Annotated in this window: 57 protein-coding genes (1 of these 57 cut by a window edge); 29 read left to right on the top strand and 28 right to left on the bottom strand. The window is 55.9% G+C overall.

The features are described from left to right. The first annotated feature begins 833 nt into the window (after window positions 1-833). Both AC1RKG_RS21160 and AC1RKG_RS21165 read left to right on the top strand, forming a co-directional pair. The gene (locus AC1RKG_RS21160) at window positions 834-1382 is read left to right on the top strand and encodes an urease accessory protein UreE (RefSeq protein ID WP_122079972.1); all 549 of its coding nucleotides are present in this window, start codon (window positions 834-836) and stop codon (window positions 1380-1382) included. A 114-nt stretch (window positions 1383-1496) separates the two neighbouring features. Beyond that, window positions 1497-1919, top strand: coding sequence for a helix-turn-helix domain-containing protein (locus AC1RKG_RS21165; protein WP_122079973.1), 423 nt, complete (start codon window positions 1497-1499; stop codon window positions 1917-1919). A 48-nt stretch (window positions 1920-1967) separates the two neighbouring features. Here AC1RKG_RS21165 and nudK read toward each other — a convergent pair whose 3' ends face one another. From nudK to napF, 6 genes are all read right to left on the bottom strand, one after another. Then, window positions 1968-2543: a GDP-mannose pyrophosphatase NudK gene (gene nudK / locus AC1RKG_RS21170; protein WP_493183677.1), complete on the bottom strand. Its 576-nt coding sequence runs from the start codon at window positions 2541-2543 to the stop codon at window positions 1968-1970. 131 nt (window positions 2544-2674) lie between these two features. After that, window positions 2675-3292, bottom strand: a complete 618-nt coding sequence (gene napC / locus AC1RKG_RS21175; protein WP_020828029.1) for a cytochrome c-type protein NapC — start codon at window positions 3290-3292, stop codon at window positions 2675-2677. An 11-nt stretch (window positions 3293-3303) separates the two neighbouring features. After that, a complete protein-coding gene (gene napB, locus AC1RKG_RS21180; protein WP_128865038.1) occupies window positions 3304-3753 on the bottom strand; it encodes a nitrate reductase cytochrome c-type subunit in 450 nt (149 codons plus the stop codon). Between the two features lie 54 nt (window positions 3754-3807). Beyond that, window positions 3808-6294 (bottom strand): nitrate reductase catalytic subunit NapA, encoded by a 2487-nt coding sequence (gene napA, locus AC1RKG_RS21185; RefSeq protein WP_020828031.1) that lies wholly within the window; start codon window positions 6292-6294, stop codon window positions 3808-3810. Then, on the bottom strand, window positions 6291-6557 hold the full coding sequence (gene napD / locus AC1RKG_RS21190) for a chaperone NapD (protein WP_020828032.1): 267 nt from the start codon (window positions 6555-6557) through the stop codon (window positions 6291-6293). The genes napA and napD overlap by 4 nt, the downstream gene beginning before the upstream one ends. Further along, window positions 6547-7047 carry a ferredoxin-type protein NapF gene (napF, locus tag AC1RKG_RS21195; RefSeq protein ID WP_020828033.1) on the bottom strand — a complete coding sequence of 167 codons (501 nt, stop codon included), beginning with the start codon at window positions 7045-7047 and terminating at the stop codon, window positions 6547-6549. Before napF ends, napD begins: the two co-directional genes overlap by 11 nt. A 401-nt stretch (window positions 7048-7448) precedes the next feature. On the opposite strand from napF, the gene narQ reads away from it, so the two are divergent. Further along, window positions 7449-9131: a nitrate/nitrite two-component system sensor histidine kinase NarQ gene (gene narQ, locus AC1RKG_RS21200; RefSeq protein WP_046372966.1), complete on the top strand. Its 1683-nt coding sequence runs from the start codon at window positions 7449-7451 to the stop codon at window positions 9129-9131. Window positions 9132-9292: 161 nt separating this feature from the next. After that, window positions 9293-9925 carry a two-component system response regulator NarL gene (narL, locus tag AC1RKG_RS21205; RefSeq protein ID WP_020828035.1) on the top strand — a complete coding sequence of 211 codons (633 nt, stop codon included), beginning with the start codon at window positions 9293-9295 and terminating at the stop codon, window positions 9923-9925. Window positions 9926-9951: 26 nt separating this feature from the next. Here the strand turns inward: narL and AC1RKG_RS21210 are convergent, their stop codons facing one another. Continuing rightward, complete coding sequence (locus tag AC1RKG_RS21210) at window positions 9952-10230, bottom strand: winged helix-turn-helix domain-containing protein (RefSeq protein ID WP_020828036.1); 279 nt, start codon at window positions 10228-10230, stop codon at window positions 9952-9954. Between the two features lie 280 nt (window positions 10231-10510). Here AC1RKG_RS21210 and acrD point away from each other — a divergent pair, with 280 nt between their 5' ends. Next, on the top strand, window positions 10511-13624 hold the full coding sequence (gene acrD, locus AC1RKG_RS21215) for a multidrug efflux RND transporter permease AcrD (protein WP_046372965.1): 3114 nt from the start codon (window positions 10511-10513) through the stop codon (window positions 13622-13624). A gap of 260 nt (window positions 13625-13884) precedes the next feature. Here acrD and ypfM read toward each other — a convergent pair whose 3' ends face one another. Both ypfM and AC1RKG_RS21225 read right to left on the bottom strand, forming a co-directional pair. Continuing rightward, window positions 13885-13944, bottom strand: coding sequence for a protein YpfM (gene ypfM, locus AC1RKG_RS21220; protein WP_100396732.1), 60 nt, complete (start codon window positions 13942-13944; stop codon window positions 13885-13887). 238 nt (window positions 13945-14182) lie between these two features. Beyond that, window positions 14183-16222, bottom strand: coding sequence for a TonB-dependent receptor domain-containing protein (locus AC1RKG_RS21225; protein ID WP_048762771.1), 2040 nt, complete (start codon window positions 16220-16222; stop codon window positions 14183-14185). Between the two features lie 393 nt (window positions 16223-16615). Here AC1RKG_RS21225 and yncE point away from each other — a divergent pair, with 393 nt between their 5' ends. The 5 genes from yncE (at window position 16616) to AC1RKG_RS21250 (ending at window position 21259) form a co-directional block, all read left to right on the top strand. Further along, complete coding sequence (gene yncE, locus AC1RKG_RS21230) at window positions 16616-17686, top strand: 7-bladed beta-propeller protein YncE (protein WP_115058311.1); 1071 nt, start codon at window positions 16616-16618, stop codon at window positions 17684-17686. 9 nt (window positions 17687-17695) lie between these two features. Further along, window positions 17696-19867 carry a TonB-dependent siderophore receptor gene (locus tag AC1RKG_RS21235; protein ID WP_493183678.1) on the top strand — a complete coding sequence of 724 codons (2172 nt, stop codon included), beginning with the start codon at window positions 17696-17698 and terminating at the stop codon, window positions 19865-19867. 133 nt (window positions 19868-20000) lie between these two features. Then, window positions 20001-20480, top strand: coding sequence for a tetratricopeptide repeat protein (locus tag AC1RKG_RS21240; RefSeq protein WP_493183679.1), 480 nt, complete (start codon window positions 20001-20003; stop codon window positions 20478-20480). Window positions 20481-20489: 9 nt separating this feature from the next. Further along, complete coding sequence (locus AC1RKG_RS21245; protein ID WP_142814707.1) at window positions 20490-20930, top strand: GNAT family N-acetyltransferase; 441 nt, start codon at window positions 20490-20492, stop codon at window positions 20928-20930. Between the two features lie 11 nt (window positions 20931-20941). Continuing rightward, complete coding sequence (locus AC1RKG_RS21250; protein ID WP_122079980.1) at window positions 20942-21259, top strand: chorismate mutase; 318 nt, start codon at window positions 20942-20944, stop codon at window positions 21257-21259. A gap of 91 nt (window positions 21260-21350) precedes the next feature. Here AC1RKG_RS21250 and AC1RKG_RS21255 read toward each other — a convergent pair whose 3' ends face one another. Beyond that, entirely contained in the window at window positions 21351-21776 is a 426-nt protein-coding gene (locus AC1RKG_RS21255; protein ID WP_493183706.1) for a GNAT family N-acetyltransferase, read from the bottom strand. Between the two features lie 231 nt (window positions 21777-22007). Between AC1RKG_RS21255 and AC1RKG_RS21260 the strand changes: the two genes are divergently transcribed. Genes AC1RKG_RS21260 through AC1RKG_RS21275 form a run of 4 tightly spaced genes read left to right on the top strand, consistent with a single transcriptional unit; the run spans window position 22008 to window position 24356 of the window. Further along, the gene (locus tag AC1RKG_RS21260; protein ID WP_493183680.1) at window positions 22008-22373 is read left to right on the top strand and encodes an ArsC family reductase; all 366 of its coding nucleotides are present in this window, start codon (window positions 22008-22010) and stop codon (window positions 22371-22373) included. Then, a complete protein-coding gene (gene dapE / locus AC1RKG_RS21265; protein WP_020828046.1) occupies window positions 22370-23497 on the top strand; it encodes a succinyl-diaminopimelate desuccinylase in 1128 nt (375 codons plus the stop codon). Before AC1RKG_RS21260 ends, dapE begins: the two co-directional genes overlap by 4 nt. Beyond that, entirely contained in the window at window positions 23494-24168 is a 675-nt protein-coding gene (locus tag AC1RKG_RS21270; RefSeq protein WP_130016630.1) for a M15 family metallopeptidase, read from the top strand. The genes dapE and AC1RKG_RS21270 overlap by 4 nt, the downstream gene beginning before the upstream one ends. A gap of 2 nt (window positions 24169-24170) precedes the next feature. Next, a complete protein-coding gene (locus AC1RKG_RS21275) occupies window positions 24171-24356 on the top strand; it encodes a YpfN family protein (RefSeq protein WP_020828048.1) in 186 nt (61 codons plus the stop codon). Window positions 24357-24384: 28 nt separating this feature from the next. Here the strand turns inward: AC1RKG_RS21275 and ypfH are convergent, their stop codons facing one another. The 6 genes from ypfH to dapA all read right to left on the bottom strand — a co-directional run bounded on the left by ypfH (window position 24385) and on the right by dapA (window position 31474). Continuing rightward, the gene (ypfH, locus tag AC1RKG_RS21280) at window positions 24385-25074 is read right to left on the bottom strand and encodes an esterase (RefSeq protein WP_174574554.1); all 690 of its coding nucleotides are present in this window, start codon (window positions 25072-25074) and stop codon (window positions 24385-24387) included. A gap of 117 nt (window positions 25075-25191) precedes the next feature. Beyond that, on the bottom strand, window positions 25192-27204 hold the full coding sequence (locus tag AC1RKG_RS21285; RefSeq protein WP_493183681.1) for a tRNA(Met) cytidine acetyltransferase TmcA: 2013 nt from the start codon (window positions 27202-27204) through the stop codon (window positions 25192-25194). 54 nt (window positions 27205-27258) lie between these two features. Beyond that, window positions 27259-28125 carry a KPN_02809 family neutral zinc metallopeptidase gene (gene ypfJ, locus AC1RKG_RS21290; protein WP_012146218.1) on the bottom strand — a complete coding sequence of 289 codons (867 nt, stop codon included), beginning with the start codon at window positions 28123-28125 and terminating at the stop codon, window positions 27259-27261. A 435-nt stretch (window positions 28126-28560) separates the two neighbouring features. Next, on the bottom strand, window positions 28561-29274 hold the full coding sequence (purC, locus tag AC1RKG_RS21295) for a phosphoribosylaminoimidazolesuccinocarboxamide synthase (RefSeq protein WP_020828051.1): 714 nt from the start codon (window positions 29272-29274) through the stop codon (window positions 28561-28563). 249 nt (window positions 29275-29523) lie between these two features. Next, complete coding sequence (bamC, locus tag AC1RKG_RS21300) at window positions 29524-30576, bottom strand: outer membrane protein assembly factor BamC (protein ID WP_020828052.1); 1053 nt, start codon at window positions 30574-30576, stop codon at window positions 29524-29526. A 16-nt stretch (window positions 30577-30592) separates the two neighbouring features. Further along, the gene (dapA, locus tag AC1RKG_RS21305; RefSeq protein WP_493183682.1) at window positions 30593-31474 is read right to left on the bottom strand and encodes a 4-hydroxy-tetrahydrodipicolinate synthase; all 882 of its coding nucleotides are present in this window, start codon (window positions 31472-31474) and stop codon (window positions 30593-30595) included. Between the two features lie 110 nt (window positions 31475-31584). On the opposite strand from dapA, the gene AC1RKG_RS21310 reads away from it, so the two are divergent. Together AC1RKG_RS21310 and bcp are read left to right on the top strand one after the other, a co-directional pair. Continuing rightward, the gene (locus AC1RKG_RS21310) at window positions 31585-32190 is read left to right on the top strand and encodes a glycine cleavage system transcriptional repressor (protein WP_197022814.1); all 606 of its coding nucleotides are present in this window, start codon (window positions 31585-31587) and stop codon (window positions 32188-32190) included. Between the two features lie 2 nt (window positions 32191-32192). Further along, window positions 32193-32657 carry a thioredoxin-dependent thiol peroxidase gene (gene bcp, locus AC1RKG_RS21315; protein ID WP_020828055.1) on the top strand — a complete coding sequence of 155 codons (465 nt, stop codon included), beginning with the start codon at window positions 32193-32195 and terminating at the stop codon, window positions 32655-32657. Window positions 32658-32700: 43 nt separating this feature from the next. On the opposite strand, the gene AC1RKG_RS21320 is transcribed toward bcp, so the two are convergent. From AC1RKG_RS21320 to AC1RKG_RS21330, 3 genes are all read right to left on the bottom strand, one after another. Next, window positions 32701-33771: an AI-2E family transporter gene (locus tag AC1RKG_RS21320; protein ID WP_020828056.1), complete on the bottom strand. Its 1071-nt coding sequence runs from the start codon at window positions 33769-33771 to the stop codon at window positions 32701-32703. 258 nt (window positions 33772-34029) lie between these two features. Next, window positions 34030-36228, bottom strand: coding sequence for a TonB-dependent receptor (locus tag AC1RKG_RS21325; protein ID WP_115058303.1), 2199 nt, complete (start codon window positions 36226-36228; stop codon window positions 34030-34032). Between the two features lie 59 nt (window positions 36229-36287). Further along, window positions 36288-37373, bottom strand: a complete 1086-nt coding sequence (locus AC1RKG_RS21330; RefSeq protein WP_493183683.1) for a YncE family protein — start codon at window positions 37371-37373, stop codon at window positions 36288-36290. A 351-nt stretch (window positions 37374-37724) separates the two neighbouring features. Here AC1RKG_RS21330 and AC1RKG_RS21335 point away from each other — a divergent pair, with 351 nt between their 5' ends. Beyond that, window positions 37725-38153, top strand: coding sequence for a TOBE domain-containing protein (locus AC1RKG_RS21335; protein WP_122079986.1), 429 nt, complete (start codon window positions 37725-37727; stop codon window positions 38151-38153). Window positions 38154-38213: 60 nt separating this feature from the next. Here the strand turns inward: AC1RKG_RS21335 and AC1RKG_RS21340 are convergent, their stop codons facing one another. After that, a complete protein-coding gene (locus tag AC1RKG_RS21340; protein ID WP_262256109.1) occupies window positions 38214-38831 on the bottom strand; it encodes a LysE family translocator in 618 nt (205 codons plus the stop codon). A gap of 200 nt (window positions 38832-39031) precedes the next feature. On the opposite strand from AC1RKG_RS21340, the gene AC1RKG_RS21345 reads away from it, so the two are divergent. Next, complete coding sequence (locus AC1RKG_RS21345; RefSeq protein ID WP_020828061.1) at window positions 39032-39487, top strand: Lrp/AsnC family transcriptional regulator; 456 nt, start codon at window positions 39032-39034, stop codon at window positions 39485-39487. 29 nt (window positions 39488-39516) lie between these two features. Continuing rightward, the gene (fumD, locus tag AC1RKG_RS21350; RefSeq protein ID WP_020828062.1) at window positions 39517-39723 is read left to right on the top strand and encodes a fumarate hydratase FumD; all 207 of its coding nucleotides are present in this window, start codon (window positions 39517-39519) and stop codon (window positions 39721-39723) included. 106 nt (window positions 39724-39829) lie between these two features. Here fumD and AC1RKG_RS21355 read toward each other — a convergent pair whose 3' ends face one another. Beyond that, window positions 39830-41038, bottom strand: a complete 1209-nt coding sequence (locus tag AC1RKG_RS21355; RefSeq protein ID WP_493183684.1) for an NAD(P)/FAD-dependent oxidoreductase — start codon at window positions 41036-41038, stop codon at window positions 39830-39832. Window positions 41039-41184: 146 nt separating this feature from the next. Further along, the gene (locus AC1RKG_RS21360) at window positions 41185-41727 is read right to left on the bottom strand and encodes an RrF2 family transcriptional regulator (protein WP_048762778.1); all 543 of its coding nucleotides are present in this window, start codon (window positions 41725-41727) and stop codon (window positions 41185-41187) included. Between the two features lie 383 nt (window positions 41728-42110). Here AC1RKG_RS21360 and bepA point away from each other — a divergent pair, with 383 nt between their 5' ends. From bepA to AC1RKG_RS21380, 4 genes are all read left to right on the top strand, one after another. Further along, window positions 42111-43580, top strand: coding sequence for a beta-barrel assembly-enhancing protease (bepA, locus tag AC1RKG_RS21365; RefSeq protein WP_020828065.1), 1470 nt, complete (start codon window positions 42111-42113; stop codon window positions 43578-43580). 22 nt (window positions 43581-43602) lie between these two features. Continuing rightward, window positions 43603-43956, top strand: a complete 354-nt coding sequence (arsC, locus tag AC1RKG_RS21370) for an arsenate reductase (glutaredoxin) (RefSeq protein ID WP_020828066.1) — start codon at window positions 43603-43605, stop codon at window positions 43954-43956. A gap of 199 nt (window positions 43957-44155) precedes the next feature. Further along, window positions 44156-44386 (top strand): hypothetical protein, encoded by a 231-nt coding sequence (locus AC1RKG_RS21375; RefSeq protein ID WP_130016636.1) that lies wholly within the window; start codon window positions 44156-44158, stop codon window positions 44384-44386. 11 nt (window positions 44387-44397) lie between these two features. After that, the gene (locus tag AC1RKG_RS21380; RefSeq protein ID WP_130016637.1) at window positions 44398-44937 is read left to right on the top strand and encodes a helix-turn-helix transcriptional regulator; all 540 of its coding nucleotides are present in this window, start codon (window positions 44398-44400) and stop codon (window positions 44935-44937) included. Between the two features lie 16 nt (window positions 44938-44953). Here AC1RKG_RS21380 and hda read toward each other — a convergent pair whose 3' ends face one another. Beyond that, window positions 44954-45655: a DnaA inactivator Hda gene (gene hda / locus AC1RKG_RS21385; RefSeq protein ID WP_044554653.1), complete on the bottom strand. Its 702-nt coding sequence runs from the start codon at window positions 45653-45655 to the stop codon at window positions 44954-44956. Between the two features lie 228 nt (window positions 45656-45883). Between hda and AC1RKG_RS21390 the strand changes: the two genes are divergently transcribed. Both AC1RKG_RS21390 and AC1RKG_RS21395 read left to right on the top strand, forming a co-directional pair. Next, on the top strand, window positions 45884-46399 hold the full coding sequence (locus tag AC1RKG_RS21390) for a hypothetical protein (RefSeq protein ID WP_020828070.1): 516 nt from the start codon (window positions 45884-45886) through the stop codon (window positions 46397-46399). 28 nt (window positions 46400-46427) lie between these two features. Then, the gene (locus AC1RKG_RS21395; protein ID WP_002487967.1) at window positions 46428-46676 is read left to right on the top strand and encodes a GlsB/YeaQ/YmgE family stress response membrane protein; all 249 of its coding nucleotides are present in this window, start codon (window positions 46428-46430) and stop codon (window positions 46674-46676) included. 215 nt (window positions 46677-46891) lie between these two features. Here AC1RKG_RS21395 and uraA read toward each other — a convergent pair whose 3' ends face one another. Together uraA and upp are read right to left on the bottom strand one after the other, a co-directional pair. Continuing rightward, on the bottom strand, window positions 46892-48181 hold the full coding sequence (gene uraA, locus AC1RKG_RS21400; protein ID WP_493183685.1) for a uracil permease: 1290 nt from the start codon (window positions 48179-48181) through the stop codon (window positions 46892-46894). A gap of 209 nt (window positions 48182-48390) precedes the next feature. Next, on the bottom strand, window positions 48391-49017 hold the full coding sequence (gene upp, locus AC1RKG_RS21405) for a uracil phosphoribosyltransferase (RefSeq protein WP_020828072.1): 627 nt from the start codon (window positions 49015-49017) through the stop codon (window positions 48391-48393). A 255-nt stretch (window positions 49018-49272) separates the two neighbouring features. Between upp and purM the strand changes: the two genes are divergently transcribed. From purM to speG, 3 genes are all read left to right on the top strand, one after another. Continuing rightward, on the top strand, window positions 49273-50313 hold the full coding sequence (gene purM / locus AC1RKG_RS21410; RefSeq protein WP_130016639.1) for a phosphoribosylformylglycinamidine cyclo-ligase: 1041 nt from the start codon (window positions 49273-49275) through the stop codon (window positions 50311-50313). Next, the gene (gene purN, locus AC1RKG_RS21415) at window positions 50310-50948 is read left to right on the top strand and encodes a phosphoribosylglycinamide formyltransferase (RefSeq protein ID WP_048762761.1); all 639 of its coding nucleotides are present in this window, start codon (window positions 50310-50312) and stop codon (window positions 50946-50948) included. Before purM ends, purN begins: the two co-directional genes overlap by 4 nt. A 133-nt stretch (window positions 50949-51081) precedes the next feature. Then, the gene (gene speG / locus AC1RKG_RS21420; protein WP_020828075.1) at window positions 51082-51636 is read left to right on the top strand and encodes a spermidine N1-acetyltransferase; all 555 of its coding nucleotides are present in this window, start codon (window positions 51082-51084) and stop codon (window positions 51634-51636) included. A gap of 80 nt (window positions 51637-51716) precedes the next feature. On the opposite strand, the gene pstB is transcribed toward speG, so the two are convergent. The 3 genes from pstB to AC1RKG_RS21435 are packed head-to-tail and all read right to left on the bottom strand — an operon-like array spanning window position 51717 to window position 56369. Next, window positions 51717-52529 (bottom strand): phosphate ABC transporter ATP-binding protein PstB, encoded by an 813-nt coding sequence (pstB, locus tag AC1RKG_RS21425; RefSeq protein ID WP_020828076.1) that lies wholly within the window; start codon window positions 52527-52529, stop codon window positions 51717-51719. A 28-nt stretch (window positions 52530-52557) separates the two neighbouring features. Then, window positions 52558-54210: a phosphate ABC transporter permease PstA gene (pstA, locus tag AC1RKG_RS21430; protein ID WP_116689996.1), complete on the bottom strand. Its 1653-nt coding sequence runs from the start codon at window positions 54208-54210 to the stop codon at window positions 52558-52560. Next, window positions 54207-56369, bottom strand: a complete 2163-nt coding sequence (locus AC1RKG_RS21435; RefSeq protein WP_493183686.1) for an ABC transporter permease subunit — start codon at window positions 56367-56369, stop codon at window positions 54207-54209. Before AC1RKG_RS21435 ends, pstA begins: the two co-directional genes overlap by 4 nt. A 396-nt stretch (window positions 56370-56765) precedes the next feature. Here AC1RKG_RS21435 and ppk1 point away from each other — a divergent pair, with 396 nt between their 5' ends. Continuing rightward, window positions 56766-57028: the 5' portion of a polyphosphate kinase 1 gene (gene ppk1, locus AC1RKG_RS21440; RefSeq protein ID WP_020828079.1), read on the top strand. Its footprint extends 1801 nt past the window's final position; only the first 263 of its 2064 coding nucleotides appear in the window; its start codon is at window positions 56766-56768; the stop codon falls past the right edge of the window.

Raw genomic sequence — 57028 nt, forward strand, 5'->3', positions numbered from 1 at the left:
GTTCGGCTTCACCGTGGATAACGTGGTGGCCAAGGCGCAGGCACTGCTGAAATAAGGCATCTCGCGTCGCATTACCCCAGGCCCGGCATCTTGCCGGGCTTAGTCTAATGACAAACAGCCGAAAAACGTGGTTTTCGGCTGTTTGGGGTAAATCTGAAGACATAATCCCTTGTTTTTATTCGTCCCAAGATCGGAATTTTTAACTGCAAAGGACTTTGTTATCAATCTGAGCCCGGCATCTTGCCGGGCTTTTTCATTTGGGCAGATACGCGCTTTAAATTCTATATCCCCCTCCCCCTCGATTGAGTTAATCATAATCGGGTAGCTTATACCCTTACTTTATTTTAAACGGCGCCCACCCCATCACAATGGCATAATTAAAACAAAATAACCCCCGCGATAGTTTTATTAAGAAATCAATTCCTGAGATATTTATTGATTTTTAGTGCCATTATTTTTATTGCAAAACGGAATATTGGTAAACATCTCATATAACCAATGAGTCTGTATTACTTAGGATAATTCGCACACACTCAAGCAATAAAGTTAAAATACAGAAAAAAAACAATAACTTAAAAATAAACACATCATAATTCAATAGATTGTAACTATTAATAGTTATTTTTCGATCGATAGCACCGATAGATTTGACCGATCAAAAAATAAAAATTAATAGATTGAACGATACGATTATAGCGTGTAATTTTCATTCCTATTTTAAAACCACAAAGGAATAAAATAAAAAATCATAAGACAAAAAATGTTTCCCTCCGCATTTAGAATCACCCAACAAATGAAATAGGGATATTTACATCCAACATGAGGGAGGCGTCATGATTATTATCAGCGAAACACTTGGAAACATAAATCAGCACAAAGAGTGGCAAGACAAGATCAGCGGAACCTCACCAGACTACCTTATTTTGGACGCTGCGCAGTTGGAAAAGGAATGTCATCAACAATCCACCCATGATGGGCTGAGGCTGGCCGTGTTTATGCCGCCCAACAGCTCACTGGCGGATGGCGACATTTTAATCTGGGATGAAGAGACGAAAAACGCCGTTATCGTGAAGGTTATCTCGCATGACATTATGGTAATTAACCTGCAGCGCCTGCTCTGCATCAATGCAGACGCCATTATTCACTATACGTTCAAACTGGGTTTGATTTTGGGGCAGCATAAGCTGCACGCCATGATAAAGAACAACCTGGTTTACGTCCCGATCACCATCGCGACCAGCACGTTGGACGCCCTGTTCAAAGAAAACAGTTTCCACTCGCTGTCCTATTGGTATGTCAACGGCGCCGATATATCGTCCTTGTTAACCCCCAATGAAATCGATCTGCTGTTCGACGGTATCTTTCCCTCTAGCCATGCATGACACCAGTAACCTACCCCGCTCGCTGTCAGCATTCTTTTTATAAATCAGAGGCCATTCACCCAAGCAACAGAGTATGAACACCCCAAAAAGCCGATGTGATAAAAGGAGTTTTCCATGGCAATTAATATGCAGATTTTTATTAATGACATGCTTAAATGGATAGAAAGCAATTTGGGCGCAGAGCTGGATATAGAGACCATTGCCAAGAAATCCGGCTACAGCAGATTCCATATTCAGCGGCTTTTCAAATTGCATGCCGGACTGACCATTGCCCAATATATCAGAATGCGACGAGTCACCGAGGCGGCGATCGCCCTGAGGTTCACCGACAGAAAAATCATGGATATCGCACTAGACTATGGCTTTGACTCTCAGCAGGTTTTTACCCGAATATTCAAAAAACAGCTAAAGACCACGCCAGGCGAGCTGAGGAGAAGCAAGCAATTAAACAATAAGCGGCTCTGCCATTCCTTATACATGCCGACGATGCCACAAAAAATTCCGACGGGCCCACCTAACGCCCACAAGCATAGTTAGCGAACGTGGGGTCATCTCGCCGTTCACCGGCGAGATGACCCATCGGCATCAGTCCATAATCCGATGAATTTGCAGGTACTGCAGCAGCATGATGGTTTTGCCGTCTTTAATACGGCCGTCGGCAATCATCGCCACCGCTTCGGTAAAGGGCAGTTCTACTACCTCAATATCTTCGTCTTCGATACCGCCGCCGGCCGCATTGCGCTCGTCGTCATGGTACTCGGCAATAAAGAAATGGACGATCTCGGTTACGCCGCCTGGCGACATATAGGCTTCGAAAATCTTCTGCACGTCACCGACCTGAAAACCGGTTTCTTCTACCGCTTCGCGACGTGCGCATTGCTCTGGAGAATCGGCATCCAACAAGCCGGCACAGGCCTCTAACAGCATGCCGCTGTCGTTGCCATTCACATAGGTCGGCATGCGGAACTGATTGGTCAGCACCACGGTCCCTTTGGCACGGTTGTACAACAAAATGGTGGCGCCATTGCCACGATCGTAGACTTCGCGCATCTGCTGAACGGAGCCGCCATCCTTACGCTTGAGATCAAAAGTATATTTGTGCAGCACATACCAGTTATCCGAAAGCAGCTCTTTCTTCACATTCTCAATTTTCGCCGACATGAACCCTTCTTCTTTTCCGTTAGCTGAAACGCAAAAATGATACCGCGATTAAGCGCCGAAGGGGCAATGGATTTGCAACAAAAAAGCCCCGCGGCTCATGGAGCGCTACGGGGCATTTGACCGCAAAAGATTTAGAACCCGTTAGGAACGTCGCGCATGTCCGGCAGCTTGTGCGCAATCCCCTTGTGGCAATCGATGCAGGTCTTGCCTTCCGTTACCGCCTTGTCGTGCATCTTCGCCGCCACGGTTTTCTGTGCGGTGAAGTCCATATACTCGAAGTTGTGGCAGTTACGGCACTCCTGAGAATCGTTGGCCTTCATTCGCGCCCATTCGTTGCTCGCCATCGCCAGCCGATGCTGGTCAAACTTCTGCGGCGTGTCGATCAGGCCGAACGCCTTGGCGTACAGCTCCTTGCTGGCCTTTATCTTGCGCAGCATTTTCGGCGCCCATTCATGAGGCACATGGCAATCCGGGCAGGTCGCACGCACGCCGCTGCGGTTGTTGTAATGAACCGTGCCCATGTACTCCTCGTAGACGTTTTCACGCATTTCATGGCAGCCGATACAGAACTGCTCGGTATTCGCCGCCTCCATGCCGGTATTGAAGCCGCCCCAGAAGATGATCCCGGCGCCAAAGCCCAGCAGCAACAGCGTGCCCAACGCCAGGCGGCTTGGCCTGCGCCACCAGCGCCATAAACGTAACAGCAGGCCGGGCTTTTTCTCAGTCGTGGTGTGTTTGCGTTCGCTCATAGCTCCCCCGCTTAGCGCCCAAAGCCCGGCATGGGCTGGAAATCATTGCCGACAATCGGCGCCGCGTCGGTTTGCGGTACGTGGCACTGCAGGCAGAAGTAGCGACGTGGCGCGACATCGCTCAGCACCTTGCCGTTCCGGTCCATAAAGTGCGTCGGGCTGATGCGCGGTGCGCCGGTGGTGCGGTAATGCTCCACCCCGTGGCACTGCAGGCAACGGTTGGTGTTCTTGCTGATCTGGTAACCGTCAACGCTGTGCGGGATCATCGGCGGCTGATTGACATAGTTCAGCGCCATCCGTTCCTGCTGTTTCGGCATCGAAATCGGCCCGCCGACCGAGGCGGACACTTCCGGAGACTTGCTGAGATCAACATCACCCGCGGCAAACGCCAGGCCGGCGAACGCCAGCGACAATAAGGTCACCCACAGGGCAAGCGTCTTTTTCATAACAGGGCTTTTCATTTTTATTTGGCTCCCGGGTAATAAAATGGGGTCTTCATTCGCAATTCGTCAGCCTCACACCTTCTGCAACTTCACGGCGCATTTCTTGAAGTCGACTTCTTTAGAAAGCGGATCGGTGGCGTCCAGCGTCAGGTTGTTCACCAACTGCGCCGCATCGAAGAACGGCATGTACACCAGCCCTCTTGGCGGGCGGTTACGGCCACGAGTTTCGACAGAACTGATCACCTCACCGCGGCGCGACAGCACCTTGACCTTGTCACCACGACGCAGGCCACGGCTTTTGGCATCCAGCGGATGGATAAACAACACCGCCTGCGGGAAGGCGCGATGCAGCTCCGGTACCCGTCGGGTCATGGTGCCGGTGTGCCAATGCTCCAGCACCCGACCGGTGGAAAGCCAAAGATCGTATTCGCCGTCCGGGCTTTCCGCCGCCGGTTCAAACGGCAGCGCAAAGATCACCGCCTTGCCGTCGGGTTTACCGTAGAAACGCACCGCTTCGCCCGCCTTCACATACGGATCCGTTCCTTCGCGGTAGCGCCACAGCGTTTCTTTGCCGTCCACCACCGGCCAACGCAGACCGCGTGCCTGGTGGTAACTGTCGAACGGCGCCAAATCGTGACCGTGGCCACGCCCGAAACCGGCATACTCCTCAAACAACCCTTTCTGCAGATAGAAGCCGACTTCCCGCGCTTCATCGTTGAGCTGGTCCGCCGGGATTTCCGACAGCGGGTACTTATTGACCTGGCCGTTGGCGAACAGCACGTCGTACAACGTTTTGCCGCGATATTCCGGCTTTTGCGCCAGCAGATCGGCCGGCCACACTTCCTCAACCTTGAAGCGTTTGGAGAACTCCACCAGTTGCCACAGATCGGATTTTGCCTCGCCCGGCGCTTTCACCTGCTGACGCCAGAACTGAGTACGACGCTCCGCATTGCCATAGGCGCCCTCTTTCTCCACCCACATGGCAGTCGGCAGGATCAGATCGGCGGCTAATGCGCTGACGGTCGGATAGGGATCGGACACCACCACAAAGTTGCGCGGATCGCGCCAGCCCGGCATCCTTTCTTCATTGATGTTCGGCCCGGCCTGCATGTTGTTGTTACACATCACCCAGTAGGCGTTCAGCTTGCCGTCTTTCAGCGCACGGTCTTGCGCCACCGCATGCAAACCGACTTTCGCCGGGATGGTGCCGGCCGGCAGTAGCCATTTCTGTTCGGCGATTTGGCGGTGTTTCTCATTGGTGACCACCATGTCAGCCGGCAGACGGTGAGAGAAAGTCCCGACCTCACGTGCGGTGCCGCACGCAGAAGGCTGGCCGGTCAGGGAGAACGGCCCGCAGCCGGGCTTGGAGATCTTGCCGGTCAGCAAATGCAGGTTGTAGCACAGGTTATTGGCCCACACGCCGCGCGTATGCTGGTTGAAGCCCATGGTCCAGTACGACACCACCTTGATGTTCGGGTCGGCATACAGCTTCGCCAGCGCTTCCAATTGGTCTTCCGGTACGCCGCTCATTTGGGCCGTTTTTTCCAGCGTGTATTCCGCCACGAAGGCTTTGTACTCTTCGAAACTCATCGGCTCGGAGGCATCTGAACCCGGGTTTTTCGCTTTTTTCTCCAGCGGATGCGTCGGGCGCAAGCCGTAGCCGATATCTGTCGCACCGCGGCGGAAGTTGACGTGCCGATTCAGGAAGTCCTGATCTACCGCGTTGTTTTGAATGATGTAGTTGGCGATGTAGTTCATGATCGCCAAATCGGTCTGCGGCGTGAACACCATGCCGTTGTCCGCCAGTTCGAAGCTGCGGTGCTCAAAGGTGGACAACACCGAGACGTTGACGTGCTGGTTGCTCAGGCGACGGTCGGTAATGCGCGACCACAGGATCGGGTGCATCTCCGCCATGTTGGAGCCCCACAGCACGAAGGCGTCGGCCTGCTCGATATCGTCATAGCAGCCCATAGGCTCGTCCATGCCGAAAGTACGCATAAAGCCCACCACCGCCGACGCCATGCAGTGACGTGCGTTAGGATCCAGGTTATTGGAACGCAGCCCGGCCTTGAGCAACTTGGCGGCAGCGTAGCCTTCCCACACCGTCCACTGGCCGGAGCCGAACATACCGACCGCCTCTGGGCCTTTCTCTTTCAAAGCCTGCTTGAACTTGTCGGCCATGACGTCGAAAGCCTGCTGCCAACTGACCGGGGTAAATTCGCCTTCCTTATGGTACTGGCCGTCTTTCATGCGCAGCAGCGGCTGAGTCAGACGGTCTTTGCCGTACATGATTTTTGGCAGGAAATAGCCTTTGATGCAGCTCAACCCACGGTTGACCGCCGCGTCCGGATCGCCCTGCGAGGCAACGATACGGCCATTCTGAGTGCCGACCAGCACCCCGCAGCCGGTGCCGCAGAAACGGCATGGCGCTTTGTCCCATTTGATAGCGTCAGCACTGCCCGCCACCGCCTGTGCCACTGTGGGAATAGTCAGTCCGGCGGCGGCCGCAGCGGCTACCGCGGCATTAGCTTTCATGAAGTCTCGACGACTGAGTTTCATGGCGTTACCTCACCTTGAGTGTCCTGCTGGTGATAAACCAGCGATACCGCCAGCACGCCGTCCAGATTGCGCACCGACTCAATTTTTTCCAGCAGCCCTTGAGAGCATGCCGCTTGCATCACTACCACCAGCTTGCCGTTCTGCTGATCCTGCGCCGGAATTTCCGTGTCAGCGATCGCCAGCAAGGCCGTGACGAGTTGGGGAAAGCTTTCCGGTCTCGCCTGCACGACCAGACCGCTGACATGCCATTCGCTATTCATCATTATTATTTTCGCTCTGGGTTAAGGTGACGGCGCCGGTCGGGCAACCGGCGACACAGGCGCCGCAGCCGTTGCAGGCTGCCGCATCCAATACCGGCTGCGCCATTTCGCCCAAGCGGGGCCGAAAGCGGATCGCCTGGGGCTCGCAGCTGTCCTGGCAGCTGCGGCACTCCACGCCCCGCTGTGCCAGGCAGGCAGTACCGAATACCGCGTGTTGTCGCCAGGGGGTTTCCGTCAGTGGACGAAACACGGGTTCCGCGCAGGCCTGCGCACAACGCCCGCAAAACGTGCATTCCGCGCGTTGGAAATCAATTTCGGGAAAACCGCCGCTGCCGCTGATGAGCACCCCGGTTTCACAGGCGCGAACGCAGGCCTGACAGCGGGTGCAATCGGTAATAAAAAGGGATCCTTGCCGCGACCACGGGGGACGGATCGCAGCGGTTGGCTGACGCCATTGTCCTCCGAGCAGTTTGCGTCGCGACAATATGGTCATGCTGGTTATCCTTGACATTGCAAACACGGCATCGCGTGTAAATAGAACCTGTTTTTGTATTGTTATTGTTGCTGCTGTGCCCAGTGGGTTTCATCATGCTGACAGGCATAAACCCCTGAGAAAGACGGGGGTAAGATAAGAGGAGCGCGGGGGGTATATAATCCCCCTAAAGGGGTAAATACGGGGGTAGTTTGCGCCAGATCAATCTATTAATGGGGGTCGCGGGGTTTTCGTCCCCGATCTGCCGTCAAACGCTATCTAGTTGATTATATAACGTAGGTGCTTACCGCTGCGACGAACGACCTGGCGCACAATGCCGCGCATTTTAGTTGCAAAAGTTATAATTTTGCTTTCGAATGAAACCCGGCAATGCCCATTGCCTGCAAGAGAAGGATGAAGGATTGCTTGTTAAACGTTCAGTGACCAGCAGCCTGGCCAAGGCGCTGTTTTGCATTGTGATTCTGTCCGTGCTCTCTACCGGGTTGGCGCTGACCACCGTCGCGGACAGCCTGCGCGATGCCGAAGCGGTCAACATCGCCGGTTCACTGCGCATGCAGAGCTACCGGCTGGCCTATGATCTCACCCGCTCCGCCCCGGAGCTGGAACAACACCTGCTGCAGTATCAGCAGTCTCTGCAGGCCCCGGCATTGCAAAAGCTCGATCGTTTTTATGTGCCTGCGGACGTGCGGGAAAAATACCTGTCGCTGCAGCACGCCTGGCAACCGCTGGCACAGCAAATCCAGGCCGGTCAGTCGGCCGATTATCAGGCCAATATCGCCGGCTATGTTAACCAGATTGACCATTTCGTGTTAGCGCTGCAGCGTTATTCCGAGTTGAAACTGACCATCGTGGCCACCATTAGCGTCGTGGGCTATATCGCCATCATCGGTCTGGTGCTGTTTTGCATCCGTTTTATGCGCCGTCAGGTAGTGGCGCCGCTCAAGCATCTGGTGGACGCCAGCCAGCGTGTGCAACAGCGCGATTTTAACCATCTCCCGTTGGATACCGCACTGCCGAACGAGCTGGGCGTGCTGTCGCAGGCCTTTACCGCCATGTCCGGCGATCTGGCCAAACTTTACCAGTCGCTGGAACAGAAAGTGCAGGTGAAAACCCAGCGCCTGCAGCAGGCGAACAAGACGCTGGAGGTGCTGTACAACTGCTCGCAGGCGCTGAGCGTGCGGCAGATAGATCAGCAGGCTTTTGAGAAAATCCTGCATATCGTGCGTCAAAGTGAAGATTTGCACTGCATCCGCTTAAAAGTGGCGGACAGCCTCAGCGAATGGCAGTTGCACAGCGGTCTCCCTTCATCGACGCTGGACTGGCAATCGCTGACCATCATCCAGGGCGACAAACCGCTGGGGGAACTGAGCTGGCAATATCAGGAACACCCGCCGCATCCGCACCTGATGCAGAGCGTGGCCAACATGCTCAGCCGCGGGGTTTATTTTAACCGGGCGCAGAAACAGCACATGCAATTCCTGTTGATGGAAGAGCGCGCCACCATCGCCCGGGAACTGCACGACTCTCTGGCGCAGGCCCTGTCGTTTTTACGTATTCAGCTCACTTTGCTCAAGCGCACGTTGGCGGACAGCACCCCCGACGCACAAGAGATTATCGCCGATTTTGATCGGGCTCTGGCCGATGCTTATCGCCAGCTGCGCGAGCTATTGACCACCTTCCGCCTGAACATTCAGGAAGCCGACTTGAACACCGCATTGAACCAATTGTTGGCGCCATTAAAGGTTCTTACCGCAGCACGGATTCAGTTACACTGTCGGCTTTCTTCCCAGGCGCTTAACGCTCAGCAGCAGGTACATGCGCTGCAAATTGTGCGTGAAGCGGTGCTCAACGCCATCAAACATGCCGATGCACGGGAGATCGTGATTCGCTGTGAGGTCACGGCCGAGGGTGACAACAGGATCAGCATCGCTGACGATGGCTGCGGTATTGCCAGCCTGAATGAACCTGAAGGTCACTACGGGCTGACCATCATGAGCGAACGCGCCGCGCGGCTGGGGGGAACGCTGCGCATCCAGCGGGGTGAGCCAGACGGCACGGAGGTCCGCCTGACATTTCCGCCATAAAACCACGGCCGTTCACCCTTCGTTACGGTTTAACGATGTCCGACGGTCATTTCAGGATGTTTGTGGCGCCAATTGCCACTATTTTATAAGAGTCAGTCCCACTGTGAAGCGTGCTGGACAGCGCGTTTGAGTGGCTTTACTCGCTACAGGGAGCATATTTCATGGTGATGAAGAATTACCGAGTGATGATCGTCGACGACCACCCGCTGATGCGCCGAGGCATCAAGCAGCTGTTGGGGCTGGATCCGCTGTTCAACGTGGTCGCCGAAGCCAGCAACGGCAACGAAGCCATTACTTTCGCGCTGCAGCAGGCTCCGGACGTGATCCTGCTCGATCTGAATATGAAAGGTTTGTCCGGCCTGGACACGCTGAAAGCGCTGCGCAATGAAGGCGTCGATGCGCGGATCATCGTGCTGACGGTATCAGACTCGCGCAACGACGTTTATGCGCTGATTGACGCGGGAGCCGACGGCTACCTGCTGAAAGACAGCGAACCTGAACAGCTGCTGGAGCATATTCGCTCAGCGGCGGAAGGACAAAACGTGATCAGCGACGCGGTGGCGGACTACCTGTTATCCCGCAGTGAACAACATAATCCCTTTGCCGAGCTGACCGAACGCGAGCTGGACGTCTTGCAGGAAGTGGCGCGTGGCCTGTCCAATAAACAGGTGGCGGCGCAACTGCATATTTCTGAAGAGACGGTGAAGGTGCATATCCGTAACATGCTGCGCAAACTGGACGTGCGTTCACGGGTGGCCGCGACGGTGATGTATCTGGAACACCGGAGTCAATAAGGCTTCCCCGGCGCGCCGGGGAGGGTTTATTCGATGGCGGCAAGCAGCGCCTGATGATGCTGGTGAACCCAGCTCTTGTTGATCGGCCCCCAGCTTTCCAACTGGTAAAAACCGTCGTTATTGCGCACGCCCTGCTGAACAAACTGCAATGCCACTCCCAAGCCCGGCAAGGCTTTCAACACGTCTTGCAGGGTGCGACGCGGCCAGCCGGTCAATTCCATCAGCCGCGGGACGTTTGGCCGTTCGCTGTGGCTGATTAACCAGCACAGATAAAGACGACGGGCAAATACCGGGTTAATTTCCATGCCTTGCTCCTGCTTTAAGGTGAGTCCTGATGACGTCGCGGGAACCCCAGCGGTCAGGTCCTTGATTGCAATAAAATTGTCTTAATGACGTTTTTAACGGCAATGATGGCAATATTGCGCGTTTATCCTACCGTTATTTACATTATCTCCTTTTTTTCTCCACGCTTTACTCCCACTTCCCGAGTAAAGTGCATAAGCGCCGGAATCCTTCCCAGCCGCTGATAAACGCAATTCTGATGCGTCTTAAAGATAGAACAAGTCACAACGAGGTTCGCGCTGCATGGCCAATTTTTTTATTGATCGCCCGATTTTCGCCTGGGTTCTGGCAATTATTCTTTGCCTGACCGGCGCCTTGGCGATTTTTTCATTACCGGTGGAACAGTACCCTAACCTCGCGCCGCCAAACGTTCGCATCAGCGCCAACTACCCTGGCGCCTCGGCGCAAACGCTGGAAAACACCGTCACCCAAATTATCGAACAGAACATGACCGGCCTGGACAACATGATGTATATGTCGTCACAGAGCACCAATACCGGCCGGGCTACGGTCACGCTGACCTTTGAGGCCGGCACCGATCCTAACGAGGCGATGCAGCAGGTGCAAAACCAGCTGCAGGCGGCCATCAAACGGCTGCCGCAGGCGGTGCAGACCCAGGGCGTGACGGTGTCGAAATCCGGCGATACCACGCTGATGATGGTAGCCTTCGTCTCCACCGACGGCAGCATGGACAAGCAGGACATTGCCGATTACATCGTTTCCAACCTGCAGGATCCGCTCAGCCGTATCAACGGCGTGGGCAGCATGGACGTCTACGGCTCGCAATACGCCATGCGCATCTGGCTCGATCCCAACAAGCTCAACAGCTACCAGCTCACCACCCAGGACGTGGTCAGCGCGATCCAATCGCAGAATGCGCAGGTGGCGGTCGGCCAGCTTGGTGGTACGCCGTCGGTCGATAAGCAAGCGCTCAACGCCACCATTAACGCACAATCGCAGTTGCAAACGCCGGAACAATTCAAGCAAATCACCCTGCGGGTCAATCAGGACGGCTCACTGGTGACGCTGGGCGATGTTTCCACCATTGAACTGGGTGGCGAAAACTACGACTACCTCAGCCGCTATAACGGTATGCAGGCCGCCGGCATGAACATCAAGCTGGCGTCCGGGGCCAACGAGCTGCAAACCGATCAGTTGGTGAAAGACAAGATTGCCGAACTGTCGCAGTATTTCCCGCACGGGCTGGAGGCGAAAGTCGCCTATGAAACCACCCCGTTCGTTAAGGCCTCAATCAAAGACGTGGTGAAAACCCTGCTGGAAGCCATTGTATTGGTGTTCCTAGTGATGTACCTGTTCCTGCAGAATTTCCGCGCCACGCTGATCCCCACCATCGCCGTGCCGGTGGTGCTGATGGGCACCTTTGCCATCCTTTCCGCCTGCGGATTCAGTATCAACACCCTGACCATGTTCGCCATGGTGCTGGCCATCGGGCTGCTGGTGGATGACGCCATCGTGGTGGTGGAAAACGTCGAACGCGTGATGAGCGAAGAAGGCTTGCCGCCACGGGAAGCTACGCGCAAATCCATGGGGCAAATCCAGAGTGCGTTGGTCGGTATCGCCATGGTGCTGTCGGCGGTATTTATCCCGATGGCGTTCTTCGGCGGCACTACCGGCGCCATTTACCGCCAGTTCTCCATCACCATCGTTTCCGCCATGGTGCTGTCGGTGCTGGTGGCGATGATCCTGACCCCTGCCCTGTGCGCCACCCTGCTCAAACCCATTGCCAAAGGCCACCATCACGGCAAGCGCGGCTTCTTCGGCTGGTTCAACCGCATGTTCAACCGCAACGCCGACCGCTACGAGCGTGGTGTGGCGCGGGTGCTCCATTCCAGCCTGCGTTATATGCTGATTTACGTGTTGCTGCTCGGCGGGATGGCGCTGCTGTTCATCAAGCTGCCGACCTCTTTCCTGCCTCAGGAGGACCGTGGCGTATTCACCGTTCAGGTGCAGCTGCCGCCAGGATCGACCCTGCAGCAAACCACCAAGGTCGTGGAAAAGGTGGAAAATTACTTCCTGACCAAAGAAAAAGAAGATGTGCTGTCGGTGTTCTCCACCATCGGTGCCGGGCCGGGCGGTAACGGACAGAACGTGGCGCGTATGTTTATTCGTTTGAAAGACTGGGAGTTGCGCACCTCAGGTGCCAACAGCTCTTTCGATATCATCGATCGCGCGACTCATGAGTTTAATAAGATTAACGAGGCTCGGGTGATAGCCAGCAGCCCGCCGGCCATCACCGGCCTGGGCAACTCATCCGGTTTCGATATGGAACTGGAAGATCACGCAGGCCAGGGGCACGACAAACTGATGGCGGCACGCGATCAGCTGCTGCAACTGGCTGCGGCCAATCCCCTGCTTTCACGGGTGCGTCACAATGGCCTGGATGACAGCCCGCAGTTGCAAATCGATATCGACCAACGCAAGGCGCAGGCGCTGGGCGTCTCCATCGATGACATCAACAACACGCTGTCGACCGCCTGGGGTTCCACCTACGTCAACGACTTTGTCGATCGCGGCCGGGTGAAGAAGGTGTATGTGCAGGCTGCCGCACCGTTCCGCATGCTGCCCGGCGACATCGACAAATGGTACGTGCGTAACAGCGCAGGCGGCATGGTGCCGTTCACCGCCTTCGCCACCTCGCATTGGGAATACGGCTCACCGCGTCTGGAACGCTATAACGGCAACTCGGCGCTGGAGATTGTCGGCGAAGCGGCTGAGGGCGTCAGTAGCGGTACCGCGATGGCGGAAATGGAGAAAATCGTCAGCCAGTTACCGACCGGCTTCGGTCTGGAATGGACCGCCATGTCCTACCAGGAACGCCTTTCCGGTTCGCAAGCGCCGGCGCTGTACGCCATTTCACTGCTGGTGGTGTTCCTGTGCCTGGCAGCGCTTTATGAAAGCTGGTCGATTCCGTTCTCGGTGATGCTGGTGGTGCCGCTCGGCCTGATTGGTGCCGTTGCCGCCACCTGGCTGCGTGGGTTGGAGAATGACGTTTACTTCCAGGTGGGGATGCTGACCATTATCGGGCTGTCGGCGAAAAACGCCATTCTGATCGTCGAATTCGCCAACGAGCTGAATCAAAAAGGGCAGGATCTGATGTCGGCCACGCTGGAAGCCTCGCGCATGCGCCTGCGGCCGATTTTGATGACCTCGCTGGCCTTTATCTTCGGCGTACTGCCGATGACCATCAGCAGCGGCGCCGGCTCCGGCAGCCAACATGCGGTGGGCACCGGGGTGATGGGCGGCATGATTTCCGCTACCCTGCTGGCGATCTTCTTCGTGCCATTATTCTTCGTGCTGGTACGCCGACGTTTCCCAGGCAAGCAACCTATACCCTAAATAATTGGAGTTGCATCGAGGCGGCAACGCAGCGAATCCCCAGGAGCTTACACTAGGGGGTGAGTGAGGAAAGCCAACAAAGATGCAGCTTTAAGTATGACGGGTATTTAGCCACCACAACGGAAGACGCAGGGGAATAACGGACATAAAAAAGCAGCGTCGGGTAACCGATGCTGCTTTATTTCGAACCCGAGGCTCGATCCCAAGGTGTTTCAATGACCAACCAATAAACCAACCTTGCTATCAACTTTACCGCAGTGTCAGTTACCTAACATCTCATCGATGAAGTCTTTCCAGTTTCCCAACTCACGATCAACCATAATAATTCACAACCTCAATTAATAGACGAAGCGAATTCTACGCCTGTTTTTTGAGCAAGTGAAGCACCTCGGGAACGATGCCACCCGCGAAAACAGGGGATAGTGCACATTTTCGTACTTATCTTATCGAGCAAGAACTGCGGCTATTCCCTTCCGATATCAATCCAGCAAATGAGATAGATAAAAGATCTAAACCGACCGCCATTGGCTGGCGGCCGGAGCTTTAACTCAGCGAGATTTAGAAATCAACGCGCAGGCCAAGGTTGTAGTGACGGCCTTCAAGCTGCGGATAAGCGCCCCAATTGGTGGTGCGTTTAGGGGCCGTATCCAAGATGTTATACACGCCGGCCATCACCTGAGTGTGCTTATCCAGGCGATAAATCACGCCGGCATCCAACAAGGCATAAGCGCTATAGCGGGTATGATTACCGGTATCCTCGTTGCGGCTGCGATAATTGACCTTGGACCAAACGTCCAATGCCGAAGCTGCGGCCCATTTGGCGGATAAGTTGGCCATGTGTTTCGGGAAGTCATTCAGCGCATAACCCTTGTTGATGCCGTTTTTCTGTTCACTCTTGTTAAACGTATAGTTTGCGCTGAGGTTCAAACTGTCGGTCGCCTGCCAATCGGCATTGAGCTCCACACCGTAGACATTGGCCTTGCCGATATTGAAATATTTATCAATGGAATCGGCGTTATAGCCGTTAACCACGCAAGGGTGATTCTCACTCGCCTCGCAGATGTTAACTTCTGCGATTTTGTCCTTGAAGTCGGTATAAAACACCGTGGCGTCGAGGGATAAATCACGGTTGTTGTTCCAGTACAGGCCCAGCTCGGTATTCACGCTGGTTTCCGGCTTCAGCTCGCTGTTGCCCACCGACAGATAGGGATAAGGCGGGTTGCTGCCACGCGGCGTAATGAATTGATCCGAGTTTTCCCGCAGCGAAGGTTTTTTATAGCCGGAAGAGATACCGCCCTTCAGCGCCCAGGCTTCGTCTAAAATCCAGTTGCCGTAGAGTTTCGGGCTGATGTGGGTGCCGAAGTAGTTGTCCCTGTCCATACGCGCCGAGGTTGTCAGCGAAAAGTCATCGATATTCCACTGCCCTTCGGCAAACAGTGCCCACCCATCACGCGAAATTTTGGTTACCGGATCGATCCCCGGCGCTTTTTTACTGTCGGCGTAGAAATCGTCATTGAGCGTTTCGCGGCTGTAATTGGCACCGACGGTCAGGTTATGTTCCCCCAAACTCAGTTTAGCCTGGCTATTCAGCACATAATTTTCAGTCTGGATATGCTGCGGGGCCAGGCTGACGGAGCGATATACCGATTCGCCTTTCTCGTACTGGAAATAACTGGTGGTGGCGACACTGTCATCCGCGTACCACCCCGAATGAGTCAGGCTCAGAGCATCGCGATCGAAGTCCCAGCCCCACGGCGTACCGCCGCCTTTGGCAGAACGGCTGCGTTTTTTCTCCCCTTTGGCCAGGTTCAGATCGAACAGGTTGGTTTCATTGGCGGCAAAGCCGAGCGTCATGTCGAGCGACTTCTTGTTGTTTTTGCTGAAGGCGTTCGGTTTTTCATCTTCACGGCGATCGAGGTAGTCCGCCGACAGGCTGAGGCCCAGTACATCGGGCACCAAGGGCCCCATCAAAAACAGATTGGCTTGTTGGGTGTTACCGAAGTCCTGATGCTGTTGCAGGAAGCTGTTGCCGGCAATCGAGCCAATCCACTCCCGTACGCCAAACGGCTTTTTGGTGATCACGTTGACCACGCCGCCAATGGAGTCGGAACCGTATAACGATGACATAGGGCCACGGATCACTTCAATGCGGTCGATGGCCGCCAGCGGCGGTAAAAAACCGGCTTCGGTACCGATATTCTGACCATACGGGCGCGACTCGCCGGTATTTTGTTTGATGCTGTTGACCATGAACGAGGTGTAACTCGAGTCCATGCCGCGGATCATCACATCGCCGGTCACTTCGCTCCCGGCCCCGTTGCTGACGAACACCCCGGAGACATCCTGCACCGCTTCGGCGACATCCCGGCTGTTCTGCTTTTCGAAGGTCTTTTTATCGATGACGGAGATACTGGCGGGGGCATATTTTTTGTTCTGCTTGAACCCGGAGGCGGTCACCACGACCTGATCCTCTTGCAAGGCATCCTTGTCTTTTTCTGTCCCGCCTTCCTGTGCGTAAACCTGGGGTGCGCACATCAAAGCCAGCGCTATGGCCGTGGCGATGCGGGAGCCCTTTCCCATGGAGGGTTGATTGATCATTTCCTTTCCTAATAAAGCCTGTTTCCGGTGGGTGTTGTCGCCCACAAAGCCTTCCCAAAACGGCTGACGCAATAAAACGCAGTACGCATCAATGCCACCACCAGCGTCGCCATAACGACCTGTCGTTATGATTTTTTATTTACACTTCTTAACAGTCGCCGGGCGAATATAGCGGATATTTTCAGACATTAAAACGAAATGAAAATCATTACGTAGTTTAAACATACCGGAAACATCGCCATTCAATAACATGATTTTATAAGGGATATTTAATAAATCATTATATTTCAATGCCAAACAACCATATCTTCATATGATTAATTAAATGATATTGATATTAATAATCAATATCATTAGCATCTGCGAATCGTAAACTGATGTAAAGGAATGTATATGAAGATGCACCTGTCCACTTCAGGCAAAGGTTTCTCCCTCAGCGCCCTGGCGTCTGCCGTGCTGCTGTTGTCTTGTTCAACGCTGGCCGCAGACCTTCCCGAGAGTCAATTTCAAACCAAACCGGTCGGGCACGGCCTGTATGAACTGGCTTTTGATGGCACCAGCAACACCCTGTTTGCCGCCTCTACGCCTTCCTTCGCCAAAGAAAAAAACGGCGGTATCGTCTTTAGAGTCAACCCCGCCACACTGGCCACCGACGCCAATATCGTCACTAAGCGACGGGCCTTCGCCACCGCATTGGATGAGCAGCGCCATCTGTTGTACATCGGCAACACCGTCGACGGCTCAGTCACGGTGATCGATACCCAGACAGGTAAAGAACTCGCGACTATTCAACTCAATGAAAGCGTGAAAGACGATCAGTTTGTCCCGACGCGCGAACTGCTGCTCGATAAGAAAAATCAGCGCCTTTATGTTTCCGGCACGGCGCAAAAAGGCGTGCTGTGGGTCATTGATACCGCCAAGCGGGAAAAAATTGCCACGCTGGGCAACATGGGTGAATACCCGACCGGCATTGCGCTGGACAGCGAACGCGGCCATATCTATTGCGTTAACGGCCGTGGCGAACTGATTACGCTGGACGCCACCAGCCATAAGATCCTCAAACGCGTGGTGGTCGAACCGACCAAGAAACACTTCTTCCTCAATATCGCTCTGGACAGCAAAACCGGTCGTGCGTTTATCACCGATCCGGATCTGCCAAACGTACTGGTCGTGGACGTCAACAGCGGGAAAATCCTGCACCAGATTGACGTAATCAATTCTCTGGCGGTGCTATTTAACCCGCTGCGCAGCGAGATCTATATCACTCACCGTGAAGCCAAACGCATCAGCATCGTCGACAGCAACAGCTATCAGGTGAAAAACAGCATCACTACCCATGCATTGCCTAACAGCCTGGCGCTTTCTTCCGACGGCCAGCAGCTGTTCGCCAGCATCAAGCAGTCCAAGGAAGAGATGGAGAAAAAACAGGATTACCTGATCAAGATTGATCTTGGCGGATTGTGAGGCATCTCCATGGCTAGCTTTATGATTCGCCTCTCCGGCGGCGCACTGTTGTGCGTCCCGGTGATGATGGCGCAGGCGGCAGGCTCCGAGCAGACCGCCCACAGCCAAAAAGAAGAAACCCTGGAGGTGGTCGCGTCCCCCTTCAGCGATGACGGCAGCACCGAGAATACCGGCTCCTACACCACCAAACAGATGACCACGGCAACCGGGTTGCCGTTGAGCATTAAGGATACGCCACAGTCGGTTTCGGTGATCTCGCGCCAATTGATTGACGATCTCAACGCCAACTCGCTGAAGGAAATTCTGCGCTGGTCTACCGGCGTCAGTGAAAGCAATTACGATAGTGAACGTTCTTCGTTCAACTACCGTGGTTTCAGCGTGGACAGCTATCAATACGATGGTATCCCTACTTTCTTTGACTCGGGCTATTCCGGCGGGGAATCCGAAATTGACTCGATCACGCTCGATCACGTGGAGATCGTCAGGGGTGCAGCAGGATTGTTGAACGGCGTCGGAAACCCGGGCGCTGCGATCAATCTGGTCAGGAAAAAAGCCTCCAGCCTTTCTCCTTTTGCCCGTACCGAGCTTTCGGCCGGTTCCTGGGATCACTATCGCACCACGATCGATGCCGGTACCCCGCTCAATGATGAAGGTACCGTCAGGGTGCGCGTCGCTGCCTCCGGTGAACGCAGCCACTCTTTCATGGATCGCCATCAAGAACGCAAAGGGACGGTCTACGGGACGTTGGAAGCTGACCTGACCAGCGCCACCCTGCTGCGTCTGGGGGCTGACTATCAGCAAAACCGGCCAAAAGCTTCCACCTGGGGCGGCGCGCTGCCGACCGGCTGGTTCAGCGACGGCAGCGAGATCAACTGGGATCGCCACTACAGCGGGGCTTCTGACTGGTCAAGCTGGGACACCACCCTCAGCACCCAGTTCGCCACGCTGGAACACCAGTTCGCTAACGACTGGAAAGGCGTAGCCAACTACACCCACAACCGTCAGGCCTTCGATGCCAAAATGGCGATGAGCCTCGGCGGCCTGATCGACCCGGACACCTGGGCGGTGAAGCCTTCAACCCCTTACGCCGGACGCTATGAAGGCTATCGGGATCAGCACGCGGTAGACCTGAAGCTGAACGGGGACTTTCCACTGCTGGGCCGCACCCACAAGTTTGTGGTGGGCAGCTCCTCCGCCTGGCAACACAGCTACAGCACCTATCGCAGTGCCAGCACCACACAGCTGTTTAGCGGCAGCCTGAAGGACTGGAACGGCGGCCTGGGTGAACCTGCGTGGTCAGACAAAATGCCGCAGCAGGATTTCCGTACGCGGCAAATCGGGATTTACAGCAGCGCCGACTTCTCGGTGACGGATCAACTGGATCTGGTGCTCGGTGCCCGCTTCAACAGCTTTAAAAACACCACCACCACCACGGCGAACAAAGTGACTCCGTTCCTGGGGGCGGTGTATAAGCTGACCGATCAGGTCTCTGCCTATGCCAGCTACACCGACATCTTCAAGGACCAGAACTATCTCGACAGCAGCGGCCACTATCTGGCGCCGATCGAAGGGGTCAACAAAGAGGTGGGCATCAAGGCCGCGCTGCTGGATGAGCGTCTCAACGTTTCGCTGTCGGCGTTCCGCATTACTCAGGATAATCTGGGCGTACTGGATGAAAATCCGGAAAACATCAACGCGCTGCAACAGACCTATCATGAGAGTCAGGGTGCAACCAGCAAAGGGGTGGAGTTCGAGCTGAGCGGTGAACTGGCGCAGGGCTGGAATGCCCAGTTGGGCATTACCCATTTCTCCTTGAAGGACAAGGATAAGGTTGATCTCAACACCGAGCAGCCCCGCACCCGCATCACTCTGTTCACCACCTATCAGTTGACGGGTGCGCTGCGCGATCTGACGCTGGGCGGTGGCGCACGCTGGCAGAGTAATGTTTATGCCAACGTCCAGGGCGCCAGCAACGGTGAATTTGTCGAGCGCAAAGCCGAGCAAGGGTCCTACGTGCTGGTCGATGCGATGGCGCGTTACAAGCTGACGCCGCAAACCTCGGTGCAGTTGAACCTGAACAACGTATTCGACGAGAAATACTACTCGCAGGTGAATTTCTACAGCACCCGCAACTATGGCGAGCCACGTAACGTTATGGTGACGCTGAAGCACGAGTTCTGATCGCCCTACAGTATTAAACGGCCCCGGATAACGGGGCCGATTTATTTCTAACCGCTATATCCCTTGTATGATGAATTCTTCCGTAGTAGCGTGCCAAAGGTATAAAAAACCCCCATTTCTCTGAGGCCATGTCATGTCCCCTACGCTGACCATCGAACAACTGAAAGAGCTGGGCCGTTATCAAGACGCCACCGAACTGGCGCAGCAGCAGTTGCTGCAACAACCGGAAGACGCGGTGCTGCACTACCAATTAGCCTGTCTGTACGACGTGCAAGGATTCGAGCAACAGGCAATTCCCTGCTACCAGGCCGCGCTGGCGCGCAATTTACCGGCTCCGCAGCGACAGGAAGCCTGGCTTGGCTTGGGCAGCACCTATCGGGCGCTTGGACTGTATCAGCAATCGCTGGCCACCTTCGACCAGGGGTTGGCCGAATTTCCCGAGGCCAAAGAGATCACCCTGTTTCGCGCCATGACGCTGTACAACCTGGGTGAAACCAAACAGGCGGTGGCCGATTTGTTGGTGCTGTTAGCGGAAACCTCCTCACACAGCGACATCAGCAGTTATCAGCACGCCATTCGCCAATACGCTGCCGATCTGGACCGTATCGGCTAGGAGGAAAACATGGAAATTGTCACCGATCCAAATCGCTATGGCGTCGACTGGTCGCAATTGGCCGCGCTGTTGGAAGCTGCAGGGCTGGGCCAGCGTGACCCACAGGTGCTGCAGCGCGTTTACCAACACAGCCAATTTTGCTACTGGGGCTATCGCGACGGCCGATTGATGGCCACCGCCCACGCCATCAGCGACATGACCTCGGTAGCCTATCTGGCCGACGTGGCAATCCATCCGGACTTTCAGGGGCTGGGACTGGGTCGACAGCTGATGGATCGGGTGATGCAGGATTTGGCGCCGCTCGGCAAAGTGTTTATCTACTCGGTTCCCGACAAGCTGGCATTCTATAAAAAATACCGCTTCCGCGAGCTGACCACCGGCATGGTCTATGCGGACAGCGCCGCTTTGGAACGCCTGGAGCAGAATGGTTACCTGCGCAACCCTCTTTAAGGAATGTCCCTTTGATCATAGAAAACAAGCGAGCCGCACAAGATTGTGCAGACATGGATGAGATCCGCGCAGAAATAGACCTGCTGGATGAAAATATTATCACGCTGATCGCGCAACGTTTCGCCTATGTAAGGGCGGCGGCAAAATTCAAAACCAGCCCAGATGCGGTGCGGGCCAAAGCACGTTTTGAAACCATGTTATTGCAAAGACGGGCCTGGGCCGAAGAGCAAGGTTTGAGCCCGGAAGTTATAGAAAAAATGTATCGCGATTTGGTCAATTACTTTATCAGCGAAGAGATGAAGCATTGGTCCAAGACCCAAAGTGAATAGAATCTCCATCATCGACCACGAATGGCCGATGGTGAAAAAGAACCTGGGTTATAAGTTGCGACAGGTCAAAAACGAGTAACGGTCCGCTAAGCTACAGCGTCTTCATCATGAAAACGCGGCTGGTGCCCGCCGGCAGGCAGGGCACCTCACCAAAGCGCGTCCAGCCGTTCAATTCATAAAACTTCGGCGCCTGAAAGCTGATGGTGTACAGCACGGCGGAAACGCAGCCTCTGCGCCGCCCTTCCAGCTCGAAACGGCGCAGCAGTTCGCTGCCCAACCCCGATCCGCGCAGCGATTTTGGCAAATGAAACAGATCCACAAACAGCATGCCCAACGATGAACGTCCGCTGATGCCGCCCAACACTTCACCGCTGGCCGGATCTCGCACCACCACCGCCAACGGGCGACGATCGTTGGTGCCGGTTACCTCGTCGTTATATTGATTCAGCCCGGCTTCAATCAGGGCTGCTATTTCTTCCGTCGCATTTTCGGCAACTTCAATCAGGTATTTTTCCATGCTCACCTTCTTCTTATGTAGGGTGACTGAATAGCGCACTAAGATTAGCAAAATCCGCCGCAATAAATGCGCGCCGTTTTTTTTCAGCTTTTCCCCGGCTTTCAGGCCATTGGACGGTGGAACTCCCCGCCATTTTTCGGCATGCTGGTCGCTGGTTTTCATTTCACCGCCCCTGGCGGTTTACCACCGGCCACACGCGCCGGTGTGGGTTGCAGAGAAGGTTCTTACTCCATGACGTTGACCATGTACGGCATCAAAAATTGTGACACCATCAAAAAAGCACGCCGCTGGCTGGAAGAACAGGGCGTGGCTTATCACTTTCACGACTACCGCGCCGACGGGCTGGACGAACAGCAACTGCGTGGTTTTGTCGAACTTTTGGGCTGGGAACCGCTGCTGAATACCCGTGGCACCACCTGGCGCAAACTGGACGAAGCGCAGCGCAACGCCTGCGATAATGCCGATGCGGCCATCGAACTGATGCTGGCCCAGCCGGCCATCATCAAGCGCCCGCTGCTGAGCGACGGCAAGGGGCATGCTCTGCTCGGTTTCAACGCCGACAGCTATAAGCAATTTATTTCCGAGGTGGCAGCATGACTTGCCCGGTAATCGAACTGGCCCAACAGCTGATCAAACGTCCTTCCCTCAGCCCGCACGACGAAGGCTGTCAGGCGTTGATGATTGAACGTCTTGAGGCCATCGGCTTCACCGTTGAGCCTATGCCTTTCGGCGATACCCTGAATTTTTGGGCCTGGCGTGGCGAGGGGCAAACCCTGGCATTTGCCGGCCACACCGACGTGGTGCCGACCGGCGACGAAAAACGCTGGGACAACCCGCCGTTTGAACCGACCATCCGCGACGGCATGCTGTATGGCCGCGGCGCGGCGGACATGAAAGGTTCGTTGGCAGCCATGGTAGTGGCGGCCGAGCGCTTTGTGGCCGCCAATCCGCACCATCAGGGGCGCCTGGCATTCCTGATCACCTCCGATGAAGAGGCCAGCGCAACCCACGGCACGGTGAAAGTGGTCGAAGCCCTGATGGCACGCAACGAGCGTCTGGATTACTGCCTGGTCGGCGAGCCGTCCAGTACCGAACGCGTTGGTGACGTGGTGAAAAACGGCCGTCGTGGCTCTATCACCGCAAACCTGCACATCCACGGCATTCAGGGCCACGTCGCCTACCCGCACCTGGCGGATAACCCGGTACATCGCGCCATGCCGGCGCTGAATGAGCTGGTGGCGATAGAATGGGATCGCGGGAATGAATTCTTCCCGCCGACCAGCATGCAGATCGCCAACGTGCAGGCCGGTACCGGCAGCAACAACGTGATCCCCGGTGAGATGTTCGTCCAGTTCAACTTCCGTTTCAGCACCGAATCGACCGATGCGACGATCAAACAACGCGTGGAAGAGCTGCTCGAGCGTCATCAGCTGAACTACAGCATCGAATGGCGTCTGTCTGGTCAGCCGTTCCTCACTGCGCGCGGCGCATTGGTGGATGCGGTGGTTAATGCCGTCGAACATTATTCTGAGCTGACGCCGCAGTTGCTGACCACCGGCGGGACTTCAGACGGTCGCTTCATCGCCCAGATGGGGGCGCAAGTGGTTGAGCTGGGCCCGGTAAACGCCACCATCCATAAGGTTAACGAATGCGTACACGCGGCCGATCTGCAACTGCTGAGCCGCATGTATCAACGCATCATGGAGCAATTGATCGCATGATCACGCCAGAAATGCTGACCGGGCGCTCGACCGACCATCTGGCGCCGCTAAGCGGTAACCACCGCATGCAGCCTGCCGCAGTGGCCGCGTTTCTCGCCATGCAGCAAGCGGCGCATGCCGCCGGGTTCAATCTGCAACCCGCCAGCACATTTCGCGATTTTGAACGGCAACAGGCGATCTGGAATGGAAAATTCTGCGGCGAGCGACCAGTATTAGATAAGGACAGCCGACCGATCGACATCACGCCGCTGTCTGCTGCCGAGCGCTGCGAAGCGATCCTGCGTTGGTCGGCCTTGCCGGGCGCCAGCCGCCATCACTGGGGCAGCGACCTGGATGTCTATGACCCCACACTGTTGCCCGAAGGGCAAAAGCTGCAGCTGGAGCCGTGGGAATACGAACAAGGCGGTTACTTTTACCCGCTCAATCAGTGGATGACGGAACACATGGCCGAATTTGGCTTTTATCGTCCGTTCACCGAAGACGGCGACGGCGTGGCGGTGGAGCCCTGGCACCTGAGCTACCGCCCGCTGGCGCAGGAAGCCGAACATCTGCTGACGCCTGCGCTGCTGTTGGCGGCCTGGAAAGATAAGGATATTGCCGGTGCTCAATGGCTTGAAGCCCATCTGCCAGCGATATTTTCGCGTTTTATACGCGCTGAAGGAAAGGAGTGAATATGGAATGGTTAGCTGACTACTGGTGGATTATCCTGCTGATTCTAGTAGGGATGATCATCAGCGGGATCAAAGAACTACGCCGCGTCGACGTGAAAGGCTATCTGGCCGATAAGCCGAAGCTGCCGCCACACCGCGATAACAACGCCGAGTGGGATGACGAAGACGACTGGCCGAAGAAAAAATGACATCAGGGCGCATTATGCGCCCTGAAGCTTATTTAAAGGCGATCAAGTCGCCGCGCTTGCCGAACATAGCCTCTTCCCAGTAGCGCTGCGGCACGTAGTAATGCAGCCGTTCAAGCGCGCTGTCCATCATGTCCTGATTGATGGCATGCCCCACGCCCTCTTCCACGTCCAGCGTAAAATCGACGCCGTTGGCCTGCAGCCTTTCCGCCGCCGCCTGGGCATGTTGCACTGAAATCACCGCATCCTGCTCACCGTGGATAAGATGCACCACGCTGTCACCGAACGCCTGGTCGGGCAGACTGGCAAAGCGCCCGCTGAAAGCCACCACGCGGCCGGCCAATTTAGGCTCCACCTTCAGGGCTTCCAGCGCCATGATAGACCCCTGAGAGAAGCCCACCAACGCCGTGCCGGCGTCATTCACGCCGCTGTGTTGCTGCCAGTAACGCACGGTTTCAATAAACAGTGGCATCACTTCAGCAATGCGCTCAACGCGGTTTTCTTCGGTGACGTCCTGCACTGAAAACCACTGGCGGCCGCTGCCGTTACCAAAAGCAGAGGGGCCACCCACGCTGACCACCAACGCCTGCGGGAACTCTTTAGCGAAATAACGGCCAATTTCCCCCATTGCCACCGGGGTATCGCCGACACCGTGAAACAGCAGGATCAGCTGCGCAGCCGGTGTTGCCGGGCTCTGGACAACGAAATGCTCATGTTTCATCGGTGACTCCTCGTGTGATTAAGATCCTGTCCGGCGCCAGATGCCCCGGTTTCTGCCAGCTACTATACGCCGCTGAGAAATCAGGAAAATCGGGTTTTATTGAGCAACATCTTCAATTTATTGCAACGACTGGGCCCACGCTTTCCAGCGCAGACCGTGCTGCGCATCCAGCTGTTCGAGCGCCAGTCCTGCCTCGTGTCGCCAGCGGCGCAGCAAGGCTTTCTGCCCGCTAAACCCTAGCCGTTCCACGCAGACTGCCGGCGCCAGCGACTGCTGCAGATGCATCCGCAGTGCGGGCAATGATAGCGTACTGGCCAACAGTAAGCGTTGCAGTGCCCCCAGACTGGCCTCCAGCGGCCGATGCGCGAAGGCAAATCCTGCCAGCTCACGCCAGTCGTCCTCCCCTAGCTGCGTATCGCCGTCGTCTCCGGGGATCTCTATTTGCAGATCAATACGCGGCTGCAGCCAGCGCCAGTCACGTGCCAGGTGTTTATGGGCGGCATGGCGCAACGCCTCGCCCTGTTCGCTCAGCGGCAGGATCGCCATCGCGGTGTAACAACCACTGCTGGCCTCCGTCTTGCTGCCGATACGAGCCAGTTCAAAACCGCAAGATTGCCAGAAACGCCACAGCGGCTCGGTATAGCCAAAGCTGACCGAGAGATAATCCAGCCCCTGTGCTTGCTGGCGCTGCTGAGCAATGAGATCGCGGGCAATGCCCTGTTGACGCATTGCGGGTAACACCGCAATGCGGGTGATGCGCCGCGAACGTAGCGTAGGTGCCCACCACTGGCCCCCGTGCGCCGCCAGCGATTGTGCCACCAGGTTGCCACGCGGACGCCGTCGACCGGCCCAGACTTCGTGTGCCAGTTCGGCGCTCAGCCCGCCTTCTTCCACCAGCCACAGGGCGCCGACAACCTCATCGTCTACCTGAGCCAAACCAAAGTGCATGCCCGGCGCATCCATCAACCGCCGTAAGTCCAGTGGTGAAGTACGGTAATGGGCACTGCTCAACAAAGCGTAAAAACGCGCTAACCTTTGCGGATCGGCGCACAGCATGGCTTGCTCAGCCCCGCTGATGCTCACCGGCTTATCCGTTACCGGCCAGGAGGGTTGCTCGTTAAACAGCAGCGCGTTATCTATAATGCGCTCCAGCGCATCGCCCTGCGCCCAACGCATCGGTTGATCTAACCCCAATGGCTGGAACGCGGGCAGTCCGGCGCAGAATTTCAGTAAAAAACCCCGGCCGGTGCCTTCATAACCCTGCACCGTGGTGGTCAGCAAAACGCGCGGGAAATAGCTCACCAACTGCTGCAACAGTGGGCCAGGTATCGCCGCCGCTTCGTCCACCAGCAACCACCCTACGTCACTGACGTCCTGTTCGCGGCAATGGGCCAACAGCGCATCCGGTGCCCAGAATTGCGCACGTCCCTGCGCCCATTCGGCGGCGACTTCGGTGGCGGCGCGGCTCGGTCCGACCAACCAGCAGGTCTGCGAGGTGTTCGCCACCAGCATCCCCGCTACCGTTGACTTGCCGCGCCCGCGTGCGGCGGTCAAAACCCAAATGCCCGACGCCGCGCTCAGTAATTGCGCCAGCAGCCGCTGCTGCTCGGCGGTGGGTTGGCCGTCTGGTGCCTGCCACTGTGGACGCAGCGGCAATGGCGCCAGCGTCAGCGCCTCACCCTGCCGCCAGACGGTGACTTCGCTGTCCGCCGCCAGATGCCGCTGCAGATGATGAATAAAATTTGGGGTGGTGATCGGTTGTGGGCAATCGCTCCAACGCAGGCTGTCGTCATCCGGTTGCTGAGGCCACTGCTGCCACGGCGGCGTCAGCAACAGCAGCCAACTGCCGGCTCGCAGCGTGCCCGACAGCGCGGCCAGGGCTTCAACGTCCAGCCCTTTCGTCGCATCAAACACCGCGTGCAGGCGCTCTTGCCCCAGCAGCGTCCGCACCGCACCGCTCGCCAAGGCCTGCAGGCCCGGCGGCGGGTTTTCCCCTACCCACGGCCAGTCACCCGGCAGGGTACTCGCCAGTTGTAGCGCCTGCTGGCGACACCATTGCGGCTCGCCACTGATCACCAGCAGGCGCCTGATGCCCTGCTGCTGCATAAGTTGTTGCATTGCCAGTAACATAACCGTGGATCCAGACCTGAAAAAAATGCCGGAGTCAGGCTCCGGCATGGCATGTTAACGGGATGCGAAGGTGTTGCAGGTGTTCGGATCGCCGCTGTCGAAGCCCTGTTTAAACCAGGTGTAGCGCTGCTGCGAAGTACCGTGGGTGAAGCTGTCCGGCACCACCCGTCCCTGCCCTTGCTGCTGCAAACGGTCGTCGCCGATCGCCTGCGCGGCGTTCAATGCCGCCTGCAAGTCGCCCTCTTCCAACATCTGCTGTTTCTCGGCGTATTTGCCCCACACGCCGGCAAAGCAGTCCGCCTGCAGTTCCATTTTCACCGACAGGCGGTTCACTTCCGCCTGGCTGGCACCCTGCTGCATTTGGCGCACTTTCGGCTCGATACCCAGCAGGTTCTGCACATGGTGGCCGACTTCGTGCGCCACCACGTAGGCCTGGGCAAAGTCACCGCCGGCACCCAGCTTGGTTTTCATATCCTGATAGAACGACAGGTCGATATACACCGTTTTGTCACCCGGGCAATAGAACGGCCCCATCGCCGCCTGGCCGGTACCGCAACTGGTGCGCGTTACGCCACGATACATCACCAGTTTGGGCGGCTGATAGGTTTTGCCCATACGCTGGAAAACTTCTTTCCAGTTATCTTCGGTAGACGCCAGCACCACCGAGGTAAATTTAGCCAGTTCATCGTCTTTTGGACTGATGCTGGCGCTTTGTTGCTGAGTTTGCGGGCTCACGTCCCCACCGTTCAACAGCGGCGAGAGATCGATGCCGTAATAGCCGGCCACCAACACCACCACCAGAATGGCGATACCGCCTTTGCCGCGAGGAACACGAAAGCCGCCACCGCCGCCACCCAGACCTGAAGACTGCCCGCGACGATCCTCAACATTGTCACTTTCCCGACGCCCTTGCCAACGCATAAATAAACTCCAGATAGGTTTTTGTCATTGTACGCAATACCCAAAATAATTGGAGTTGCATCAAGGCGGCAAATGAGTGAATCCCGATGAACTTACTCAAGTAAGTGATTCGGGTGAACGAGTGCAGCCAACACAGATGCAGCTTCAAGTATGCCGGGTATTATCATTATAAGTGCTGAGCAGCGGAGGAAATGTAGAATTTTTCCGGAAATGCAGTCAGAGAGAAATATTGCGGGAAGTTAACGGGCCGAATGGCTCCGTGAGACTGCTGACAAACAGAGAATGTTTGGCGGCAGGCGCTAAAGGTTTTGAAAATAAATCTGGAAAATCAATTTATTGATTTTCGGCTGATAACACAAAGGGGGAAAAACCACGCTTTATCCCCCTTTGTCAAAATCTGACGGGGCCGGATGACCCCGTAGAGCGCGACAACGCTTAGTCGAGCTTGACGCCGATGCGGCGGGCCACTTCTTCGTAGGCTTCGATCAGGCCACCCAGGCTCTGGCGGAAGCGGTCTTTATCCATCTTGTCCAGGGTGTTTTTATCCCACAGGCGGCTGCCGTCCGGCGAGAACTCATCGCCCAGCACCACTTCACCGTTGAACAGGCCGAACTCCAGCTTGAAGTCGACCAGGATCAGGCCCGCGTCGTCAAACAGCTTGCTCAGCACGTCGTTTGCCTTGTAGCTCAGCTCGCGCATACGCGCCAGGTGCTCTTTGTTCACCCAGCCGAAGGTTTCACAGTAGGATTCGTTGACCATCGGATCGTGCATGGCATCGTTTTTCAGGAACAGGTCGAACAGCGGCGGGTTCAGTACCAGGCCTTCTTCGATGCCCAGACGCTTCACCAGTGAACCGGCAGCGCGGTTGCGGATCACGCATTCGACCGGCACCATGTCCAGCTTCTTCACCAGCACTTCGTTGTCTGACAGCAGGCGTTCCATTTGTGTCGGGATGCCGGCCTCTTCCAGTTTGCTCATAATGAAATGGTTAAACTTGTTGTTCACCATGCCTTTGCGATCGAACTGCTCAATGCGCTGACCATCCAGTGCTGACGTATCGTTGCGGAACTCCAACACCAGCAAATCAGGGTTTTCGGTGGTGTAGACGGTTTTTGCCTTTCCGCGATACAACTCAGCTAGCTTTTGCATCTTACATACTCCAATAAAGAATTGTTTTAAAAATGCTTTAACACACAGGCGTGATATACCCAAAATAATTGGAGTTACAGCAAGGCGGCAGGTGCGGGACTCCCCGCGAGCTTACTCAAGTAAGTGACAGGGTGAATGCACGTAGCCAACACGGTTGTAGCTTCAAAAATGATGGGTATATTGTGCCAAAACTGCGACGCAAACGATACCGTATTGTTCAAAGAAAAAGGGGCCGTAGCCCCTTTTCAATCAGTTAACGCTGGTTTTACTGAATGCTGCCTGGAAGGCCGCCACCAAGCCGTCGTTTTGCGACTGGGTCAATGGCTTCCCTTTAGGATCGATAAATTGCAGGCTGGTGCGGTTGTTCAAATCCCCGACCTGCAGTTTGTAATCGCCCTCTTTCAGTTCAGGATCCTTGGCGCCCAACGCATCCCAATCGCTACCGCTCAGGGATTTGTAGGTGACGGCGACGGTGCCCTGCGGACGGCTGCGGTCACCCACTTTCATCCCCAGTTTCTCCAACGCCGCAGGCAGGCGATCCCATACCACGGTGTAAGGGCCGCGCACTACCAGCATCGGCAGGCCGGTGTCATCAGCGCTGCTCTGCACGTCCAGCGCGCCGAAGCGGTTGGCCGTCTGGCTGCTTGCCAGGTTGTCCTGCTTGTCCAGGCCTTCAACGATGGTGTTCATCATCATGCCGTTGTAGCGCTGCACTTCTGACGGGTCGGTAATCTGTTCGGTTTTACCCTGCTGCTGCAGGCCCACGGTTTTCACCGTCAGCGCCTGCTGGTAACCCTGCTGCTGTACGCTGATCTGGTAGCGGCCTTCGTACTGGTTGTCTTCATCCAGACGGTTCCACTTCACCCAGTCGGTGGTCAGCGTCTGACCGGCGTCCTGACGTGAGGCGATTGCGATATTTTTCGTCTGCAGCATGCTGACAACGCGCGACCACAGATTCTGGTTCTGCGGGTTGTTTTCCAACAGCAGCGTACCGCTGTCGCCGGCATATTGCGCGCGTGAACCGCTCAGCAATGCCAGTGGCTGCACCGGCGGACGAATATCCAGTTGCTTGCCGACGCCGCCTTTCAGCGTGGTGGCCGGAACATCATAATTACCGCTTTGCACCGGCAGGATCATACCGGCTGGTGCGTTCAGTGGCTTGAGCACCGACGCATCGAGGTAAGACTCATCGCCGCTCACCTGGCGTTTGTAACGCTGATCGGTGGTGCAGGCGGCCAGCATCATAACCAGCGAAATACCCACGACTTTTGCTACCGTCGACTTTTGCAATGAATAAACCATCAAATTTCCCTTAGAGTTACAGCAAACCGGCGCTTTTCAACGCGCGTTCCACTACCGGACGGGCAGCGTCGGTCAACGGCGTCATAGGCAGACGCATCGTATCGGTTGCCATCAATCCCAATGCCTTACAGGCCCATTTCACCGGAATTGGGTTTGCTTCTACAAACAAATCCTGATGCAACGGCATCAAGCGCTGATTTAAGCGGCGTGCTTCAGCAAAGTCGCCCTGTGCTGCCAGCGCGCAAAGCTGCGCCATTTCACGCGCCGCCACGTTGGCCGTCACGGAAATCACCCCTTTGCCGCCCAGTTGCATGAAATCCAGACCGCTGGCGTCATCGCCGCTCAGCAAAATGAAATCTTCATCATCAACCAGCACTTGGATCTGACTTACACGACTTAAGTTCCCTGTTGCCTCTTTAACAGCAACAATATTCTTAATTTTTGCCAAACGCGCAATCACCGGCGGCAGCATGTCACACCCGGTGCGCGAAGGCACGTTATAGAGGATCTGCGGCAGTGCGGTGCTTTCGGCAATCGCCTTGAAGTGCTGGTACAGCCCTTCCTGAGTCGGTTTGTTGTAGTAAGGCGTGACCGTCAGGCAACCCACTACGCCGGTATTTTCAAAGCGCTGGCTCAGCGAAATGGCTTCGGCGGTGGCGTTGGCGCCGGTACCTGCGATCACCGGAATACGGCCTGCGGCCAGTTCCAGCGTCTGCAATACCACGTCAACGTGCTCGTCATGGGCAAGCGTTGCGGACTCGCCGGTAGTCCCTACGGAAACGATGGCCGCAGTTCCACTGGCTACATGATAATCAATCAATTTTTTTAGGCTCGCGCGATCGACAGCACCTGTGTCGTCCATCGGCGTAACCAGTGCAACAATACTTCCCGTAAACATTGGCCGTCCCCTCCACAAACAAGTCACTCATGGTACTTTTGCTGCCTATCCAAAAGCAAGCAAACAACGGCGTTGTAAGCGCTTGGCAGGCGGTTTTTTTTATGTTTACCATGGTAACCCCATTGAGCACGACAGGAAGCTCCATTTTGCCTAAGCCAGATGAACACTATCTCGTGATTACCGCGCTCGGCGCCGATCGCCCCGGAATCGTCAATGCCATCACCCGCCACGTCAGTAGCTGCGGGTGCAATATCGAAGATAGCCGTCTGGCAATGCTGGGTGAAGAGTTCACTTTCATCATGCTGCTTTCCGGCAGTTGGAACGCCATTACCCTGATCGAATCAACCCTGCCGCAAAAAGGCGCGGAGCTGGAGCTGCTGATTGTGATGAAGCGCACCAACTCACACGAAAGGCCACCGATGCCGGCCACGGTGTGGGTGCAGGTGGAGGTGAAAGACTCGCCGCACATCATCGAACGCTTTACCGATTTGTTCGACTCCAGCCAGATGAACATTGCCGAGCTGGTATCGCGCACCCAGCCTGCGGAAGGCGACCTGCCGCCGCAGCTGTATATCCAGATCACCGCGCACAGCCCCGGCAATCAGGATGCCTCAAATATTGAACAAGCCTTTCATCGCCTATGTACAGAATTGAAAGCACAAGGCAGTATTAGCGTTGTGAACTATCCACAGCATGATGAGAAAGATGGAGAGTAGTGATGAGCCCATTGAAAGCCGGTGACACAGCGCCGAAGTTTAGTTTGCCTGACCAGGACGGTGAGGAAATTAATTTGGCCGACTTCCAGGGACAGCGAGTGCTTGTTTATTTTTATCCCAAGGCGATGACGCCGGGCTGTACCGTACAGGCCTGCGGTTTGCGGGATAACATGGATGACTTGAAAAAAGCGGGTGTCGAAGTTCTGGGCATCAGCACGGATAAACCAGAGAAACTGTCGCGTTTTGCCGAGAAAGAGTTGTTAAACTTCACGTTGTTGTCTGATGAGGATCATCAGGTGGCACAGCAGTTCGGCGTTTGGGGTGAGAAAACCTTCATGGGGAAAACCTATGACGGCATCCACCGCATCAGCTTCCTGATCGACGCCAAAGGCAAGGTTGAAAAAGTGTTTGATGATTTCAAGACCACCAATCATCACGACATCGTTCTGGATTACCTGAAACAATAATTCTCACGAAGCGCAGCGACCTGCTGCGCTTCGTTATCCACGCTTATTCCTGTTCCGTTTCTACCCGCAGTTCGTCCGGCCAGGCATGGATCACCGCCTTCACCAAGGTTGCCAGCGGGATAGCGAAGAACACGCCCCAGAAGCCCCACAGCCCGCCAAAGATAATCACCGACAGAATGATCACCAGCGGATGCAGGTTGACCGCCTCAGAGAACAGAATCGGCACCAGCAGGTTGCCATCCAGCCCCTGCACCACCAGATAGGCGACGATCAGCGTCCAGAAATCGGCGCCGACACCCCATTGGAACATCGCCACCACCACCACCGGAATGGTCACCAGTACCGCACCGATATAGGGGATCAGCACCGAAAAACCGACCAACACCGCCAGCAGCAGCGAATAACGCATATCGAGAACCGCGAACACCAGATAGGTCGCCACCCCGACGATCACCATCTCCAGCACCTTGCCGCGAATATAGTTGGTGATCTGCTGGTTCATTTCGATCCACACCTGCCCGGCCAGCCCACGGTTGCGTGGCAGTACCCGGCGCACGGCATTGAGCATCTGTTCCTTGTCCTTCAACAGGAAGAACATCATCATCGGGACCAGAATCAGATAAATCGCCAGCGTCAGCAGGCCCACCAGCGACGCCAACGAGAATTTCACCACCGACTCGCCCATGCCCGACAGGCGTCCACGCAGGTTCTCCGCCATCATGTCGATGATGCCGGCATCCACCAGCGCCGGGTAACGCTTCGGCAGCGTCGCGGCGAAGTTATAGAACTGGTTGAGCATGCCCGGCAGATCGGTCATCAGGTTGATGCCCTGTTGCCAGGCGGTCGGCGCCACCACGAAGACCAGCAGCATCGCGATACCGGCAAACAGGATCATCACCATGCTCGCCGCCCAATTTCGCGAACAGCCGATGCGCTGCAACCGCGCGGTTGGCCACTCCAGCAGATACGCCAGCACGATGGCCACCAGCAGCGGGGTCAGAATACCATGCAGAAAATAGAGAATGAGGAACCCGGCGAGCAGGATCACCAACAGCGCGATGGCTTGCGGATCGGTGAAGCGGCGGCGGTACCACTGTAATAACATCTCCAGCATCAGAGAGGGCTCCTAGAGGTTTGACTGGCAGGCATTGCTGTTCCTGTAATAAGTATTATTGACCCTACGCTGGCCAAGCCAAAAAGAGGAAAGGCTGAAGGCCGGGCATTCAGCGTATGGTTGTACCATGCCGCCCCTTTGCCATCCAGCGATTGTCGGCACAGACCGGGGGAAAGAAAACGATAGATTTACCGCGGGGAAAGTCGCGGCGGTTTAACGGTGAGTCAAACCGCCGCTATGCCATCAGGCCTGAGAAGATCAGAAGTCGTAAGTCAGCGAGGCTTTAAGGGTGCGCGATTGCCCCTGGAAGATATAGGTGCCGTTGCTCTCCACGCTGGACCAATACTTCTCGTTGGTGACGTTATCCACGCCAACGCGCCAAACCAGGGTGTTTTGATCCGCGTTCATGCGCATCCGGTAACGCACACCGAGATCCAGCGTGGTGTAACTGTCGAGTTTCTTGGTGTTCGCCGCGTCGGCAAACTGCGAGCCGGTATGGCGAACCCTGGCGGTCGCAGTCAGGCCTTCAACCGGTTGGATGTCATACTCGGCGCCCATCACCATATAGAAATTCGAAACGCCGATAGCATCCTTGCCGTCGTTGGTGCCATTTTTGGTTTTGGTCAGCTCAGGCGACAGCCAGGTGGTGCTGCCGTTAAGGCGCAGCCCGAGCATCGGCTCACCGAACACGTTCAGTTCCACGCCGCGGTTACGTTGCTCGCCATCCAGCGCATAATAATTCTCGCTGTTGAGCATGGCTGAAGGCTTCTTGATTTCAAACAGCGCCAGCGAACCGCCCACGCGCTCGAAATCGACCTTCACCCCCACTTCATTTTGTTTGGAACGGGCAATACCGGTGCTCTGGCCAAAGTTCGTGGCTTCCTTCGGCGCGTTGCTCCCCGGCTGCAGAGCTTCGGTGTGGTTGGCGTAGAGCGACACTTCTTCCCACGGCTTGTAGACCAGACCAAAGGTCGGCATCCAGCGGCTTTGGGTATAACGGGATGAAGTATCCTCCAGGCCGGTCGCGTTGCTATAGTTGCGCACCACCACTTTCTGATGGCGCGCCGCTGCGGTAAACAGCACCCGATCGCTAAAGAACCCCAAAGTATCGCTGAACAGCCAGCCCTGGGTGCGATTACGGGCGGTGGTTAACGGATCGGAATAGTTGCCGCCAAAGTAAGCGTTATCCGGCACTGCCACATCGTGATTGTCATAAATATTGGTGGTCGGGTTGTTGGCCGACATGCGCCAGGCGGTTTTGTCGCGTTTGATTTGCGCAGAATAACCCAGGTTCACCTTGTGCGAGACATCCCAGGTATTGAATTCGCCGCTGACCCCGGCCATGCCGCTGAACGCATCGATAATGCGGTTGGTGTCCAGACGCCCTACCGTGGCGTCGCCATTGGCATTGATCAGCTTGGGTGCGCTGTAGAGCCCGGTTTCATGAGCATGCTGCGCGCCCAACCCGGTATAAATTTTCCAGCGTTGAGTGAGGTCGTATTCCGCCTTCACCATACCGAATTCGTTTTCGATATCGCTGTAGCCCCATTTCTGGCTGTAGTTTTTGGTCGGATCCGGCACGGCTGGAATAAAGTCGACGCCGCTGATGTTGACCCCCATAGTTCCACCGTGGAAGGTCTTCTTCTGGTAGCCGAAATCCAGCGAAGTGCGGAAGCGATCGCCACGGTAATCCAGTCCCACCGAGGCCAGCGTGGTACGGCGTTTGTCGTCGTTGACGGCAGCTTCACCTTCGCGGTGTACCAGGTTCACCCGTGCGCCAAACTGGTTGTCGTCACCGAAGCGACGGCCTACATCCAGCTTGCCGCCGACCTGAGAGTCAGAGGTGTAATCGATGCCCACCTGCGTGGTAGGCGTCTCTTCCGCACGTTTGGGTTCGAGGTTAATCATACCGCCCACCCCACTGGTGGCTACGCCGTTCAGCAAGGCGTTAGCGCCTTTGAACACCTCCACGCGCTCCAGCATTTGGGTATCCATCACCTGACGCGGCACCACGCCCGACAGGCCGCCCATGGTCATGTCCTCACCATCCAACTGGAAGCCGCGAATGCGGTAGGTTTCGGCGAAGTTGCCGTAGCCCTGCACCGCCTGAACGCCTGCGTCATTGCTGATGACATCGGCAATGGTTTTCGCCTGTTGATCCTGCACCAGCTTTGCGGTGTAGCCGACCACGTTAAAAGGTACGTCCATGGCTTTTTGTTCGCCCAGCATCCCCAGACGTCCGCCATGCGCGATTTGTCCGTCGAGATAAGCGGGAACCAGATCTTCGCCGCCGGCTTTAAAATCGCTCTCTTTGGTGGCCTGAACCACCAGGGTTTCTTCCTGATTTTTTTTGCTGCTTTCTGCCGGAGCGGCCAGCGCGCCCTGGCTTACCGCACCGATGGCCAGCGCCAATAACGTCAGGCGTTGCGGAAATGATGTTGAACTGGTGTTGTGCATAATTCACTCATGTATGAGGAGAAGTGGAACAAAATGGCCCGTTACCGGGCCGATAGAGCTTATTTATTTAAATCAATGCGAACGACGCTGTCCGGCCCCTGAGTAGAGTGATCCTTATTAAAGGGTTGCTTGACGGTGACAAACAGCACCTGGCCGTCTGGGGAAAGCTGCAGGCTGTTTGGATTTGGCGTTACCGCCCAGCTCTGTTTCACGGCATAGGTCGTGGCATTGAGGCTCAGCACCTTGCCTGACTCACGCTGCGAGAGGTAGATTTCATTGCGTTTGGCATTGAACAGCACTGCCAGAGAGTCGCCGACATCCAGCTGCTTGAGCAGTTTTCCACTATGAATATCCAGCACCAGCGTGGTTTTGGCTTTGGAATTGTCGGTCACAAACAGGCGCCCGGTTTCGCTGTCTTCCGCCAGGTTAAGCAGCAGCGCCGGCTTATCGCCCAGTGGCTTCCAGCGTTTTTCGATTCGGTTGTTTTTCGGGTTGATGACCAGAATTTCACCGCTGCCGTTCGCGGCGTACAAACGCTGGGTTTGTTCCGAGTAATGCAGGCCGGTCATCCATTTGCCGGTGTTTTTGATCCGCGCTTTTAATTTCAGCGTGTTGGCGTCCACCACCCAAATCAACGCCGGGTCAGCCACAGCACCTACGTACAGCGTATCTTTGTGCAGCAGAATTTGACGCGCGCCATACGGCAGCCCTTTCTCGTTGCGTTCGCTAAACAGCAAGCGGCCTTTCACTTTGCCGTCGGCGGTAGTGATCGCGCTGATGCCGCCGTCCAGGGAGTTAGTGACATAAAGGGTTTTGCCATCCGGGGAGATCTGCATGGCGAAGTTTTTCAGATCGGTGTGGGTTGCGCCGAGCGTTTTCAGCGTTTTCGCATCCAGCTTATAAACCACCCCGCCCTGCACATCTTTAAAGCCTTCGGAACTGGCCACGTACAAGGCATCGCCCGCCGGCGTCAGCGCCATCTCATACAGGCCATCCGCCAGATCGCGTCTAACCACGTTGTCGGCAGATTGAGCCGCCGCAGCGACAGGTTGGGCAATCGGAGAAGCGGCGTGTTGCTTAGGGGCGACGCAACCGCTCAGCGCCAGGGTCATCACCACGGCGAGCGCAGAAACTTTCATCTTCATCAGGAAATCCTTGGCCATATAAACTGATTGAGTGGAGGCTCTTGCGGATTATTTTTGGCTTTCTCAACAGGAGAAATGAGCCCCACCGTACGTCTCAATGTTTCCTTGTGAATGGGGTTCACTTTATCGCAGGCGGCTGGACCGTCTTAGCTGCGAATAACAAAGAGAATAATAATCATACTCATTACTTTTTTGGCGAGCAAATGTAATTGGTCATCTTGAACGTGGGAAAACGTCGTGCTGCGAATGCCCTCCGCCGCTCACAGAATTATCTCGCGACATTGGCAAACGCGGCGGGAAGTGGTCATGCTGTAAGGCCATCTCATCCTCATGTCTGACCAAGGAGAATTTATGTCAGTTTCAGCCCGTAACCAGTTATCCGGCACCGTGTCTGCCGTCGCTAAAGGCGCCGTAAATGACGAGGTGGAAATCACTTTGCCGGGCGGCGAGAAGTTAGTCGCTATTGTGACGGTACAAAGCCAGCAGTCGCTTGGCCTGGTCGCCGGTAAGGAAGCGGTGGCGCTGATTAAGGCCCCCTGGGTTATTTTGGCTTCGGAAGACTGCGGACTGCGTTTCTCCGCCCGCAATCAATTCGCCGGGGAAGTCAGTGCAGTGGAGCAAGGGGCGGTGAACAGCACCGTGCACATTAAAACGGATGCCGGTTTCAAACTGACCTCGGTGATCACCAATGAAAGCCTGCAGGAGATGGCGTTAAAGAACGGGGCCCGTGTCATCGCTCTGGTCAAAGCCTCCTCCGTGCTGCTTGCCGTCAGGGCGTAGTTTCCAAACCCTTTCAAGCCCGCATCGGCGGGCTTTTTAGTGAGGCAACTGCCTGAGACATTACTTTATCCCCTGCTCGACAAGTAGCCCGACGGCGATCAACACCATGGCCGCGCCGGAAAAACGGCTGACAACCCGTGCAGCCTGCGGGCGCGTCTGCAGTACCGACTGCGAGCCATACCCCACGATCAAATAAACCACCCCACAGCTGATCAGATGCAACAAGCCAAGCGCGAGAATTTGGTTGGGGATCGACCAACTGGCACCCGCATCGGTGAACTGAGGCAGTAAAGCCAAAAATAGCAGGAATACCTTGGGGTTCAGGCCGCTGACGCAAATGCCCTTGCCGGCCCAACGCAGCCAGGAGTCGGACGCCTGCGCATCGCCGGCGCTCGGCGTCGGGGGATGGCGCAGCATGTTAATGCCAATCCACAACAGGTAGCCGGCCCCCAGCAGGGTGAGCGCCGTGAGGGCCATAGGACTGCCTGTCACCAAAGCGCCCACGCCTGCCGCCACGATCGCTATAGCGATAAGGTGCCCACACAGCAACCCTACTACCGCAGGCACCACCACCCGCCCGCGGATGCCGGCCGAGATGATGTACGCCCAGTCCAACCCGGGCGTGATAACGAACAGAATCGAAACGGCCCAGAAAGCCGCAAAAATGGCGAGCGTCATAAATATCGCCCCCGCCACCGACACCCGGCAGTCTGGCTTATCCATTTCATCACTTCGCGTTCCTCCGCTGGACAGCGTTAACAGGCCAAAAGCCATTTATGTCCAAAGTTGTTCAATTATTGAAAAGAATATCCCCAAGTTGTTAGAATGTGGTTTCAATTATTTGCTTATAAATCGCAAATTGAGGGAAATTTTTCCAAATGGACAAGATTGACCGCAAAATCCTTGCTGAACTTCAGTTTGATGGGCGTCTTTCTGTTACCGACCTGGCTGACCGAATTGGGCTGAGCGTTTCCCCCTGCCACCGCAGGGTGCGAGCGTTGGAACAATCTGGCGTGATCAGAGGCTATCGTGCTCACCTCGATCCCGGCAGTCTGGGCTTTAACTTTTCCGCGCTGGTTTTCGTCACCATGCGGGAAGGGGATCGCCAGGCTGTTGAAGCCTTCGAAAACGCCATGGTGGATATTCCCCAGGTTATCCAGGCGCAGCGATTGTTCGGCGATCCCGACTACCTGTTGCATGTCATCGCCCGCGATTTACCGGCTTTTCAGCGGCTTTACGACGAACAGCTTTCCGCCCTGCCCGGCGTTCAACGCCTGACCTCCACGCTGGTGATGAAAAGCGTGGTGCAGGATCGGCCCTTTCTGCCGTTGTAGATCACAATCAAATCCAGAAGGATACAGTTATGAACAGTGGTTTCGAGGACTCAAAGGCCTTGTACATCGGCATATGCACGGTGGTAGGCGATGCCTTTCTGGCGTTGGCCAATGAAGAGCATGAAACGCAAAAAGCGGACGTGATCAATGAGCTTAAAACGGCGATCACCCGCGAAGGTCGTGATGTCAATTTGGATGAAGCGCGCGAATTGGCGATTGAATGGCTGGAGCGATAAGTAGCGCCGGTTACCTTGCTTTTACGGGCGTTACCAGGGTCATTACCGCGCTCTGGGCTGCCGTTCTGGTGAAAAAAATGGGAGCGTCTCCGCTCCCATAGGGTATTCAGGGCACAATCACGTAGTCGGGATTGGCAACGGCGAACAACGCCTGCCGATCCGCTGCCGGTGGATAAATCCACTGCGTATTGATTTCCTGTTTGATCTTTTTGCCCTCTTCACGCGTAAAGCGCACCTGACGATCCCAACCTTCGGTGTAGAGCGCCCCCCAGGCTCCAAGATCAAGGCAGGTCACATACTTTGGCTGGCTGTAAGGGTGCAGCGGCAAACCTACCAGTTCCGCTGCGGCATTGTGGCCCGCTACACGGCCCAGACTCATCGCATGCTGGCAGGTCATCAGGTTGTGATTGCCCAGCTCGTCGGTCGCTGCCTTGACCGTGTCCCCGCTAACAAACACGCCGTCCGCCGCAGGCGCGTGCAGGAAGGCATCACCGACAATACGTCCGGCACTGTCGCGCTCACCCGGGATTTGCTCAACTAATGGATGCGCCCGTACCCCGGCGGCCAGAATCACCGTATCGGTGGCGATGCGCTCACCGCTCGACAAGGTCACACTGCCTGCGTCAATAGCCGTAACGCGAACCCCGGCTCGAGACTCAACGCCACATTCTTCCAGCGCCTGGCGGATCACCACGGCAGGTTCAGCCCCCATGCCGACGCCAACTTCGGCCGCCGTATCGACAATCACCACGCGAATATCGGCTTGGTTGCCCAAAATGGCACGTAAGCGCATCGGCATTTCAGCAGCACTTTCCAGCCCGGTAAGCCCACCACCGACCACCACCACGGTATTGCGTGCCGGGGTCTCAGGTTGAGTCGCCAACGCTTTTAAATGGGCATCCAGCCGTTGCGCGCTTTGCAGCGTATCAACATTAAAACCATGCTCGGCAAAACCGGCGACCGCAGGCACGAACAGTTTGCTGCCGGTTGCCAGTACCAGCCGGTCATACGCCAACTGAAGTTTTTTCCCTTCGGCGCTCTCCACCACCAGCGTCTTGTTTTCGCCATCTATCTGCTCAACCAGACCGGCCAAATGACGAACGCCAATCGCAGCGAGCTGTGCCGAAATGTCCGGGCTCATATTTTCCAGTACGGCTTCGTACAATCTAGGGCGGATGGTGACGTTCGGGGTCGGCGAAACCATCGTCACCTCAACGCTCTGTTCCTTACCGGCAAGCGCTACGGCTCGCATGGCGGAGACAGCGGCCCAAAACCCGGCAAAACCAGAACCGGCGATCACTATTTTCTGCGTCATGGAATGACTCCTTCAAATACCTGTTGTCGAGCGCCTGACGTATTTTTCAGGCGAGTTTTACCGCTGCCCCCCTGAAAAAGGGTGCAGAAGGGTGACCGCCTGTGGCACACAGGCGGGTAAAAAGCATCAGAAAAATGGCGGGGGCGTTATTGCGGTTTGGCGCGAGGGGGCTTGCCGCTGCGAGTCGTACGCTCGCTCAGGCGTTCATCAAGCCAGATATTGACCTCGCCAAAGAACCCTTCCGGCGCCTTGCGCCCAAAACGAGAAGCGACAGTGCCCAGTGTTTGTAGCGCCAGCGCATCGCGCATGGCCTTTTCGGCCTGCAGCATCACCGCATGGATCGCACACTTGCCTGATATGGCCCAGTCAGGCGGGCTATCATCGAATACCGCGCAGCGACCGCGGACTTCCTGACAATCGAACAACGGTTTGTGTCCTTCAATGGCATCGATAATCTCCAGGAAAGTGATCTCCTCTGCCGGACGGGCCAACCGATACCCACCGCGCACGCCTTCGCTGGCGGCGACGATCCCCGCCTTCTCCAGCTTGGGGAAAATCTTGGCCAGGAAACTGGGTGAAATTCCCTGCAGTTCCGCGAGATCGCGACTGCTTAACGCGCGTTGATCCTCGCCGACCAACCAAAGCAAGCAGTGGATGCCGTATTCAACGCTGGTAGTGATGTAAGCCATATTGGGTTTGCGCTGCACTCTTGAATTCAATAACGCAGACTATATTAGTCCACGTTTATTCTGTCAATTAAAACACGGACAAACTTTGTCTTTGTTTTATGGGTGGCGAAAAAGCGGCATCGACGAGGCCCAAGGACGTTGATCATCAAGGGAAGATTCAGAAATGAAAAATCAAACAATTCTGTCTGATTATTGCCGAACAGAAGTTTCCTTGTCGTCTTCGGCTGACTATGATGTTATCTGCCGACAGGGCGCCGCAACGCGTGCATTTTTGTGAGCCAACACGCTTTCGCACTGATTGTTTTGGCGAGTCCGGCAAGGAAGAAGAACTCTTGTGTGATGCTGACGTCTTAGAGATGACTATTTAAGGGAAAGGCCTGACTATGACCACCCGGTTGACCAAAACAGCGATTGCAGTACTGTTGCTCGGCACACTCAACGCCACGGCGCTGGCGCCGGTGCAGGCGGAAACCCAGGATCAACTGCCGGATATGGGCACCTCTGCGGGTGGCACCCTGAGTATTGGCCAGGAAATGGCGATGGGTGATTTTTACGTGCGTCAGCTTCGCGCCAGCGCGCCCCTGATCAACGATCCCCTACTCACACAATATATTAACCAATTGGGTAACCGGTTGGTGGCGAGCGCCTATTCGGTACGCACGCCGTTTCATTTTTATCTGGTGCGCAACGACGAGATCAACGCCTTCGCCTTCTTTGGCGGTAACGTGGTGTTGCACTCAGCCCTGTTCCGCGAAACCGACAACGAAAGCCAACTCGCCTCGGTACTGGCGCACGAAATCTCGCACGTGACTCAACGCCACCTGGCGCGTGCGATGGAAGACCAGCAACGCAACGCCCCGCTGACCTGGGTAGGCGCCCTTGGCTCCATCCTGCTGGCGATGGCCAACCCGACCATGGGGATGGCGGCGTTGAGCGGCACTCTGGCCGGCACCCAGCAAGGCATGATCAGCTTTACCCAATCGAACGAACAGGAAGCCGATCGTATTGGCATTCAGGTGCTGCAACGCGCCGGGTTCGATCCTGAAGCCATGCCCGACTTTTTGCAAAAACTGTCCGATCAGTCACGCTACGCCTCCAAACCGCCGGAAATGCTGCTGACCCACCCCCTGCCCGACAGCCGCCTGTCCGATGCGCGCAACCGCGCCAACCAGATGCCCAAGCACCTGGTGCAATCGACGCAGGATTATCTGATGGCCAAGGTGCGTTCGCTTGGTATGTACAGCTCAGAGGGGTACGGCCTGCGTGAAGAGCTGCTCGATACTTACAGCAAAGGTAACGTACGCGAGCAGACGGCAGCCAAATATGGCCGCGCCATTTTGTTCTACGAGGCCAAAAAGTATGACGATGCCCGTAACATCATTCAGCCACTGCTGACGCAAGATCCGAAAAACGTCTGGCTGATCGATCTGATGACCGATATCGACCTCGGTCAGAAACGTGCGCCGCAGGCGATTGCCCGTCTGCAGGCCGCCAATGCCGCTCAAAGCAACAACCCGGTGCTGCAGCTCAACCTGGCCAACGCCTACGTGGAAGGTAACCAACCGGCGCAGGCGTCAAAAATTCTCAACCGTTACACCTTCGCCCATCCGGACGATCCCAACGCCTGGGATCTGCTGGCACAGGCCAGCGCCGCACAGGGGCTGCGCGATGAAGAGCTTTCCGCCCGTGCCGAAAGCCTGGCCCTGACCGGCCGTCTCGATCAGGCTATTGGCTTGCTCAGCAATGCCAGTTCACTGCAAAAACTCGGCAGCCTGAAACAGGCGCGTTATGATGCGCGCATCGACCAACTGCGCCAGTTGCAACAGCGTTTCCGCCAGTACCAGCGCAGCTGATTTTCATAAAGGATGAAGTTAAATGAAAAACGTCACTATTTACCACAACCCACGCTGCTCCAAGAGCCGTGAAACCCTGGCGCTGTTGGAACAGCATGGCGTGACGCCCGACGTGGTGCTGTATCTGGAAACGCCGCCGTCGGTAGACCAACTGAAGAAACTGCTGAAAGAACTGGGTTTCAGTTCCGCACGCGAGTTAATGCGCAAAAAAGAAGATCTGTACAAGGCATTGAAGCTGGCGGATGAAAGCCTGAGCGAAGCCCAACTGTTGCAGGCGATGGTAGACAATCCAAAGCTGATTGAGCGTCCCATCGTGGTCAAAGGCACCCAGGCACGCATCGGCCGGCCACCGGAACAGGTGCTGGAGATTTTGTGAGTCTCTCGGCACTCTATTGAGCAACATTATGATAATAGCCCTTACCTGGGCTATTTTTAATTGATTGTTATATAAATACTTTTCATCACCCCCCTGAGTCCTGACTGATATTATCCTCCCGGTGTGTTGTATTAACGCACAGCCAGCGTTGACATACGTCAACAGCTAAAATATTCTCAATAAAGACGGCAGGCAGGTGATGAAAAACCATCCTAATAAACATATTCAGGCTGCGTTAGCCTATGCCATTTCGCAGGGTTGGTTATTTCGCGCCAGCAATGGACATGCGTTCGGCCGCCTCCAGTGCGCTCTTCCTCAGCACAGGGAGCATATGATGAGTATCTGGTCTACACCGAGGAACCCAGAACAACATGCCAAACAGATTCGCCGTAAAGTCGATGAATGTCTGGCTCTTTCCCAGAAAGGATAAAGGAGGTCATTATGGCGCTCTATAATTTCTCGTTAACACTCTCCGGTGTGACGTCGCAAACTCCGGGTTTGGAAGATGCTCTCTACGCCAGTGGTTGCGATGATGGGTTGATTTGTTTCTATGGCAAAGCGGTTTACGTGGAGTTCGATAGAGAAAGCGATAGCTTCGCCAACGCCATTCTTGGGGCCATCAAAAATATCGAATCCGCCGGTCTGGGCGCGCAGGTAATGGCAGTCGATTCTCATCTGGTAGGATTAAGTGATATCGCAGCACTCGCCGGCATGTCTCGGCAAGCTATCGCGATGCTAAAGGACGGTACTCGCGGCTCTGGAGACTTCCCTTCTCCCATTCAAAGGCTTAAGGGGTCATCCCCTTTGTGGCGTTGGCATAGCGTTGCAGACTGGTTGGCAAGCAAGGGGAAAATTGGCCAGGCACTGGCCGAGAATGCGCAGTATCTGGAAAATATCAATTTGGCGTTGCAGCTCCGGGCCAGCAATCAACGCGGCCAGATCGATAGCTACGTAACCCTGCTGGAGCACGGCGAGAATTGAGCCTGGCGAGCCAGAATTATAACCCGAGGATCTCTTTCACAAACGGGATGGTCAGCTTGCGTTGGGCGGTGATCGAGGCGTGATCGAGTTGATCCAGGGTCATAAACAAGGTGCGCATTTCGCGATCCAGCCGCTTCAGCAGGAAACGACCGACGTCTTCCGGCAGCTCAAAGCCGCGCAATTTGCCGCGCAGTTGCAGGGCCAGCAGTTTTTCTTCATCCGACAGCGGCTGTAACTTGTAGATTTGCCCCCAGTCCAGGCGCGAAGCCAGGTCCGGCAGGTTCAGATTCAATTGGCGTGGCGGACGATCGCCGGTAATGAACAGGCGCGTGCGGCCGGTTTCCAGAATGCGGTTGTAGAGATTAAAGATCGCCATTTCCCACTCTTCGTCACCGGCAATACATTCGATATTGTCGATGCACACCAGCGCCAGCTGCTCCATCCCATCCAATACTTCCGGCACGAAATAGGCTCGCTTATCCAGCGGCACATAGCCCACGGCTTCACCGCGCTGCGAAAGCTCCGCACAGGCCGCATGCAACAGGTGACTGCGCCCACCGCCCTCGCGTGACCAGAAATAGATATAGCTGCCATGTTCCTGACGAACGGCGGACTGGATCGCGCTCAATAGGGATGGGTTCTCCCCCGGATAAAAACTGGCGAAAGTCTCATCATCGGGAAGATAAAGTGGCAGTGAAAGCTGTGCCGGCGTATTCAGAAAAGCACCTCAACCAAAACTGGCAGGAAAACGCGGTAAGTCTACCACAGAAAACGGGCTCTGTTGAACCGGCAGGATTTTATGGCGTAATAGTGAACAACGCTCAGCAGCAAGATTAAATTGCCAACGACTTTGACCGGTGAAATTTGTATTTTATCCAAGAGTTATCCTAGTATAGAGGGGCGAAACGCAATCTCCTTAAACAAGGTTTCTACAAGGATATAGACAATGAAAGTATGGAATAAAGTGCTTTTGGCCTCAATCATTGGGCTATTGCTTGCCGGCTGTGATGACTCATCCAAAGTCGACGCCAATCTTGAAAAAGCCAAAGACAGCGCTGAGCAGATGAAAGATGCCGCACAGAAAAAAGCGGACGATCTGACCGATAAAGCCGCCGCAGTGGCCAAGGACATCAAGAAAGAGGCCACCACTCAGGCCGACCAATTGAAAGACAAGGCTTCGGCAATCAAAGACGATGCCGCCAAGCAGGCTGATGCCATCACCAATGATGCGAAAGCCAAGGCTGACGCCATCAAAGAAGATGCCAGCAAGCAAAGCCAGCAGTTGGTCGATCAGGCTAAAACCATTAAGAACGATGCCATTAATGGTGCCAATGATTTGACCGAGCAAGCCAAAGCGAAAACCGAAGCGATTAAAAACAGCGCAGAAAATAAAGCGGAAGAATTAAAAAGTGATGCCGACGCAGCAGGGAAAGAAAATACCCCGCCGGCCGCACAACAATAATACTTAGCAATAAAGAAAGGAGCAGTAAATGGGGATTATTTCCTGGATTATCTTCGGTCTGATCGCCGGTATTTTAGCCAAGTGGATTATGCCAGGCAAAGACGGCGGCGGTTTTATTCTGACCGTTGTCCTGGGGATCGTCGGTGCCGTGGTTGGGGGCTATATCAGTACCTTCTTTGGCTACGGCAGAGTTGACGGTTTCAACTTCGGCAGCTTCGTGGTGGCGGTGATTGGTGCCATCGTGGTGCTGTTTGTATACCGTAAAATCCGCAGTTAATTTATTGCGCATCAACAAAACGGGCAGCCCATTGGCTGCCCGTGAGACGGCTGACAAACATATAATGTTTGGCGGCTGGCGCTAAAGGTTTTGAAAATAAATCAGGAAAATCAATTTATTGATTTTCGGCTGATAACACAAAGGGGGAAAAACCACGCTTTTATCCCCTTTGTCAATAATCTGACGGGCAGCCCATTGGCTGCCCGGTTTCCTTACTACTTCTGTTCGGCCGACTCGTCCGGCGCTTCAGTCACTTCCTCTTCCTTGCTGTACAGGCTGATGACCTTAAACAGCAGGCTGAGGCCGATGCCGACGATGGTCGCCAGCGCCATGCCTTTCAATTCGGCAGCACCGATGTGCACCTTGGCCCCGCTGACGCCGATAATCAGGATCACCGAGGTCAGGATCAGGTTTTGCGCCTTGTTGTAATCCACTTTGGATTCAATCAGCACACGAATACCTGACGCGCCGATCACCCCATACAGCAGCAAAGAGACCCCACCCATCACCGGCACCGGTACCGCCTGGATAGCCGCCGCCAGTTTACCGACGCAGGACAGCAGAATGGCCAGAACCGCCGCGCCGCCGATCACCCAAGTGCTGTATACCTTGGTGATAGCCATCACGCCGATATTCTCACCGTAGGTGGTGTTTGGTGTGGAACCGAAGAAGCCTGAAATCACTGTCGATATGCCATTAGCGAACATTGAACGGTGCAGGCCAGGGTCACGGAGCAGGTCTTTTTTGACGATATTCGCAGTCACCACCAAGTGGCCGACGTGCTCGGCGATCACCACCAGCGCCGCCGGCAGGATGGTGAAGATGGCGAACCATTCAAAACGCGGGGTGTAGAACGTCGGCAGCGCGAACCAGTGCGCCTCGCGGATCGGGGTCAGATCCACCACGCCCATAAAGAACGACAGCGCATACCCTACCAGCACACCGATCAGGATCGGGATAATCGCCAGAAAACCGCGGAACAGCACGGAACCCAGGATGGTCACACCCAGCGTCACCAGCGAGATAGTGATGGTAGTGGTGTCTGCGCTGACGCCGTCAGCCGGCAACAAGCCCGCCATGTTCGCCGCCACACCGGCCAATTCCAGGCCGATGACCGCCACAATCGCCCCCATCGCCGCCGGAGGGAAAATGACGTCCAGCCAGCCGGTACCGGCTTTTTTAACCAGCAACGCGACCAGGCAAAACAACACCCCGCACATGATAAAACCGCCCAACGCCACTTCATAACCCAACGGCAACAGCAGCAGCACCGGGGAAATGAACGCAAAGCTGGAGCCGAGATAGGCCGGGATCTTGCCCTTGCAGATAAACAAGTACAGCAAGGTTCCGACGCCGTTAAACAGCAACACCGTCGCCGGGTTAATCTTGAACAAAATAGGCACCAGCACGGTCGCGCCAAACATGGCGAACAGGTGTTGGAAGCTGAGCGGAATAGTCTGGAGTAGCGGCGGGCGTTCGCTTACGCCTATCACGCGACGGGTCATGGATGTTTTTCCTCTGGGTCGTTATCAGTTGTGTAAGTCTAATGATATATGCTCAATGGATTTCAAATTACAGCGAGGCGGCAAGGGCGTTAATCCCCAGGAGCTTATTTATAATAAGTGACTGGGGTTAGCGCCCGCAGACAACAACGCTGTAGCTTGAAAGACGACGAGCATTAAAAAGCCGACTCATCAGTCGGCTTTATTTTTGTTTATTTGGTACCAAATATCTTGTCGCCCGCATCACCCAGGCCCGGTACGATGTAGCCCTTCTCGTTCAGGCATTGATCGATGGAGGCCGTGTACAGCTCGACGTCCGGATGCGCTTTCTCCAGCGCGGCGATCCCTTCCGGCGCGGCAACCAGCACCAGCACCTTGATGCTGTTGCAGCCGGCTTTCTTCAGCAGATCGATAGTGGCGATCATCGAGCCGCCGGTAGCCAGCATAGGGTCGACAACCAGTGCCAAACGCTCTTCGATGTTGGACACCAGCTTTTGGAAATACGGCACCGGCTCCAGAGTTTCTTCGTCACGGTAAACGCCAACCACGCTGATACGTGCGCTCGGTACGTTTTCCAGTACCCCTTCCATCATGCCCAGACCGGCACGCAGAATAGGCACAACGGTAATTTTTTTCCCTTTAATCTGGTCTATTTCAACCGGGCCGCACCAGCCATCGATGGTGACTTTCTCTGTTTCCAGATCGGCGGTCGCTTCATAGGTCAGCAAACTACCCACTTCTGAGGCCAGCTCACGGAAGCGTTTGGTGCTGATATCATTTTCACGCATCAGGCCAAGCTTGTGTTTCACCAGCGGGTGTTTCACCTCAACGATCTTCATCATTTTTCTCCTATTAAGGTGGTTTACGGCCAAAAAAATCGCCGGATTATACCTCCTTTTGCCGACTGCGCCACCCACAATAGCCCGATCGGGATCAACAAAAGTTTGAATAACAGTATAGATGACGAAAAAGCGGAGCTGGTTCACAAGCCACTCGCAAACGTTTGCCTGCGCTGTTAGAATTGCCGCGCCTTATTCCGGAATCAATGCCGGAAGCACAGTATTCAAACCGCAAACCGTCGTGGGGATCGCGCAGTGACCGACAAAACCTCTCTCAGCTATAAAGACGCAGGTGTCGATATCGATGCTGGCAATGCATTGGTAGACCGCATCAAAGGTGTAGTAAAACAGACCCGCCGCCCGGAAGTGATGGGTGGTCTGGGCGGTTTTGGCGCCCTGTGTGCGTTGCCGCAGAAATACCGCGAGCCGATACTGGTTTCCGGTACCGACGGCGTAGGCACCAAGCTGCGTCTGGCGATGGACCTGAAACGACACGACACCATCGGCATCGATCTGGTTGCAATGTGTGTGAACGATCTGGTGGTTCAGGGCGCTGAGCCGCTGTTCTTCCTGGATTACTTTGCCACCGGCAAACTGGACGTGGACACCGCGGCCAGCGTGATCACCGGTATCGCCGAAGGCTGTAAGCAGTCTGGCTGTGCTCTGGTGGGCGGTGAAACCGCTGAAATGCCGGGCATGTACCACGGCGAAGACTACGACGTGGCCGGCTTTTGCGTCGGCGTGGTCGAAAAGTCCGAGATTATCGACGGCAGCAAAGTGCAGTCCGGCGACGCACTGATCGCCCTGGGCGCTTCCGGCCCGCACTCCAACGGCTACTCGCTGGTACGCAAAATTCTGGAAGTCAGCAACACCGACCCGACCACTACCGTTTTGGAAGGCAGACCGCTGGCGGACCACCTGCTGGCGCCGACCAAGATTTACGTGAAATCGGTGCTGGAGCTGATCGAGAAAATCGACGTCCACGCTATCGCCCACCTGACCGGTGGCGGCTTCTGGGAAAACATCCCGCGCGTGCTGCCGGAAGGCATGCAGGCCGTGATCGAAGAATCCAGCTGGCAATGGCCGGCCGTCTTCAACTGGCTGCAGCAAAACGGCAACGTCAGCCGTCACGAAATGTACCGCACCTTTAACTGTGGCGTGGGCATGGTGATCGCGCTGCCGGAAGAAGCCGTGGGATCCGCCATCGCATTGTTGACCGCAGCCGGTGAAAAAGCGTGGAAGATCGGTAAACTGACCGCTTCTTCTGACGAACAACAAGTGGTCATCAACGGATGAAAAAGATCGTGGTGTTGGTCTCCGGCCAGGGGAGTAATCTCCAGGCGCTGATTGACGCCTGCCAGCAGGGCAGAATTGCCGGCGAGATTGTGGCGGTGTTCAGCAACAGGGCGCAGGCTTACGGTTTGCAACGTGCAGAAGCGGCAGGTATTGCCGCTCATGCACTGGACGCCAAGGCCTTTGCCGACCGGGCCGCGTTTGACGTCGCCCTGGCGGATGCCATCGACCAATACCAACCGGATCTGGTGGTGCTGGCCGGTTACATGCGCATTCTCAGCCCGCAGTTCGTGCAGCGCTATGCCGGACGCATGCTGAATATCCACCCTTCCCTGCTGCCCAAATACCCAGGGCTGCATACTCACCGTCAGGCCATCGACAACGGCGACAGCGAACACGGCACTTCGGTGCACTTCGTGACCGAACAGCTCGACGGCGGCCCGGTGATCCTGCAGGCCAAGGTGCCAATCTTCCCCGGTGACGAGGAAGACGAGGTGGTTGAACGGGTACAGGCTCAGGAACATACCCTTTACCCGCTGGTGGTGAACTGGTTTGTCGAAGGCCGCCTGGCGATGCGCGATAACGCCGCCTGGCTGGATGGCGAGCGCCTGCCCGAACAAGGGCATGCGGCAGACTAAAAAGCCAATCTTAACCCCTTCTAAACGGTGCCGCTCACGGCGCCGTTTTTTTTTCGCCGCAACCCATCGCCGACGTTATACTTGCCCACAGTGGCAACCGCCCCCCTATCTATAACGACATTGAGGAACCCCCATGTCCAGCACTACCAACGTCAGGCTACGCCCACTGGAACGGGATGATTTGACGTTTGTCCATCAGATGGACAACAACGCCAGCGTGATGCGCTACTGGTTTGAAGAACCCTATGAAGCCTTCGTAGAACTTTCCGATCTCTACGACAAACATATCCACGACCAGAGCGAACGCCGCTTTATTATTGAACACCAGGGCGCCAAGGTCGGGCTGGTGGAACTGGTGGAGATCGACCATATCCACCGCCGCGCGGAATTTCAGATCATCATCGACCCGACGCATCAGGGCAAAGGCTACGCCACTATCGCCGCCAAGCTGGCGATGGACTACGGTTTCTCGGTACTGAACCTGTACAAGCTGTACCTAATCGTCGATAAAGAAAACCCGAAGGCAATCCACATCTACAGCAAATTGGGCTTTGAAGTCGAAGGCGAGCTGATTGACGAATTCTTCGTTAACGGTGAATACCGTACCGTGCTGCGCATGTGCATCTTCCAGCCGCAGTACATGGCGAAATTCAAAACCGCCGCCAGCGATCAACCTTTGGTTAAGTGACAACAAAAACCCGCGAGAGCGGGTTTTTACTATCATGATATTCGGGCTTATCCCAACGGCAGGAAAAGACAGCTGCGGCATCAACCATAGCGTCCGGTAATATAATCCTCGGTGCGGCGCTGGCGCGGTGAAGTAAAGATGTCGTCGGTGTCGTTGTATTCCACCAATCGGCCCTGGTGAATAAACGCCGTGTAATCCGAGACGCGTGCCGCCTGCTGCATGTTGTGCGTCACCAGCACCACGCTGTACTGCTGCTTCAGCGCGGAAATCAGCTCTTCAATGGTCAATGTGGAGATCGGATCCAGCGCCGAGGTCGGCTCATCCAGCAGCAGCACTTCCGGCTCGATGGCTATCGCCCGGGCAATCACCAACCTTTGCTGCTGGCCGCTGGAAAGACGAAACGCGTTCTCGCGCAGCCGGTCTTTGACCTCGTGCCACAGCGCGGCGGCACGCAGCGAACGCTCCACCGCCTCATCAAGGATCCGTCGGTCACGTACGCCCTGCAGACGCAGGCCGTAAACCACGTTTTCATAAATCGATTTCGGGAAAGGGTTCGGCCGTTGGAAAACCATGCCGACCCGCCGTCTTAACGCCGCAACGTCGATTTGCGCGCCGCCAATGCTTTGACCGTTCAGTTGCAAATCGCCTTCAATCCGGCAGTTGTCCACCAAATCATTCATACGGTTGAAACAGCGCAGCAGCGTGGATTTGCCGCAGCCGGACGGGCCGATCAGCGCCGTCACCCGGTGCTTGGGAATACGCAGCGAGATATCGTGCAGCACCTGTTTTTCGCCATAAAACAGGTTGAGGTCGTTTACCGCCAGCGCGGTATGTTCATCATCAAGGTGCTGGACATCCAACCGGGGCAAACTGCCTGGCGTCATCAAACTCATTAGGCACTCCCCAGGAATAACATCGTTGTTACTGCGACCATGCTCTGTACCGCTCCCTCAGCGAATGGCGAATGCCCATCGCCGCCAGATTCAAGCCCACGACAATCGCCACCAGCAGGAAGGCGGTGGCGAACACCAGCGGCCGGGCTGCCTCCACGCTCGGGCTCTGGAAGGCCATATCGTAGATCTGGAAGCTCAGGTGCATAAACTTCCGCTCCAGATGCAGATACGGGAAAATATCATCTACCGGCAGCACCGGCACGGATTTCACTACCCCCACCAGCATTAATGGTGCCGTCTCCCCGGCGGCGCGCGCCACCGCCAGGATCAGGCCGGTCATCATCGCCGGCGCCGCCATCGGCAACACAATACGCCACAGCGTTTCCGCCCGGCTGGCGCCCAGCGCCAACGAGCCCTGGCGCAACGAAGCAGGAATGCGCGACAGCCCCTCTTCGGTAGCGACAATCACCACCGGCAACGTCAACAGCGCCAGCGTCAAGGCCGCCCACAGCACGCCCGGCGTGCCAAAGGTCGGGTTAGGCAACGACTCCGGGTAGAACAGCTGATCGAGCGTGCCGCCAATCATATAGACGAAGAAGCCAAGACCAAACACGCCATAGACAATCGACGGTACGCCGGCCAGATTAACCACGGCAATGCGGATCAGCCGCGTCAGCAGATTATTGCCTGCGTATTCATGCAGGTAAACGGCGGCAATCACGCCAAACGGCATCACCACGATCGACATCAGGATCACCATCAGCACCGTGCCGAAAATCGCCGGGAATACGCCGCCTTCGGTATTGGCCTCTCGCGGGCTGTCGCTGAGGAATTTCTTCACCTGTTCGGCCCAGTGCACCAGCTTTTGCGTGGTATTCATCGCGTTGGGGTACCAGGCATCGCGCACCTGGCTTAGCGCAATGGTATGGGTCTGGCCATGCATGTCACGCAGCAACAGCGCATCGCGGTGGCGATCGCGGTTCAAACCTTCCAGACGGTCGGAAAGCAGTCGATATTGACGTTGCAGTTCCAGCCGCTCGGCATTGATTGACGCCTGTGCGCGGGCGTCTAGCTTATCTTCCCGCTGTAAGCTTTTCTCTCGCAGACGCAGCGTATCGAACCGCTGGTTAATGCGCGCCATATCGCGAAACTGAATATCATGGGCCTGACGCGAAAGCGCGGCAATCTGCGGCAAACGCTGCAGCAGCGCCTGGCTAAGATTGCGGCCGGTCAGCGGCTGACCATCCTCCAGCATACCGGCCAGATAACCGTAAGCGGTGCCGTTGTTATTACGTTCCAGCACCAGCAGATCGCGCGGTGTGCTTTGGCGAACAATGTCACCGGCCAGCAGCGTCCGGAAGTCTTGTCCTTCGCTCTCGCGGTTGCCCACCTTGATCAGATAGCGCTCAAAACTCTGCGCATTTCCCGGCGGCAGTGCGATACCGGACTCCAGCAGTTGCCGGCGCGGAATGCTTTGCTGCTGATACAGCTCGCCGATCATCGTCACCGGCCCTGCGGCACTCTGGTTGAGCTCAAACTGATAGACCGGGCTCGGCCAGAAATAGCGCATCCCCTGTCCGGCCAGCAGCAGCATGATGCCGATCAGCGCCAACAGGCTGACGGCCACCGACCCGGCGGTCAGCCAGATCCACGGCGAACCGCTCTTCGCCCAGCGCTTCATGGCGCCTCCTGGTTCAGGGTATAGCGCTCACGCAGCCGCTGTCGGACCGCCTCCGCCAGCGTGTTGAAGACAAAGGTGAAAATAAACAGCACCAGCGCAGTCAGGAACAGCACCCGGTAATGGCTGCTGCCAGCGACCGCTTCCGGCATTTCTATGGCGATATTGGCCGCCAGGGCGCGCAGGCCCTGGAACAGGCTGCCGTCGATAACCGGCGTATTTCCGGTCGCCATCAGCACAATCATGGTCTCCCCCACCGCGCGGCCAAAGCCAATCATCAGCGCCGAGAAAATGCCGGCGCTGGCCGAAGGCAGCACCACGCGTATCACGGTTTGCCACTGGGTCGCCCCCAACGCCAGCGACCCTTGGCTCAGGGTTGCCGGTACGCTGAACAACGCGTCTTCCGCCAAAGAGAAAATAATCGGCACTAACGCAAAGCCCATCGCCACGCCAACCACCAGCGCATTGCGCTGGTCATAATCATCGCCCAGCCAGAAATGCAGCGGCTCGCCGAACAGTTTCACTTCCAGCCAGGGCCCCACGCTAAACGCCAGCCAGACGGTCAGTACAATCAGCGGCAACAGGATCAGCAGATCGACGCCCGGCGGCAGGCGCCGCGGGGCAAACCGGTTCATCAGCGCACCGCATGCCAGCACCACCGCCGCCAACAGCAAGGGGAGCGACAACACCGCCAGCAGATAATATTCAATCACCGGCGCCAGCCAGATGCCCGCCACCAGCCCGATTACCACCGTCGGTAAAGCCCCCATCACCTCAATCGCCGGTTTAATCACCCGCCGCAGTCCGGCCGACATGAAATAGGCGGTATAAACTGCCCCGGCCAGCGCCAGCGGAATGGCGAACAGCATGGCATAGGCCGCGGCCTTGAAGGTGCCAAAAATCACCGGCATCAGGCTGAATTTGGCCTGATAGCTGTCCTCGCCAGAGGTGGATTGCCAGACGTAAGCCGGTTCGGGGTAATTCTCGTACCACACCTTGTGCCAAAGCGAGCGCCAGGTGACGTCGGGATAAGGGTTGTCGATCGCATAATGTTGCCAGCCCTGTGCCGTTTCCAGCAGCAGGCCATCACCGCGTGGAGCGAACGCCATCTGCTGTACCCCGGCGCTCAGCCTGCCGTTCAACAGTGGCTGCGGCTGGATGCTGGAAAACAGCGAGAAACCGCCGTCCGGTCTCAGGGTGGCGAACACCCGGCGATAAGGTTCGGCCACCAGCAAATCCTGCGGCTCGGACTGGTGGTCGAAATGCTGCACCGGCGTCAGTTGCCAGCGCCGATCTTTTTCGACATCAAACCATTCGCGTACGCTGCCGTCAGGCGCTTCGATCAGCAACGCGCTGCCGCCAGGCAACGCCGTCAGTTGATAAGGAGAATGTTCGCCAAGCGTACGCGTTTCTTTTAGCTGCAGCTGCGTGTCGTTAATTTGGTAGCGCGCCAGCCGATTCCCCGCCAGCAGATACAATTGGCGACCGTCGGGCGTCAACACCAACTGCTGCACCGCACTGTCCAGCGTGATCTCACTTAGCTGCGGTGGGTGGTCGCTGCCGAAACGGCCAAACACCAAACGACGATCTTCGGTCACACCGGCCAGAAGGTACTGCCCATGGCGTGCTTCAGCCAACGTCAGCAGCGTTAATGCTCGCCCCTGTTTATCCAACGTCAGCGGTCGTTGCCCAAGCGGAAACAACCACTGCGGTGCCGACGCCCCGGCTGCTGCGAAGTCCGCACTGGCGACGATAAACCGGCCGTCGGCCTGTGCCAAAGCAAACAGATCGCGTTCGCCAGCCGCCTGAGTCAGCAGCGTCGGTTTGGCCAGCAGCGTCTGTTGCGTCAGAGGATGGGCGTTCTGCTGCGTCAGAGGATAGAACTGCCCCTGCCCTTGCGCATCGATGCGGTAACCTATCCGCTGCTGCACATCCATACCCAGCGCCAGCGCAGGTGCAGAGGCACTGATCGTCAGCGGTTTCGCCTGCCCCATTGCCGCCGGTTTAAACAGCGGCAGCACCGCAAACAGCAGGTAAACGAAGATCAGCATCAGCGTCATCAACACCAGCAGCCCGCTGACGGTAACCGCCGCCTGAACGCTACGGTCGATGCGCGCGCGCAGGCGATCCCGGGGATGTTGGTTTACCGTAGTTTGTGCCATGTCTCTCGCTGTCGCTGATGTAAGCAGGCTTGCGCCATAGAATAACCGGGCATCTTATGTCAGTTTTGTGACGTTTGCATGACAAAGTTGCCTGCCGCCAATATCGAATTTAACGCTATTCATTAGCGTTATTAACCCTATATATTGCTGAAAAATGATGATTAAGCCGATCATCTGTAGAGATATTTAGCATTATTGTCTTCATTTTATATTGCTCCGACATGTTCAACGCCCCGAACGCCGCAGAGAATATTTTTACGCCTTAAAATGCCTCGCCCCAAGGTAATGGATATGTTGGACTTTCCTGTCAATCTCTCGCAATAATGATGAAGGACACTAGAGCGGCATCCGGGCGCTGCGTCCCGGATCCTTTTCTAAAATTGAACTGGAGTGGCAATGGGTCAGGAAAAGCTCTACATCGAAAAAGAACTAAGCTGGTTATCCTTTAATGAACGCGTGTTGCAGGAAGCCGCAGATAAGAGCAATCCCCTGATTGAGCGCATGCGTTTTCTGGGCATTTATTCCAATAACCTTGACGAGTTCTATAAGGTCCGCTTTGCCGATCTCAAACGACGCATTCTGATCAGCGAAGAACAGGGCTCTGGCGGCGCTTCACGCCATCTGTTGAAAAAGATCCAGGCCAAGGTATTAAAAACCGA

The organism is Serratia sp. GW822-FHT06D09 (assembly GCF_058799515.1).

Coding starts and splice junctions, on each gene's coding strand:
- AC1RKG_RS21160 (WP_122079972.1), top strand. CDS start 834: ATGATTATTATCAGCGAAACACTTGGAAACATAAATCAGCACAAAGAG.
- AC1RKG_RS21165 (WP_122079973.1), top strand. CDS start 1,497: ATGGCAATTAATATGCAGATTTTTATTAATGACATGCTTAAATGGATA.
- nudK (WP_493183677.1), bottom strand. CDS start 2,543: ATGTCGGCGAAAATTGAGAATGTGAAGAAAGAGCTGCTTTCGGATAAC.
- napC (WP_020828029.1), bottom strand. CDS start 3,292: ATGAGCGAACGCAAACACACCACGACTGAGAAAAAGCCCGGCCTGCTG.
- napB (WP_128865038.1), bottom strand. CDS start 3,753: ATGAAAAGCCCTGTTATGAAAAAGACGCTTGCCCTGTGGGTGACCTTA.
- napA (WP_020828031.1), bottom strand. CDS start 6,294: ATGAAACTCAGTCGTCGAGACTTCATGAAAGCTAATGCCGCGGTAGCC.
- napD (WP_020828032.1), bottom strand. CDS start 6,557: ATGATGAATAGCGAATGGCATGTCAGCGGTCTGGTCGTGCAGGCGAGA.
- napF (WP_020828033.1), bottom strand. CDS start 7,047: ATGACCATATTGTCGCGACGCAAACTGCTCGGAGGACAATGGCGTCAG.
- narL (WP_020828035.1), top strand. CDS start 9,293: ATGGTGATGAAGAATTACCGAGTGATGATCGTCGACGACCACCCGCTG.
- AC1RKG_RS21210 (WP_020828036.1), bottom strand. CDS start 10,230: ATGGAAATTAACCCGGTATTTGCCCGTCGTCTTTATCTGTGCTGGTTA.
- acrD (WP_046372965.1), top strand. CDS start 10,511: ATGGCCAATTTTTTTATTGATCGCCCGATTTTCGCCTGGGTTCTGGCA.
- AC1RKG_RS21225 (WP_048762771.1), bottom strand. CDS start 16,222: ATGATCAATCAACCCTCCATGGGAAAGGGCTCCCGCATCGCCACGGCC.
- yncE (WP_115058311.1), top strand. CDS start 16,616: ATGAAGATGCACCTGTCCACTTCAGGCAAAGGTTTCTCCCTCAGCGCC.
- AC1RKG_RS21235 (WP_493183678.1), top strand. CDS start 17,696: ATGGCTAGCTTTATGATTCGCCTCTCCGGCGGCGCACTGTTGTGCGTC.
- AC1RKG_RS21240 (WP_493183679.1), top strand. CDS start 20,001: ATGTCCCCTACGCTGACCATCGAACAACTGAAAGAGCTGGGCCGTTAT.
- AC1RKG_RS21245 (WP_142814707.1), top strand. CDS start 20,490: ATGGAAATTGTCACCGATCCAAATCGCTATGGCGTCGACTGGTCGCAA.
- AC1RKG_RS21255 (WP_493183706.1), bottom strand. CDS start 21,776: ATGGAAAAATACCTGATTGAAGTTGCCGAAAATGCGACGGAAGAAATA.
- AC1RKG_RS21260 (WP_493183680.1), top strand. CDS start 22,008: ATGACGTTGACCATGTACGGCATCAAAAATTGTGACACCATCAAAAAA.
- dapE (WP_020828046.1), top strand. CDS start 22,370: ATGACTTGCCCGGTAATCGAACTGGCCCAACAGCTGATCAAACGTCCT.
- AC1RKG_RS21270 (WP_130016630.1), top strand. CDS start 23,494: ATGATCACGCCAGAAATGCTGACCGGGCGCTCGACCGACCATCTGGCG.
- AC1RKG_RS21275 (WP_020828048.1), top strand. CDS start 24,171: ATGGAATGGTTAGCTGACTACTGGTGGATTATCCTGCTGATTCTAGTA.
- ypfH (WP_174574554.1), bottom strand. CDS start 25,074: ATGAAACATGAGCATTTCGTTGTCCAGAGCCCGGCAACACCGGCTGCG.
- AC1RKG_RS21285 (WP_493183681.1), bottom strand. CDS start 27,204: ATGTTACTGGCAATGCAACAACTTATGCAGCAGCAGGGCATCAGGCGC.
- ypfJ (WP_012146218.1), bottom strand. CDS start 28,125: ATGCGTTGGCAAGGGCGTCGGGAAAGTGACAATGTTGAGGATCGTCGC.
- purC (WP_020828051.1), bottom strand. CDS start 29,274: ATGCAAAAGCTAGCTGAGTTGTATCGCGGAAAGGCAAAAACCGTCTAC.
- bamC (WP_020828052.1), bottom strand. CDS start 30,576: ATGGTTTATTCATTGCAAAAGTCGACGGTAGCAAAAGTCGTGGGTATT.
- dapA (WP_493183682.1), bottom strand. CDS start 31,474: ATGTTTACGGGAAGTATTGTTGCACTGGTTACGCCGATGGACGACACA.
- AC1RKG_RS21310 (WP_197022814.1), top strand. CDS start 31,585: ATGGTAACCCCATTGAGCACGACAGGAAGCTCCATTTTGCCTAAGCCA.
- bcp (WP_020828055.1), top strand. CDS start 32,193: ATGAGCCCATTGAAAGCCGGTGACACAGCGCCGAAGTTTAGTTTGCCT.
- AC1RKG_RS21320 (WP_020828056.1), bottom strand. CDS start 33,771: ATGCTGGAGATGTTATTACAGTGGTACCGCCGCCGCTTCACCGATCCG.
- AC1RKG_RS21325 (WP_115058303.1), bottom strand. CDS start 36,228: ATGCACAACACCAGTTCAACATCATTTCCGCAACGCCTGACGTTATTG.
- AC1RKG_RS21330 (WP_493183683.1), bottom strand. CDS start 37,373: ATGAAGATGAAAGTTTCTGCGCTCGCCGTGGTGATGACCCTGGCGCTG.
- AC1RKG_RS21335 (WP_122079986.1), top strand. CDS start 37,725: ATGTCAGTTTCAGCCCGTAACCAGTTATCCGGCACCGTGTCTGCCGTC.
- AC1RKG_RS21340 (WP_262256109.1), bottom strand. CDS start 38,831: ATGACGCTCGCCATTTTTGCGGCTTTCTGGGCCGTTTCGATTCTGTTC.
- AC1RKG_RS21345 (WP_020828061.1), top strand. CDS start 39,032: ATGGACAAGATTGACCGCAAAATCCTTGCTGAACTTCAGTTTGATGGG.
- fumD (WP_020828062.1), top strand. CDS start 39,517: ATGAACAGTGGTTTCGAGGACTCAAAGGCCTTGTACATCGGCATATGC.
- AC1RKG_RS21355 (WP_493183684.1), bottom strand. CDS start 41,038: ATGACGCAGAAAATAGTGATCGCCGGTTCTGGTTTTGCCGGGTTTTGG.
- AC1RKG_RS21360 (WP_048762778.1), bottom strand. CDS start 41,727: ATGGCTTACATCACTACCAGCGTTGAATACGGCATCCACTGCTTGCTT.
- bepA (WP_020828065.1), top strand. CDS start 42,111: ATGACCACCCGGTTGACCAAAACAGCGATTGCAGTACTGTTGCTCGGC.
- arsC (WP_020828066.1), top strand. CDS start 43,603: ATGAAAAACGTCACTATTTACCACAACCCACGCTGCTCCAAGAGCCGT.
- AC1RKG_RS21375 (WP_130016636.1), top strand. CDS start 44,156: ATGAAAAACCATCCTAATAAACATATTCAGGCTGCGTTAGCCTATGCC.
- AC1RKG_RS21380 (WP_130016637.1), top strand. CDS start 44,398: ATGGCGCTCTATAATTTCTCGTTAACACTCTCCGGTGTGACGTCGCAA.
- AC1RKG_RS21390 (WP_020828070.1), top strand. CDS start 45,884: ATGAAAGTATGGAATAAAGTGCTTTTGGCCTCAATCATTGGGCTATTG.
- AC1RKG_RS21395 (WP_002487967.1), top strand. CDS start 46,428: ATGGGGATTATTTCCTGGATTATCTTCGGTCTGATCGCCGGTATTTTA.
- uraA (WP_493183685.1), bottom strand. CDS start 48,181: ATGACCCGTCGCGTGATAGGCGTAAGCGAACGCCCGCCGCTACTCCAG.
- upp (WP_020828072.1), bottom strand. CDS start 49,017: ATGAAGATCGTTGAGGTGAAACACCCGCTGGTGAAACACAAGCTTGGC.
- purN (WP_048762761.1), top strand. CDS start 50,310: ATGAAAAAGATCGTGGTGTTGGTCTCCGGCCAGGGGAGTAATCTCCAG.
- speG (WP_020828075.1), top strand. CDS start 51,082: ATGTCCAGCACTACCAACGTCAGGCTACGCCCACTGGAACGGGATGAT.
- pstB (WP_020828076.1), bottom strand. CDS start 52,529: ATGAGTTTGATGACGCCAGGCAGTTTGCCCCGGTTGGATGTCCAGCAC.
- pstA (WP_116689996.1), bottom strand. CDS start 54,210: ATGAAGCGCTGGGCGAAGAGCGGTTCGCCGTGGATCTGGCTGACCGCC.
- AC1RKG_RS21435 (WP_493183686.1), bottom strand. CDS start 56,369: ATGGCACAAACTACGGTAAACCAACATCCCCGGGATCGCCTGCGCGCG.